Source organism: Streptomyces sp., from assembly GCF_036524955.1.
In the GTDB taxonomy this organism is placed as follows: Bacteria; Actinomycetota; Actinomycetes; order Streptomycetales; family Streptomycetaceae; genus Actinacidiphila.
This window is the reverse complement of sequence record NZ_DATDBG010000260.1, coordinates 1-49,264: the sequence shown is the minus strand read 5'-3', so window position 1 is coordinate 49,264 and position 49,264 is coordinate 1. Positions and strand designations below refer to the sequence as shown.

The following is a 49,264-nucleotide window of genomic DNA, read 5'->3' as shown; positions in this document are numbered from 1 at the left end:
GTGGCGCCGTTGTCGCAACGGCGCGTTTCGCCTCCGGCGGCGCTGTGGCTGGTCACGCGGTTCCCCGCGCCCCTCTAACGGGCCGCCGACTCCAGGGCGGCCCGGAGGTGCCCACCGGACTCCGTCAGGAGGCGGGTGGCGGTGGAGACGTCCACGTGGGCGAGGAGGGTGAGGATGGCCGGCTTCACCTCGCCGTCCGTGGCGTGCAGCGCCGCCTCGATCGCCGCGTCGCCCGCGCCGGTGGCGAGCGCGACGATGCGGCGGGAGCGGGCGCGCAGCTTCTCGTTGGAGGCGCGGACGTCGACCATGAGGTTCCCGTAGGTCTTGCCGAGCCGGATCATCGTGATGGTCGAGAGCATGTTGAGGACCAGCTTCTGGGCCGTGCCGGACTTCAGCCGGGTGGAGCCGGAGACGAGTTCCGGGCCGACGACCACCTCGATGCCGTGGTCCGCCGCGGCGGACAGCGGGGAGTCGGCGTTGCAGGAGAGCCCCACGGTCAAGGCGCCCGCCGCCCGTGCGTGCTGGACGGCGCCGAGTGCGTACGGCGTGCGGCCGGACGCCGAGATGCCCACGACGCTGTCGGCGGCGGTCAGCCCGATCCGTTCCAGGTCCGCCGCCGCCAGCTCCCTGCTGTCCTCCGCGCCCTCGACGGAGGTGACCACCGCGTCCGGACCGCCCGCGATGAGACCTACGACCTCACGCCCGGGGGTCGTGTTGAAGGTCGGGGGGCACTCGCTGGCGTCCAGCACGCCGAGCCGCCCGGCGGTGCCGGCGCCCGCGTAGACCAGCCGCCCACCGCGCTCCATGCGTGCGGCGATCCCGTCGATGGCGGCGGCGATGACGGGGAGCTGACCGGCCACGGCGGCCGGCACGGTGGCGTCCTCCGCGTTCATGGTCCGGGCGATCTCCAGCGTGGACATCCGGTCGATCTCGGCGAGCTCGGACCGGAACGCCTCCGTGGTGAGCGTCTCCAACTCGCGGCGCAGCTCGGTGTACTGGGAGGACATAGAGGGCTCGTTCATCCTTCTCTCAGCGGTGGGGGGTGAGGGGCGGATCGGGTCTGCGGAAGGAGTGGGGGATGCTGAGGGGCGGGATCAGCCGAGGCCCCCGCGCGGCGGTGCGTGCCGGTGGGCGAGGGCTTCGTACGAGTCGGACAGTGCGGGCGCGGCGACGTCGTACGTGCGCTGCGCGACGCCGATGAACAGGCAGTCCACCACGAGGAGCTGACTGGTCCGGCTGGACATCGCGGCCGGCCGCAGCTCGCTCTCCCGGGAGCTGGACGTGGTCAGGACCAGGTCGGCGTACTGCGTGACGGCGCTGTCCGCGCGGCCGGTGATGGCGACGGTGGTCGCGCCCCGGTCGAAGGCGGCCCGCAGCGGTTCGATCACGTCGTGCGTGCTGCCGGAGTGGGTGATGGCCAGCGCGACGTCGCCGGACCGCAGTTGTACGGCGTTGGTGACGGCCAGGTGCGGATCGGCGTGGGCGTGCGCGATCAGCCCGATCCGCAGCAGTTTCTGCGCGAGGTCCTGGGCGACCAGGCCGGAGGCGGCGATCCCGTACACGTCGATCCGGCGCGCGCCGGCCAGCGCGCCGACGGCCGCCTCCAGTTGCGCCATGTCGAGCTGGGCGGCGGTGTCGGCGAGGGTCTGCTGCTCCTCCCGGGCGAGCTTGCTGACGACGTCGGCGAGCGGGTCGTCCACCGCGATGTCGGCGGTGACGGACGGCGGTGCCCCGGCGGCCTGCTGGGCGGCGAGCGCGGCCAGCGCGAGCCGCAGGTCGCGGTACCCGGGGTACCCGAGCAGCCGCGCGGTACGGACGACGGTCGCCTCGCTCGTACCGGTCCGTACGGCGAGCGCGGTGACGGTCAGATGGGCGCAGCCGGCCGGATCGCCCGCGACGGCTTCTGCCACCCGCTGCATGGACCGGGTCATCGACGGCGCGAGGGTGCGGACCTTGGCGGCGAGGGCACCCGGGTCGGGGGGCGCAACAGGGATCACGGGCGCGCCGGGCACGCCGCGGAGGCCACGGACGCCCGGGGAGAAAGTTTCCTTCACGCTGTAGGTCACGTTGTGAAAGCTATTTTCAGTGCTGGGTGCCGTCAAGGGCGCCGCGCGCTCCCCGCGGGCGGCCGGGAACGGGGTGCCGCCGCCCCGCTCGGTCTTCCGCTTTTGCGGCGGCGCGTACTCCGGTGTACCCGGTGGTGCCGCGCATGGGTCGGGGCGTGGGTGACGCCGACCTCTTCGTGCTGCGGGCGGTGGTGCCGTGCACTGGCTTGCCGGGGCGGAGAGGGCGACTCCCGGTCCCGCACACCCGGTGGTGCCGCACCCCCGGGGCGAGGCGACCGGGTGCGGGCCCGCCGGGGTTGGCGTACTTGCGACAATGGGCCGTATGGACGACGGTCACTCCAATGCCTCCGCCACCGAGAAGGTGCTGCACGGCGCGCGCGCCCGCGTGCTCGCCGACCTCACCTCGCGCGACGTCGCGGACGCGGACATCGTCTCCCTGGTCGAGGACGCGCTGAGCCGGCGCCGGTGGTGGCTGGAGCAGTGGCCGGACGGCGCCGAGTTCGTACCCGGCCTGCTTGCACAGGACGTGCAGGACGCCCTGCTGGAGACCTATGGCCGCTGGCCGCTCTGCCCGCACTGCGCCGAACCGCACGCCCTGGCCGTCGAACCCGAACTCGGCCCCGACCCGCACTGGGTCTGCGAGGCCCGCGGTGAAGCCGTCGCCCCGGTCGGCTCCCTGGGCGCCCGGTGAGCGTCTACATCGACCCCCCGACCTGGCCCGGTCACGGCCGCCACTGGTCCCACCTCGTCAGCGACACCTCCTACGACGAACTCCACGCCTTCGCCGCCCGCCTCGGCGCCCCACCCCGCGCCTTCGAACGCGACCACTACGACATCCCCGCCGCCCGCTACGCCGACGCGGTCCGCCTCGGCGCGATCGAGGTCGGCAGCAGGGAACTGGTCCGCCGCCTCACCGAAGCGGGCCTGCGCCGCCGCAAACGCCCCAGTGCGTAGTGCCCCGAAGGCGGAAATCCGAGGCGGTGGCGCCGCCGGCGAAAAACCGGCGGCGCGACCGACATGGAAACCGAGGGAAAGCGGGTCGGACCAGAAATTCTTTTGTGTGCCTGCCCGGATTTCGTCAGCAGTGAACGGGACTGCCGTTATCCGGAAGACTTGAGTCGAGCACCCATCCGTGCTCGTTGCCCGACGTGTGGAGGTAGGTCCACGAGCGGCCGATGGCGTCCCATACGAAGCAGTTGTAGTTGAACGCTTCAAGCCTGTCGATCTGGCCGACGATGCTGCACTCGGAAGTCGTCCCCGTCCGGATGTTGATGACGCCGGGGTAGTCGAGGAACTGGTAGGTCGGAGTGACGTCGTCCAGGTCGGGCTCGGTGGTGCCGCACGGCAGATTGGGCTCCGTGGTCGCCTGGGAGGCAGAAGCGGGAGCAGCCGAGAGCCCAAGGGCGCAGGTCACCGCTAACGCCGAGACGGAAAGGGCGGCTAAGGCACGGTTCATGACTCGTCCTTCTGTCGATGCTTGACTGGGGTTGCGCTGCTCCTGTGAAGAACGGGATGAATTGCTCGTGAAGCGGACAATGTTTCCGTGGCAACTCATCGCTCTTTTGGATAATCCGGCCCTGGTGCCGCTGGCTCGTACTCATTGGCGAGCGAACAGCGCGCCGATGCAATCATGGGGAGGGCTGGCGTGCAAGTTATTTCAGGGAGCACCGAGATCCGCGTTTCGGAATTGCATGCTCCGCTTGAGGTGGAGATCCTCTCGCCTTTGGCCAACGGCTGCCGCCCTCTTCCGTGCCTCGGGGCGCACCGCCTGTGAGGAAGTCCCGGCTGGGGCCGAGGGCAAGGAAGCGAGGGTGTCCGTCGTCCTCGGAGGGCCACCCCGACGTTCTGGGCGGGCGGGATCCCAGAGTGGGCCTTCGACTGCAACAGGAACGCCGTGTGCGGTGGTGCCCACCGCCGCGGTCACCGCCGTCCTCGCCGCTGCCGCTGCTCCTGCGTCCGCGTCCGCCGTCACGCCGCCTCGCGGCCGTCGCCCCGGCGACCGGCGAGCGGTTGTGAATTGCCGGAGGTCAATGGGCCAGAACGCCCTTCGTGGAACAGAGCCCGACCTTATGATGACCGTACATCAGTCTGATTGTCCTGGAACAGGGGGGATTATTCATGTCTGCGCGCTTACGGAGACGGGTGGTGTCCGTCTGCCTCGCGTTACTGGTCATCGTGGGCCTCGGCGTCACCACGACCGCCGAGGCGACCACTGGCGCCACGTCGGGTGAGGTCGCCGCCAAGGCCACGACCCTCTCACCGTTCACGATCGCCAAGCGGGCGGGCGGGACCGCGGTCTGGCGGGTCGTCATCAGCGGTACCGCCAGCGGTCGTCCGTTCCGGCGGGTCGCCCTGCTGGCGCTGGCTCCCACGCAGACGCGGGTCACGACGAACGGGGTCAACCCACTCGACGTGTGCCTGGTCTCGGGGACCCCGTCCGTGCGGCCGGAGACGGGAGCCATCCACTTCAGCAGCAACTCGGCCTGCTACGGCTACCGTTCACGACTCGACATGGGCTATGTCCAGGTCTCCGGCAGCACGGTGAAGTTCGCGCCGGACTCGCGGCTGTCCGCCACACACGTGAACAACCACACGGCCTCCTACGGCATCACCGCGTGCATCTACTACCCGGTCTCGGGCCTGGGCAGCTTCACCTTCTTCTCCAACGGGGTGGTGCGCGGCTCGGTGCGGTACTCCGGCTTCGCCGGGTTCGGCTGCGGCTGGTCCACGTACATCGCCTCCGTCGCGGGCAACCGCATCCAGTAGGACCGCGGCGGCCGGGTCGCCGTACGCCCGGTGTGCGTTGCGTGGCGCCGTACGCCCGGGGTGCGTTGCAGGGTCCTGGGCGTACGGCGCGGCGGGGTCGTCACGATCCGCCGGACCTACGCCTCCAGCAACTCCAGCTCGGTCACGAGGTTGCGGCGGGCCACCGCCTCCCACTGCTCCTGTCCGTACGGCGTGCGGAACAGGGCCGGCAGGTCGAGGAGCCGCCGGAGGACGGTGGCGCGGGCGGCGCGGAAGACGTCGTCCGGCACGAAGGCGTACTCCTCGCGGACGGCCGCGGCGTAGGCGGCGTACGCGGCCGGGTCCCCGGCCAGCACGGCGAGGTCCGCGTCGCACAGCACCTCCCCGTTGCGGTCGCCGGCGGCGGGGGTGTGCGTCACGGTGAGCCGGACCAGCCGGGCCACCTCGGCGGTACGGTCCGCGCCGACGCCCGCCTCGGGCAGGGCGTGCTCGGCGAGCCGCGCGCTGCGCTCCTCGTTCTCCTCCCGATCCGGCCGGTACACCGCGTCGTGGAACCAGGCCGCGAGCGCCACCGTGTCCGGGTTGTCGGTGTACGCCGTCAGCTCGGTGGTACGGATGAGCACGGCGACCAGGTGGTCCAGCGTGTGATACCGGCGCTGCGGCTCGGCCCAGCGGTCGAGGAGATCCCTCCCGTACGGCGCGGGGTCGGGCGCGGACTGGTCGGGCGCGGACTCCGGGTCGGTCTGGCAGCGGCGCAACAGCTCGCACCACTCGGCGAGCAGCGCGTTGTACCGGGGATGAGCGGTGGCGGCGGATGAGGGCATGCGGGCTATTGTGCGCTACCCGTCCCACGCGCATGCTGTCGCCTCAACTGTTTCAGTATCGGCGGGCCACCGAGGGTCCGCACGGCTCAGGCCAGCGCCTCCGGCAGCGGATTCGCGTGCAGTACCGCCAGACCCGAGACAGCGCGGGTCAGTGCGACGTAGAGCCGGCGCAGGCCCGTACGGGCGTCGGGCTCGGCGGAGACGATGGTGGCGGGGTCGTCCAGCACCACGTAGTCGTATTCGAGGCCCTTCGCGAGGGAGGCGGGCACCAGGGTGAGGCGGGCCGCCGCCGAGGTCTCCTCACCGGGGGAGAGGTACGGCAGGCCGGTGTCGGAGAGGGCCGCGGCCAGTACCGGGACACGGTCGTCCGCCGCGATCAGGCCGATCGAGCCCTCGTACGCGAGGGCGTCGCGGCAGGCGGCCACCACCGCCGCGTCCAGACCGCCCGCGGGAACCGCCCGTACCGAGAAGGCGCCGGCGGCCTCCCGTACCGAGGTCGCCGGGGCGAGACCCGGGGCGATGGACGGCAGGAGGCGGGAGGCGTAGGCGATGACCTCGCGGGGGACGCGGAAGCCGCGGGTCAGCTCCTCGATGCGGGCGCCGGGTTTGCCCAGGTGGGACAGGGCCTCCGCCCAGGAGGAGGTGGCCCACGGCGTGGTGCCCTGGGCGAGGTCGCCGAGGATCGTCGCCGAGCCGGTGGAGCAGCGGCGGCCCACCGCCCGGTACTGCATGGGGGAGAGGTCCTGCGCCTCGTCCAGCACCACGTGCCCGAGCGAACTCGTGCGCTGCACAAGGTCGTACGCCTCGTCGATCAGCACCGCGTCCGCCGCCGACCAGCGGGCGGAACCAAGGCCGCGGGCCGGCTTGGCCCACCGGACGGTCCGCTGCTCGTCCGCCGACAGCAGTCCGTCGGCGCAGGCGGCGAGGAAGTCCGGGTCGGACAGCAGCCGCAGCACCACCTTCGCCGGATCGACCGGTGGCCAGCACGCCTTGACGGCCGCCTTCACCGCGGGATTGCGGGCCACCGCGTCCTGGACCCGGTCGTCGGGCGCCTCGCCCGCCCGTTCCATCTGGACCAGGACGGCGTGCGCGATCCGCTGCGGCAACGCGTCGCGGGCGGCGCCGTAACGGATGTCGCGCTCGGCCATCTCCCGGACGATCTCCTCCAGTTCGTAGGCCGGCACCCGCCATCGCCGCGAGCCGCGTACCACCACGACGGGTTCGGTGGGCGGCCGGATGCCGGACCGTACGGCCCGGCGCAGCACCTCCGCCATCCGCGCGTCGCCCTTGATCCGGGCCGTGTCCGCCGAGTCCGCGCCGCGCACCTCGACGTGGGCCACCAGGTCGTCCACCGTGGCCTGCTTTACCTGGAGTTCGCCGAGCGCGGGCAGCACCTGCTCGATGTACTGGAGGAAGGACGCGTTGGGGCCGATGACGAGCGTGCCGGTACGGGCCAGGCGTTCGCGGTGCGCGTACAGCAGGTACGCCACCCGGTGCAGGCCGACCGCCGTCTTCCCGGTGCCGGGCGCGCCCTGGACGCAGACCGTGCCGGTGACCCCCGCGCGGACGATCTCGTCCTGCTCGGGCTGGATGGTGGCGACGATGTCCCGCATCGGACCGACGCGGGGCCGTTCGATCTCGGCCTGGAGCAGCCTTCCGGCGGTGTCCGACGCGTCCGGATCGGACAGGTCCTCGTCCTCGTACGCGGTCAGCTCGCCGCCGGTGTAACCGAACCGGCGCCGCAGCCGGACGTCCATCGGCTCGGTGCGCGAGGCGCGGTAGAAGGGCTGCGACACCGGCGCCCGCCAGTCGATCACCATCGGGTCGCCTTCGGTGTCGTGCACATGGCGGCGGCCGATGTAGAAGCTCTCCCTGCTCGCGCCCTCGGCCGTCTCCGAGCCGGGCGCGTGCAGGTAGTCGAGGCGGCCGAAGAAGAGCGGGGTCCCGGCGAGGTCCGCCAGCGCCTTGATCCGGGTCTCGATCCCGGCGGCGAGAACCTTGGCGTTGACCCAGTTGCCGGTGACGTCGGCGATGTCGAGCGCTTCGACGTCGTGGCGCATGGCGCGCAGCGCGGCGCGGGAGGCGGCGAGGTGCGCGCGCTCGCGCCGGAGGGGGTCACCGTCCGGGGCGTCGGGGGTGTGCGGGGGTTTCCGGGTCTCCGGGGTGTCCAGGGTGTCCGAGGTACCCGGGGCGTCCGGGCGCCGGGCGCGGAGCGGGTCCGGGGTCGGGTCCTGGGTCGGGGCGTGCGAGGGCACGGCGTTGCCTCCGGCTGATGCGTATACGGACGCGGGATCGCGGAATCGTGTGACGAGTCGTGTTGCGGGGGCCGGCCGGTTTCCGTCCGGGCGGCGGCACTCCCGTCCGGGAGGCGGCAAGAGCGGAAATCATACGCGTACCCGCCCGTGACCGCTCACGCATTTCACCCGGAGTTCGGCAGCGGGCCACCGGGCCGGGCGGGTCTCAGGGGCGACCCCGAGACGCCGGTCAGGTCCGGGGTACGCCCACGGTCGGAGTGCGGCCCTGAAGATTACGCCCTCAGCCCGACGTACGCAGAATGCCGCATTCCGTACCGTGGAGACATGACCACTGCCACCGTTCCCCCAGGCCCCACCGTCCACGGCGGCACCGCGCTCGGCGTCCGCCCCGACCACCCGCGCCACCTCCTCGGCAGTGCCCTGCGCGCGGTCCGCGTCTTCGCCGTCACGGCGGCGGAAGTCGTGCTGCTGGGCACGGACACGGAGGGCAAGCGGCACTGAGCCGAGCGCGGCCGACCGGTCCGTCCCTCCCGTGAGTGAACCGGCACGGGGTCGTGAACGTACCCCTTTTGTGCACGTACGTATCCACCCACGCCGGGCGTGGACAACACGTACAGACGCGCAAGAGAAGGGACGAGCGATGTTCCCGCACACCACGTCACGGCCCCTCGCCGCGCTGGCGGTGGCGGTGGCGGCCGGGCTGACGGCTGTCGCCTGCTCGTCGTCCTCGGACACGTCCACGAGCGGTTCGAGCAGCCCGAGTACCAGCGCCTCCACCGTGATCACCACCCACCGCACGAACACCCTCGGCGAGGTGTACGCCGACTCCACCGGCCACACGGCCTACACCGCCGACCAGGAAGCCGGCGGCAGGATCACCTGCACCGGAGGGTGCCTGGTGGTCTGGCACCCGGTGGCCGGCGGCGGCGGCTCCTCCGCATCGCCGCACGCCGCGCACTTCGGCACCGTCAAGCGCCCCGACAACGGCCAGATCCAGGTCACCTACGCGGGCAAGCCGGTCTACACCTTCGCCCAGGACGGCAAGCCGGGCGACACGAACGGCGACAACGTCATGGACAGTTTCGGCGGGCACAGCTTCACCTGGCACGCGCTGCGGGTGAGTCCGTCCGGTTCGACCAGTCCCAGCAGCCCGAGCACGTCCGGCGGTGGCGGTTACGGCTACTGAGCCACCGGGTCCGTACGCGGGCGCCCGCCGACCGGGGACGGCGGTACGCCCGAGCACGGCTACATGTCCTCGCCGGCGCCGGTGAGCAGATCGTCCGCGTCCACGATGCGGTAGGCGTACCCCTGCTCGGCCAGAAAGCGCTGACGGTGGGCGGCGAAGTCCTGGTCGATCGTGTCGCGGGCGACCACCGAGTAGAACCGGGCCTCGTGGCCGTCCGCCTTCGGGCGCAGGATACGGCCGAGGCGCTGGGCCTCCTCCTGGCGGGAGCCGAACGTGCCGGACACCTGGATGGCGACGGTCGCCTCCGGCAGGTCGATGGAGAAGTTCGCCACCTTCGAGACGACCAGTACCGAGATCTCGCCGTTGCGGAACTGGTCGAAGAGCCTCTCGCGCTGCGTGTTGGGGGTCTCACCCTTGATGACCGGCGCGTTCAGATGCTCGCCCAGTTCGTCGAGCTGGTCGATGTACTGCCCGATCACCAGCGTCTGCTGCCCCGCGTGCTTGGCGACCAGCGCCTCGGTGACCCGCCGCTTGGTCGCGGTCGTGGCGCAGTACCGGTACTTCTCCTCGGTCTCGGCGGTCGCGTACGCCAGCCGTTCGGAGTCCGTCAGATTGACCCGGACCTCCACGCAGTCCGCCGGCGCGATGTACCCCTGCGCCTCGATCTCCTTCCACGGCGCGTCGAACCGCTTCGGCCCGATGAGCGAGAAGACGTCCGACTCGCGGCCGTCCTCCCGGACCAGCGTCGCGGTCAGCCCGAGCCGGCGGCGCGCCTGCAGATCGGCCGTGAACTTGAAGACCGGTGCGGGCAGCAGATGCACCTCGTCGTAGACGATCAATCCCCAGTCGCGGGAGTCGAACAGCTCCAGGTGCGGGTAGACGCCCTTCCGCTTCGTGGTCAGCACCTGGTATGTGGCGATGGTGACCGGACGGATCTCCTTGCGGGTCCCGCTGTACTCGCCGACCTCGTCCTCGGTCAGCGAGGTGCGCCGGACCAGCTCGTGCTTCCACTGGCGGGCCGAGACGGTGTTCGTCACCAGGATCAGCGTGGTCGCCTTCGCCTGCGCCATCGCGCCCGCCCCGACCAGCGTCTTGCCCGCGCCGCAGGGCAGGACGACCACCCCGGAACCGCCGTGCCAGAAGCCCGCGACGGCCTGCTGCTGGTACGGGCGCAGTGCCCAGCCGTCCTCGCGCAGCTCGATGGGGTGCGCCTCGCCGTCCACGTACCCCGCGAAGTCCTCGGCCGGCCAGCCCAGCTTCAGCAGCACCTGCTTGATCTGGCCACGCTCTGAGGGGTGCACGGCCACCGTGTCGTGGTCGATCCGCGCCCCCACCAGCGGCTGGACCCGCTTCGACCGCAGGATCTCCTCCAGCACGGGCCGGTCGGTGGTGGTCAGCACGAGCCCGTGCGCGGGGTCCTTGCTCAGCCGCAGCCGCCCGTAGCGGTCCATCGTCTCGGCGACGTCCACGAGCAGGGCGTGCGGTACGGGGTACCGCGAGTACTCCATGAGCGCGTCCACCACCTGCTCGGCGTCGTGCCCCGCCGCCCGCGCGTTCCACAGCCCGAGCGGCGTCAGGCGGTAGGTGTGGATGTGCTCGGGCGCGCGTTCCAGCTCGGCGAAGGGAGCGATGGCACGACGACAGGCGTCGGCCAGCTCGTGGTCGACCTCCAGGAGGAGCGTCTTGTCGCTCTGGACGATCAGGCAGGACACGCAGGACCTCCGGGGGAGGGGGGATGCGGCGGGTGGGGGAGAAAAAGGGGGAACAGGGAAGTCTACGTCGGCCGGCGGGGGTGCGGGGGTCGGGTGGGTCACGCGGGGGGTGCGGTGGGGCGGCGCGTGCGGCCCCACCGGGCGCGCGGCCGGGTGGGGTGGTGCGGGTGGGCGGCTGTCACCCCGTTGGCGGCCAACACCACGGGGACACAGTGGCCATCCGTGGGAATTGTCGGCAGGCGTGGCCGTGGCGCGCGGGGTAGCTTGTCCTATTTGATGTTCTCTGCCTCCATGGATCACCCCCAGCAGACGCAAACCCCCGCCGAGCCGCGCCAGCGGGGGAGACTTCGTGCCGTCACGGCGTCCACGGCCGTCGTCGGTGCGGCGGTCGTGGCCGCGGCCGGCCTCCTCCTCCCAGCCTCCACCTCCAGCGCCGCCCCCCGGGACGACGGCTGGCCGTTCTCCGGGTACAGCCGGGAGCACGAGAGCGGCTCCGGGTACACCCAGGAGCACGAGGGCGGGTACGAGGACCCGGCTTCGTACGCGGATTCGTACGCGAGTTCGTACGCGGACGAGGACCCGGGCGCAGAGGACGTGGGTTCGTACGAAGACGTGGGTTCTCACCTGGCCGAGGGGCCGGTTGAGGTCCAGGGCGAGCGGCCGGAGTCCGGTCGGCCTTCTGAGGATTCGGGTTGGGACTCGGATTCCGGCTCGTACGGGTATGCGGGTTCGGGTTCGCAGGGTTCCTCGGGTTCGGAGTCCGGTCGGCCTTCTGAGGAGCCGGGTTGGGACTCGGATTCCGGCTCGTACGGGCATGCGGGTTCGGACTCGCAGGGTCAGTCCGGTTCGGAGTCCGGTCGGCCCTCGGAGGACTCGGGTTGGGACTCGGAGTCGGGTTCGGGTTCGCAGGGTCAGTCCGGTTCGGAGTCCGGTCGGCCCTCGGAGGACTCGGGCTGGCACCGGCCGAAGCCCGGTCCCACCACGAGCTGCCCGCCGAAGACGCACCCGCCCACGCACACCCACCCCCCGGCCCACACACGTCCCCCGCACACACGTCCCCCGCACACCCACCCTCCGACAACCCCGCCGACGAAGCCTCCGACGACCCCTCCGACCACTCCCCCGACCACTCCCCCCACCACTCCCCCGACTACTCCCCCCACCACTCCTCCGACGACTTCCCCCACGACGCCCCCGACCACTCCGCCGGCCACCCACCCCACCCACACCCGGCCTCCGGGGCACATGCCGCACACCGGTGTTTCCGTGGGCTGGGCAGCAGCCGCCGGAGCGAGTGTGCTCGGGGCGGGCGGCCTCCTGATCGTGGTGTCCAAGCGGCGCGGGCGGCACGGGTAGTCCGTCATCGCGAGTCCTGTACTCCGCACAGGCAGGGGCCGGCCGCCGTGCCGTACGGCGGCCGGCCCCCTACGTGGCCCTGCGGGCAGCCGTCGACGTCGACGGCCGGTCGCCCGGATCCGTACGCACCGCGTCAGCACAGCCACAGACACGTCCCGTTTCCGTGAGCGGATTCCGGCCACCGCGGTGACGGCGCGGCGTACGGCGGCCGGCCTCGGGTAAACGCGCCGAGGACGATGCCTATCGGAGGGGGGTTACGGCTCATGGCGGTGCGGATGGCGCTGTTTCATGCGGCTCCGAAGCCCGAAACGCAGAAGCCCGAGCCCGAGTCCCAGGCCGCGGCGTGGTGGAAGGCGTGGACGGTGCGGGCCGAGCCCGGCGGCGCGGTGCGGACCACGGCGAAGGACACGGCGAAGACCAGGGCGGCGGCCAAGGCCAAGGCCAAGGCCAAGGCCAAGGCCAGGCCCAGGCCCAGGGCGAAGGCGCGGCCGAGGGCGAAGCCGCGGACGCGCAAGCCGCCGCCTCCTGTGCTGCAGCGGCGGACGCTCGGTCCGACGCTCGCCCGGGCGGCCGTGCTGGCCGCCGCCATCGTGTTCATGGTGGGGTTCGCGGTGGCGCTCGCGAAGGTGACGCTCGTGCCGTCGCCCGCGTCGGACGCGCTGATCCACACGAACCTGCGGCCGGGCGCGTCGATCCGTACCTACCTGGACCAGCCCGCCGTCCGGGACTCGCTCAAGCAGATCGGCGGCAACGTCCTGCTCGGTGTGCCGTTCGGCGTCCTGTTGCCGATGCTGTTCCCGCGGTCGCGCGGGCCGGCACGGGTGGCCGTGGTGACCGCGCTGGTGATGGTGCTGGTCGAGGCGGCGCAGGGGGCGATCGTCGAGGGCCGCGCCTTCGACATCGACGACGTGATCCTCAACACACTGGGTGCCCTCTTCGGGTATCTGCTGCTCGGTCACCGGCTCGGCCGTGCGCTCCACCCGCGCCGCGAGACGTGGTGGCGGCGGGCGCGGGCGGCGGCCTTCGGGGTCAGGCGGGATCGTCGGCCAGCTCGGAAACGCCCGTGATCCGGTGCAGCGCGAAAGTGCGGACCTCGTCCGCGGTGTGGTCGTACGCGGTGACGTAGCCGCCCTCCACCCGGACCGGCGCGATCACGCGCTGGCTGGCGGCGCCGTCGGCGTTGACGTACCCGATCCACAGGGACTCGCCGGTCAGCGCGGCGGCCTGGACGGTGGCGAGGGTGTCGGCGGCGGAGGTACGCGGAAGGCCGCCGCCGAAGGACGCGGAGCCGGCGGGACCGGACGCGGAGCCTGACGCGGCCCCCGGCGCCGCCGGTGCGCGCCGCACCGCCGTGGCCGCCCGGTCCCCGGCCCGGATCGCCTTGACGGCGGCGCCCAGCAGCGCCGCGTCGGGGATCGGAGGGCCGTCGGTGACCGGTACGGGCGGCGTACGGGGCGGAGTGCGGCGGGCGTCCGGGCGGGTGATCAGGACGTCGCCGTCGGCGGATTCCGCGGCCGGGGCCAGGCCCATCGCACGGAGCCGTTCCAGCAGGGTCGCCGGGTCGGCCTGGGCGGCGAGCACGGTCGGGGCGAGGCGGCGCAGGCCGAGACCGGTGGCGCGGCGGTCGGCGAGGAGTTCGCTGAGCAGCGCGTCGTCGTCGCACCGCAGGTACGCGGAGGCCGCGCCGACCCGGAGCGTGCCGTGGCGGCGGGCCACGTCGTCGATGAGATAGCTGAGCGGTTGCGGGACCGGGGTGCGGGAGTGGGTGGCGAGGAATTCCTGGAGCTCGGCGGCGGTGCGGCCGGCGTCCAGCGCGCGGCGGACCGACGCGGGCGTGAAGCGGTACACCGTCGCGCCGCCCTTGGACTCGATGTCGGCGAGGACCCCGAGCGTCTCGGCGAGCGGCGCGACGAGCGGGCCCGGCGCCACAGCGGTGAGGTCGGCCTGGAGCAGAACGTGGTCGAGATGCTCGGGCAGCAGCGGCGCGAGGAGCCGGGCGGCGGCCCCGGTGTCGCCCACCGGGTTCTCCAGCAGCGGCCGGGCGTGGTCGGCGAGCGCACCGCGGCCGGTCACGCCGAGGGCTTCGGCGTCGTGCAGGGTCCAGCGCAGCAGATCGGCGCGGAGGGCGTCGTTGCCGGCCCGAAGGGGACGCAGCCAGCGCAGACGGGCCAGCAGGGCGTCGGGGGACGCGGCGGAACCCGGGGGCAGCTCGGCCAGGACGCGCAAGGCCCGGCGGCGGACCTGCGGGGCCGGCGAGCGGTCGAGTTCCGGGCCCAGCGCCGACAGGGCGCGGCCCTTGGCGTCCCGGGTGCCGACCAGGCCCGGCGTCCGGGTGGCCGGCAGCCACGCGGTGACCAGTGCGGCCCACTGCTCCTGCGCGGGCAGTTGCAGCCACTCGTCGGCGGCGGGTGTGGGGGCGTACGCCTCGTCCACCTCCCCGTCGGTGGCGATCAGCCCGGCGGCGTAGGCGAGTTCGAGCCAGAACGCGGTCTGCGGCTCCGGCAGGTCCAGCGCGGTCGCGGTGCGCTTGAGGTCGCGGACGCTGAGGCCGCCGGCGCGCAGTACGGGCGGGCCGCCGGTCTGCCACCGGGTCAGCAGTTCGGTGACGGTACGGACGGCGGTGAACGCCTGGCCCGCGGCGGTCAGGTTCACGGTGCGCTCGGGGCGCGCGACGGGTTCCACGGGGGGCGGCAGCGGCGCGGGGGCGCGGTGGGCGCGACCGCCGCGCAGGGTCAGGGCGGCCTCGCGGGGGAGGACGACGTTGTGCCGGCCCGCGGGGAGCAGCAGGCCCCGGGCGAGCAGCCACTGCACGGGGGCCGCGGCGGCCTCCGCCCGTACCGGCACGGTGGCGTCCCGCACCTCCCCGTACGGCGGCCCCCACACCAGTCGCTCCAGCACGCCGGGTACGTCCCCGGGTGCGTCCGCCAGCAGCCCGTCCAGCCGCTCGGCGTCCGCGAACAGTCCGGTCAGCTCCCGTACCGCACTGATCGGGTCATGCGTCGCCGCGAGCCCCGCGTCCGCCACGATCTCCTGCAGCCGCGAGGGCGACATCCCGGCGGTCGCCTCTCCGACGGACGGCCCGAGCCCCGTCCCCGACCCTCCGCCGACCGACGGCGCCAGCACGTCCCGTGCGGTCCGCACCAGCCGCGGCGAGCCGTCCTCGCCCCAGACCAGCCCCCGTACCCGCAGTACCTCGACCGCCCGGGGCAGCGCCTCCCGCACGGCCTCGGCCAGCTCGGGGTCGAGGGGGCCCCGGCCCCGCGAGGCGATCCCGGCGGCGGCACCGGGACCCGGCGCCGCGCCCAGGGCCGACGTGTTCGCCGCGCCGGCCGGGGAGGCGAACACGTCGCCCGTCATCAGCGCGCGCAGGGTGTCGTACGGGCACGGGTCCGGGGCCACCGCCAGGGCCTCGGCCACCTGGTGGGTGAAGGTGTCCAGGCGGTCCAGGGTGCGCAGGACGGACGAGCGGGTGGCGGCGCGTGTGGCGAGGTGGGTGAGGTCCGGGGGAACCGGCGTGAGGAGGTCGGGGCGGGCACGGAGGAGGAGGGCCAGCGCGGTGTCGTCACGGGCGCGCAGGTCCTCCGCGAGCGTGCGGGGGGCGGTGGCTCGGCCTCCAGTCCTCATCCGTCCCACAGTAGCCGCACGGGTCGAATGTCCGAGCGCGTCCTCGGGGTGAGGACAGTCCGCCGGACAGGCGGGTACCTTCGGCATGAGGTCGACGCGGTGCGGCGGAAGGGGGCTTGACGGTGGGTGTCGAGAGCGACCGGCTGGTCTTCGACTATCTGAGCCGGGTCGGCGATCTGGCGCAGACCGCGCTGCCCGCCGCCCAGCGCGCGCAACTGGTCGCGCGGCTGCGCAACGACATCGACCGTGAGCGACGCGGCAGCGACAGCCCGGCCACCGTACGCCGCATCCTCGGCCGTATCGGCAGCCCGGACGAGGTCGTGGAGGCCGCCGCGGGGTCCGCCGCCCCGGGCGGCGGTACGGCCGCCCCGCCGCCGCCCACCGAGCCGCCGCCCGGCTCGTACGGGCCCTACGCCAAGACCGCGCCGCGCACGCCGCGGACCCCGCGTCAGCGGGAGGAGGCCGGGACCTCCCGCGGCCAGGAGGCGGGCGGGCGGGACGGCGGGCAGCGGGATCCGGGTCGGCGGGATGCGGGCGGCCGGGACGCGGGCCGGCGCGGGGCCCGCCCCCGCGACGACGATCCGGACTGGTGGACCGTCCCGCCGCGCGGCGGCCTGCCCCGCCTCGGGGACGAGCTGGCCGGGCTGCCGGGGATGACCGGCGGCGTCTTCGTCCCGGTCGACGACGAGGAGCTGGCCGAGGAGGACCCGGCATCCGGCCACGGGAGGACGAGGACGCGGCGACCGGACACCGACGGGGAACCGTACGGCGCCGAGGAGACACACGAGGAGGAGGCCCCGGCGCGGCGGTCCCGGCGCCTGCTGCCCCGCCTCGGTATCGGGAAGGGGGGTGGCGGCGGCGGGAAGCGCTGGGGCAGCCCCGTCCTGCTGCTCGCCGCCGCCCTGCTGGTCGCGGGGGCGGCGATCGGGTCGTGGATCCCGCTCGGCCTGGGCTGGCTGACCGGTTACCTTTCGCGTCAACTCTCCCGGCCGCAGGCGAAGTTCGCGGTGCTCGGCATCCCGGGGACGGCGGCCGTCGGCATGCTGGTCTGGCTGTGGGGGCGCGACGCGGGCAAGTGGAGCACGCCCATCGCTGAGGGCCAGATGGGCCAGGCGCTCCAGGACGCGCTGCCCGGGACCGTCCGCCTCGCCGCGCTCGCCTCGGCGCTCTACCTGCTGTGGCGGGCTCGTCGGGCGGCGTAACCGCTGCGGGGGTGGCCGGCGGGGCGGCTGTGTCTTGTAGGGTTCGGCGGGTTCGGCGGGTACATCGGCTCAGCCGAGTTCGCCGGCTCAGCCGGGTCCGCCGGCCTGGGGTGGGCCGCGGGGGAGCCGCCGTCATCCGCCGGGCCGCGGCGGGCCCGTCGCGCCGGACAGTCGCCGCGCAGGCCCCCGCGAGGTCTGCCGGGGCCGGGCCCCGGCTGGGGGCGCTGCGGCGAGCGCGCGACGCCCGTACCGCGGCGCGGACGCATCGTGGCCGCCCGGCTGGGACGCGCGCCGAAAACCGCCTTGACCACCCGGGTGACAATATTGCCGTGACCAACGACCTTCGCGCCGCCTCGCACACCCCTGCCGCACCCGCGGCCGCGCACATCGCCGCCGCACCCGCGGCCGCGCACACCGCCGCCGCACCCGCTGCCGCGTACGGCGCCGCAGGCCCCCTCACCGTCGGCTTCGACCTCGACATGACGCTGATCGACTCCCGCCCCGGCATCAAGGCCGTGTTCGACCGGCTCGCCGCCGAGACCGGCGTCTTCATCGACTCGGGGCTGGCGATCAGCCGACTCGGCCCGCCGCTGGACCAGGAGCTGGCCCACTGGTTCCCGGCCGAGCGCGTCCCGGAGGTCGCCGACCGCTACCGCGCGCTGTACCCCGATCACGCGATCGCGCCCACGGGCGCCATGCCGGGCGCCGCGGCGGCCGTCGAGGCGGTCCGCGCGGTCGGCGGGCGCCCGCTCGTCGTCACCGCCAAGTACGGGCCCAACGCCGGTCTGCACCTCGCCCACCTCGGCATCGACGCCGAACTGCGCGGCTCGCTGTGGGCCGAGGCCAAGGCCGAGGCGCTGATCGAGTACGGCGCGACGATCTACGTCGGCGACCACACCGGTGACGTACGCGGCGCCCGTACGGCGGGTGCGCTCTCCGTCGCGGTCGCCACCGGGCCGTGCGACGCAGCGGAACTGCGCGCGGCCGGCGCCGACGTCGTCCTCGGGGACCTCACCGAATTCCCGGCGTGGTTCGCCGACTACAGCTCCGCAGCTGCCTGACCGCGAAGCTGCTCACCGGGCTGCCCGCCGTCCGGCTCGCCGCTCCGGCCGTCCGCTGCCCGCCGCTGGGCGAGCACGGACCGCAGCAGTCCGCCGAGCGCCAGCGCCAGACCCACGCCCATCAGCATCGACACGAAGTACGCAGGCGTGGGCAGTCGGCTGGTACCCAGCAGTAGCGGCGTGAAGGTCGCCACCGTACCGATCGCCCCGACCAGGAACACGATCGCCCCGATCCGCACGAGCAGGTCACCTGCGCCCATGGTTTGTTTGCTCACCGGACAAGGGTAAGTCCGAGTGGTGGACGTGATCGACGTGATGAACGCTGGAACGGGACCTCGGCGTCTTGTCACACGGCACCAGGCCATTAGCCTGGTGCCAGCGGGTCTTGGATGGACCCGCAGAAGTCTTATTCAGAGTCGTTTCGAGCAATGAGGACGAGGTCGGACGTGCCTACCGGCAAGGTCAAGTGGTTCAACAGTGAGAAGGGCTTCGGCTTTCTCTCCCGCGATGACGGCGGCGACGTCTTCGTGCACTCCTCGGTACTGCCCGACGGCGTTGTGGCCCTCAAGCCCGGCCAGCGCGTGGAATTCGGTGTCGTTGCAGGTCAGCGTGGCGACCAGGCTCTTTCGGTGACCCTGCTCGATCCTGCTCCCTCGGTCGCGGCGGCCCAGCGCCGTAAGCCGGACGAGCTGTTGCCGATCGTCCAGGACCTCACCACTCTGCTGGAGGACGTCGCGCGTTCGCTGCAACGCGGTCGGTATCCCGACAAGGCGCATGGTCACAAGATCGCCTCCGTGCTGCGGGTGGTCGCGGACCAGCTCGACGTCTGAACCACCGCGGCCCGGGCCCGCGTTCGGTTTTTTAGCGACGCTTTACCGGAGTGGCATCCTCCGCTATGCCCTCCGGTAAAACGCGCGCAAAAAATTCCGGGCACGAATCCCGGCCGTTTTCCGGTCAGCGATTTCCCCGGGTTGCCGAAAACGGTGGCGGAAGCGGTGGGGCAGCAGTGCGGAAACCATGGCGGAAGCGGCGCGGAAGCCTGCGGAAGCCGTGGCGGAAGCGTCAGAAAGCCAGCGCGTCGGGCGTGAGCGGCGGCACCAGGCCCTCGGCCGCGGCCCGCGTCAGCAGCCCTCGTACGGCCGCGTAGCCGTCGTCACCGAGACCCGCCGTGAACTCGTTGACGTACAGCCCGATGTGCTGGTCGGCGACGGCCGGGTCCATCTCCTGGGAGTGCGCCAGCACGTAACCGCGGGACGCCTCCGGGTCGTCCCACGCCGCCCGCACCGAGGCGCGTGCGGCCTCGGCCAGCGCGTGCAGCCGCTCCTTGCCCAGCGACCGCTTGGCGATGATCGCGCCCAGCGGGATCGGCAGCCCGGTGGTGGACTCCCAGTACTCGCCCATGTCCGCGAGCTTGTGCAGGCCGTAGTTCTGGTACGTGAAGCGGGCCTCGTGGATCACCAGACCCGCGTCCACCCGGCCGTCCCGCACCGCGGGCATGATCTCGTGGAACGGCAGCACCACGACCTCGCCGACCCCGCCGGGGACCTCGGCGGCGGCCCACAGCCGGAAGAGCAGATACGCGGTGGAGCGCTCGCTCGGGACGGCGACGGTCCTGCCCGTCAGGTCGGTTCCGGGCTCCTTCGTCAGCACCAGCGGCCCGCAGCCGCGGCCCAGCGCGCCGCCGCACGGCAGCAGCGCGTACTCGTCCAGCACCCAGGGCAGCACCGCGTACGAGACCTTCAGCACATCGAACTCGCCGCGCTCGGCCATCCCGTTGGTGATGTGGATGTCCGCGAACGTGACGTCCAGCGGCGGCGCGTCCGGGACCAGGCCGTGGGCCCAGGCGTGGAAGACGAAGGTGTCGTTGGGGCAGGGGGAGTAGGCGATCCGCAGCGCGCCGCCCTGCGGGGTGCCCTGCGCCCGCGGGGCGCCGTCGTCCGGGCGGGTGCCGCCGTCGGGCCGGGCTCCGCCCTGGGATGCGTCGTCGCGCGACGCGTCGTCAGCCATGTTCCGCTTCAACCTCCAGCGCGGCCGGGAGCTTCCCGAACGCCGTCGTCAGCGCCGCCAGCGCCTCGCCGATCCGCCACGCCGCCCGGTCGCGGGGGCCGACCGCGTTGGACACGGTACGGATCTCCAGTACGGGTACGCCATGGGCCGCAGCAGCCTCCGCCACCCCGAACCCCTCCATCGCCTCCGCGACGGCACCCGGATGACGCGTCCTCAGTTCGGCCGCCCGCTCCGCCGTACCCGTCACCGTCGAGACGGTGAGCACCGGCCCGTACGCGGCCCCCAGCCGGTCCGCGACGGTACGGCTCAGCCCGGCCGGCGGCCGGTGTTCCGCGGTACCGAAGCCGAGTTCGGCGACGGTCGTGAACCCGTCCGGCGTGCGCACCCCCAGATCCGCGGCCGTGATCGTCTCGGCGACCGCCACCGCGCCGACCGGCGCTTCCGGGGCGAATCCGCCGGCGATCCCCGCGGAGATCACCAGGGTGTACGGGTCCCCGGCGGTCTCGGCCAGGGTGAGGGCGGTGGCCGAGGCCGCCGCGGCGGCGGCCGGACCGACGCCGGCCGCGACGATGTCGAAGCGGCGACTGCGGGCCGGACCCCGGTCGGCGGAACCCAGCCCGGCGGCGACGGCGTCACGTTCCGCGGCCACCGCGGTCACCACCAGCAGACGGGTGGTCATCGGCGGCGCTCAGTCGCCCTTGAGCAGCTTGATCTTCCACACGCCGAAGGTCTGCGTGCCCGTGGTGTCGGAGGACTGCACGATGTTCAGTGTGACCGCCTTCACCGGGGTGCTGGCCCCGGTCTGCGGGTCCCGCTCGGTGAAGAGCGAGGTGCTGTCCAGCGTCCAGTACGTGGTGTCCTTGAGCGGCTCGGGGGTGACCAGCGCGCTGTCGGTGGCGAGCAGCCAGCCCTTCTTCGCCAGCTTCGGGTCCACGCCGACGCGGACCTTGTCGCCCAGGCCCACCGTGATGTGGTGCTTCGGTGCCGCGTCCAGGCAGGCCTGGAAGATCTGGTTGGGGAGCTTCGTGCTCGCGTAGCACTTGTCGTCGATCGCCTCGGCGGTCACGGACCGGTCGCCCACAGTCACCGTCGCCACGGGGGTCGGCTTGTCGCAGGCGGTGAGGGCGACCAGCCCGAGGGGGAGGGCACCGATGACGGTGGCAGCGCGTCTCATGCTCATGGGGTGAGGCTACCGGGCGGTTGCGTTCCGCCTGCGCGGGGGTGGAGTGTCCCGCGGGGTGCGGCGAGCCCCGGGCGGGGCGGGCGGGCGGGGTGGTTCCGGGTGGTTCAGGGCGGTTCAGGCCACCCGGGTCCGCGCCGTACTGCCCCGCCGGGCCGCCCCGAGCAGGCCTCGTACCGAGACCGAGAAGGCCAGCAGTACCAGGCCGGCCGCCACCGCCATGCCCAGCGAGCCGATCAGCGGCAGCACTATGCCCAGACCGCCGCCGACCACCCAGGAGAGCTGGAGCGCGGTCTCGGAGCGAGCGAAGGCGGAGGTGCGGACCGCCTCCGGGACGTCCCGCTGGATCAGCGCGTCCAGCGACAGCTTCGCCAGCGCCTGCGAGATGCCGGCCACCGCCGCCAACGCGGCCACCGCCACCAACGAGTACCAGCCCGCCGCGAAGGTCGCCGCGGTCAGGGAGCAGATCAGCACACCGGTGATGATGATCTCCGGTCCGCGGGCCTTGAGCCACGCGCCGAGCGCCGTACCGAGCGCGTTGCCGCCGCCCGCCGCGACGGCGACCAGGCCCAGCGACTGCGCCGGGGTCAGCCCGCCGAGCGGGTGCTCGCGCAGCATGAACGCCAGGAACATGGTGAGGAATCCGGACAGCGACCGCAGCCCACAGTTGCCCTGGAGGGCGTGCAGCACCGACGAACCCACGCCCAGCAGGCCGGGTTTGCGGCCGGGGACGCCCGTGGGCCCGGCCGGTGTCTCCTCGTCGGCGGACAGCCGCGCCTTGCTCTCGCCGCGCGCCGAGTCCACCTTGTGCGGCAGCGAGATCGCCAGCAGCGCGCCGGACATGAACACCACGAAGGCCCCGTACAACGGCCATTGCGGGCCGATCGCGTGCAGGCCCGCGCCGACCGGGGCGGCGATCGCCGTCGCCAGCAGACCCGCGAGGGTGACCCGGGAGTTCGCCTTCACCAGCGTCGTACGCGGTGGCAACAGGCGTGGCACCGCCGCGCTGCGCACCACGCCGTACGCCTTCGACGCCACCAGGACGCCGAGCGCCGCCGGATACAGGCCGAGGCCCGCCGTGGAGATCACCCCGGCCATCGTCCAGGCCAGCACCGCGCGGGCCGTCATCGCCATCGCCATGGCGGCCCTGCGACCGTGCTGCATCCGGTCCAGCAGCGGGCCGATCACGGGCGCGAGAAGGGCGAACGGCGCCATCGTCACCAGGAGATAGAGCGCCACCCGGCCTCGCGCCTCGCCGGTCGGCACCGAGAAGAACACGGTGCTGGCGAGCGCGATGGTGATCATCATGTCGCCGGCCGAGTTCACCGCGTGGAGTTCGATCAGTTTCGCCAGACCCGACTCGCCCGCGCCGCCCGCATGTGTCGTACGCCGCACACGACGGCGCACGGCACCGGCGGATCGCCCCACGCCGCTGGCGAGGGCGCGTCCGGCCCTGCGCACGGGCCCTCGGCCCGCGGTCACCGTTTGTGCCACGACGCAATCCTGCCCCAATCGGCAGTGCACGCACCCCCTCCTTTGCGCACGTGGTGCGCAGGGGTAGCGTGCGATCGCGCAGAATGGTGGCAACAGGTGCGCCCGGGGACGCTCGGGCAGACCGGGCAAGCAGGGAACGAACAGCGTCGAAGCGGTCCACAGGTCCGCTCCGCTGCCGCTCCTCGCACCGGGTCCGTCCGCCGGCGAGCGCACACGTGAGACGGCGTAGAGAGAGAAACGATTTCTGTGAGTGCTGCGATGCGAAGCCGTACCCCTGACCGCCTGTGCGCCGAGGCGGTCGATGTCGCGCTCGCCGTGACGCGGGAGGCGGCCGGGCCGGACGCGGTGGGCGAGCACCTCGGGATCATCGCCGAGGGTGACCGGGTCGTCACCCACTTCTTCGCCTGCGAGATGCCCGCCTACCGCGGCTGGCGGTGGGCCACCACCCTGACCCGGGCCTCCCGCGCGAAGAACGTGACCGTCGACGAAACCGTCCTGCTGCCCGGAACCGACGCTGTGCTCGCCCCCGAATGGGTGCCGTGGAGCGATCGCCTGCGCCCCGGCGACATGGGTCCCGGCGATCTGCTGCCGACCGAGGCGGACGATCTGCGCCTGGAGCCGGGATGGCTGGGGGAGGAGGCGCCGTCCGACGAGGATTCGGTGGCGGAGGCGCCGGAAGGGCCGGCCGAGTCGACGGCCGGGCAGGACGCGGAACCGGACGGCGTCGCGGTGCCCACGATCGCGCAGATCGGTGCGGTGGCCGAGGAGATCGGCATGGGGCGGGCGCGGGTGCTGTCCCGGTACGGGCTGCACACGGCCGCCGACCGCTGGGAGGAGCGGTTCGGCGCGAAGACGCCCATGGCGCAGGCCGCCCCCGCCCACTGCGTGAGCTGCGGCTTCCTGGTCCCCATCGCGGGCTCCCTCAGCCAGGCGTTCGGCGTCTGCGCCAACGAGTTCTCCCCGGCCGACGGCCAACTGGTCTCCCTCGCCTACGGCTGCGGCGCCCACTCCGAGGCGGCGGTCATGCCCAAGACCCCGCACCCGGCCCCGATGGTCCTGGACGACCTCCACGACACCGAGCCGATGCCGCTCCACCCGGACCGCCACTCCTCGGTCGAGGAGGGCGAACCGGCGGAGGAGGACCTGGGCCACTCGTAGCCCGCGCACTCCCGCAGCCGCCGACGGCGAAGAACCCCGCCGGCGGGCCCGTCTCCGGACCCGCCAGTGGACGTCGACTCCCGACATCGACCGCACGGGCGTGGGGTCCCCCTGCTCAAGGCGGGGAGGGCGGGGACCCGCGCGCCGCCAGGCGCGGGCACCCGCCGGGACGGGCGAGCCGGCTCCGGAACGGCCCCCCGCAGGGAGCCGCATCGCGGCGCGCGCCCGAATGGCGGTACGGTCACACCAAACGGAGCCCCCGCAGGGGTGCCGAACCCGGCAGACGGAGGGGCGCACGTGACCCGCGCAGGCGTTATCCGACCGGCCCCGGAAGGCCACCCCGACCCCTTCCGTACCACGGCCCTGCGCCATGCGGTCCTCACCGCCTGGTCCACCTCCGCCGCCCGCTTCCGTGAGGACGCCAACGCCGAGGAAGACCTGGCCCTCGGCGGCTACCGCGACCGCCTCGTCGTCGAACTGGCGCAGAACGCCGCCGACGCCGCCACCCGCGCCGGCGTCCCCGGCCGCCTCCACCTCACCCTGCACGAGGCCACCGCCGAGGGCCCCGCGGTCCTCGCCGCCGCCAACACCGGCGCCCCCCTCGACCCCGCCGCCGTCGAATCGCTCTCCACCCTGCGCGCCTCCGCCAAGCGCGACGACGGACCCGCCTCCGTCGGCCGCTTCGGCGTCGGCTTCGCCGCGGTCCTCGCCGTCACCGACGAACCCGCCATCGTCAGCCGCACCGGCGGTGTCCGCTGGTCGCTGGCCGAGGCCCGCACCCGGGCCGCCGAGATCCCCGGTCTGGCCGAGGAGTTGCGCCGCCGTGACGGTCATGTCCCGCTGCTGCGCCTGCCGTTCCCCGCGGAGGGCCGCGCGCCGGACACGTACGACACGGTTGTGATCCTCCCGCTGCGCGACGGCTCCGCCGTGGACCTGACCGCCCGCCTCCTGGCCGGCGTGGACGACGCCCTGCTGCTCGCCCTGCCCACCCTCACCGAAGTGGTGATCGAGACCCCCTCCGCCGTGCGGACCCTGACCCGCCGGACTCTGGACGGCGGCGATGTGATCATCGAGGACACCGCCCGTCCCACCCCCACCCGCTGGCGTGTCGAGGCAGCCGCCGGCGCGCTGGCCCCCCGACTTCTCGCCGACCGACCGGTGGAGGAACGCCTGCGCCCGGCCTGGTCGGTGACCTGGGCCGTCCCGGTGGACGCCGAGGGCGCCCCCGTGGCCCCCCGTACCGCCGACGTGGTGCACGCCCCCACGCCGACCGACGAACCGCTCGGCCTGCCCGCGCTGCTGCTGGCCACCTTCCCGCTCGACCCGACCCGCCGCCACGCCGCCCCCGGCCCGCTCACCGACTTCCTGCTGTCCCGCGCCGCCGAGTCCTACGTACGGCTGCTCGCCGCCTGGCGTCCGGTCGGCACCGGCGTGGTGGACCTCGTCCCCGGCCCGCTCGGCAAGGGCGAACTCGACGCCGAGCTGCGCCGCCGTATCCTCGCCGAGCTGCCCCGCACCCCCTTCCTGCCGCGCGCCGCCGAGACCCCCGCGGAGTCCGACGCCGGGGGCGCCGCGGCCGACACCGACACCTGGGACGGCGGCGGGCCGCTGGCCGGCGAGGGCCACGCCCTGCGCCCGGTCGAGGCCGAGGTGGTGGAGGGCGCCACCGCCGAGGCGGTCCGGGTCCTCGCCGAGGTGCTGCCCACCCTCGTACCGTCCGCCCTCGAACGGCGCCCCGCCCTGCGTCAGCTGGGCGTCGCGCGGCTCACCCTCGCCGACGCGATCGACCGCCTGGCCGGCACCGAACGCCCCGCCGAGTGGTGGTGGCGCCTGTACGACTCGCTGGCCGGCTCCGACGCCGACGTGCTCAGCGGCCTGCCGGTACCGCTCGCCGACGGCCGTACGGTGGTCGGCCCGCGGCAGGTGCTGCTGCCGGTACGCGGCGAGGACGGGGCCGACACCGTGGACCCGGCGCTGCTCGCCCGGCTCGGCCTGCGCGTCGCCCACGCCGACGCCGCCCACCCGCTGCTGGAGAAGCTCGGCGCCGCGCCGGCCACCGCCCGCGCGATCCTGACCACCCCGCAGGTACGTACCGCCGTCGCCGCCTCGCTCGACGACGACCGTGCCGCCTGGGACGACGACCAGGCCGGCCTGGACGCCGAGGAACTGGCCGACGTCGTACTCGGCCTGGCCAGGACGGCCGGGCTCGCGCCCGGCGACGAACCGTGGCTGTCCGCACTCGCCCTGCCCGACGAGGACGGAGAACTCGCCCCGGCCGGCGAGCTGATCCTTCCCGGCAGCCCCCTGGAGGCCGTGCTGCGCGAGGGCGAACTCGCCGCCGTCGACGCCGACCTGGCCCGCGGCTGGGGCGAACAGCCCCTCACCGCCGTCGGCGTGCTCGCCACCTTCGCGCTGGTCCGCGCCGCCGACGTGGTCCTCGACCCGGACGACCTCGAACCCCGGGACACCGACTGGGCCGAGCCCGACGACGTCGGCCTGCTGGAGGCGGTGGACGTGTGGTGCGAGGACGTCCTCGACCAGCTCCCCGAGACCGACGTCCCGCCGGTCGCCACCGAGGTCATCGGCGTACGCGACCTCGATCTGGTGGACGACGACGCCTGGCCGCAGGCCCTCGCCCTGCTCTCCCGGCCGCCGCTGCGGGACGCCATCACCGCCCCCGTGCGGGTCCTGCTGCCCGACGGCACCACCGAGTCCGTACGGCCCTACGCGGCCTGGTGGCTGCGCGACCACCCGGTCCTCGACGGCCGCCACCCGGTGGGCCTGCGCACGGCCGGCGGCGACCGGCTGCTCGCCGGGCTCTACGACGAGGCCGAGACCGGCCCGGCCGTGGACGAGCAGGTGCTGCGGGCTCTCGGCGTACGCACCTCCGTACCCGCGCTGCTGTCCGAACCCGGCGGCGCCGCCGAGCTCCTCGCCCGCCTCGCCGACCCCGACCGCACGGTCACCCCGGCGCAACTCCACGGCCTGTACGCCGCGCTCGCCGAGCTCGACCCCGAACAGGTCACCCTCCCCGACGAGTTGCGGGCCGTCGTCGACGGCGCCCCGGTCGTGGTGGACGCCGCCGAGGCGCTGGTCGCCGACGCGCCCGACCTGCTCCCGCTCGCCGCGGGCCGCCCGCTGCTCCCCGTCCCGCCCCGCCTCGCCGCCGAACTGGCCGACCTCTTCCAGGTAGGGCGGCTGAGCGAGGCCCTGGAGGCCGCGGTGGTCTCCGAGGGGGAACCCCACGACGTCCTCCCGGCCGTCCACGACCTGCTGCCGGGGGCTCCCACCACCTATCGCGAGCACGAGGCGCTGCTCGTCACCGGCGGTGTCGAACTCGACTGGCGCTACCTGGACGGCACCCTGCACGCCTCCACCGTCGAAGGGCTCGCGGCCGGCCTGGCCTGGGCCGCCGGCCACTGGCACCGCCGCTTCGAACTGGCCGCCCTCCTGGAAGACCCCACCCGTACGGATGAACTGGCCGAGGCCCGCTGGTTCGACTGACCCCGGTCAGCCCGCCGACCGCTCGCGCCTCCTCACCCACGCCCACGCGACCTCCAGCACCACCGCGCCCGCCACGGCGATGCCGACGGCGGTCCACGGCACCTGCGTGCCCACCAGCTTCAGCGCGAAGAACCTCTGCAACCACGGCGTGACCAGCACGATCACAAAGCCGGCCCCCATGGCGAGCACCAGGCCCACCCGCCACCAGGTGTACGGCCGGGCGACGATCGCCAGCACCCACACCTCCATCAGGAAGAGCGTGAGCGTCGCCGCGCTGGTCTCCGCGTCCAGCGCCCCGCTGCCGGTGTAGTGGTGCCGGGCCACGAGGTACGCGGCGAACGCCGCCGCCCCGCAGGCGATCCCGGCCGGCATGGCGTACCGCAGCACGCGCCGCACGAACTGCGGCCGCGCCCGCTCCTTGTTGGGCGCGAGCGCCAGGAAGAACGCCGGCACGCCGATGGTCAGCGTGGACAGCAGGGTCAGGTGCCTCGGTAAAAAGGGGTACGGGACCTGCCAGCACACCACCAGCAGCGCGAGCAGCACCGAGTACGCCGTCTTCGTCAGGAACAGCGTGGCGACCCGCGTGATGTTGCCGATCACCCGCCGCCCCTCGGCCACCACCGAAGGGAGTGTCGCGAAACTGTTGTCCATCAGCACGATCTGCGCGACCGCCCGGGTCGCCTCCGACCCGGTGCCCATCGCGACCCCGATGTCCGCGTCCTTCAGCGCGAGTACGTCGTTGACGCCGTCGCCGGTCATCGCCACGTTGTGCCCGTGGGACTGCAACGCGCCGACCATGTCCCGCTTCTGCTGCGGGGTGACCCGCCCGAACACGGCGCCGTCCTCCAGCACGCCGGCCATCTCGTCCTTCGCGGCCGGCAGCCGCCGCGCGTCGACCGGCCGCTCGGCGCCGGGCAGCCCGAGCTTGGCGGCGACCGCACCCACGGAGACCGCGTTGTCGCCGGAGATCACCTTGGCCTGCACGTCCTGTTCGGCGAAGTACCGCAGGGTGTCGGCGGCGTCGGGCCGTAGCCGCTGTTCGAGGACGACCAGCGCGTGCGCGGTGACCGCCCGGGCGACCGCCGGATCGCCGAGGCCCAGGTCGGTGCGGGCGAGCAGCAGCACTCTCAGGCCGTCGTTGTTGAGGCCGTCCACCTCGGCGAGGACGGGGTCGCCGTCGGGCAGCAGCACGTCGGGCGCGCCGAGCAGCCACGTACTGGTGGCGCCGCCCGGCTCGGTGAAGGCGGCGCCGCTGTACTTGCGGGCGGAACTGAAGGGCAGCGCGCCGGTGCAGTGCCAGCCGTCGGCGCCCCCGGGCGGGTAGGCGTCGATGATCGCCTGGAGGCTGGCGTTGGGGCGCGGGTCGGCGGCGCCGACGGCGGCCAGTGCCCGGGTCACGTAGGGCTGGTCGGCGCCGTCGAGGAGCCGCAGCCCGGTGACGTCCATGCCGCCCTCGGTCAAGGTGCCGGTCTTGTCGAGGCACACCACGTCGACCCGGGCCAGGCCCTCGATCGCGGGCAACTCCTGCACCAGCACCTGCTTGCGGCCCAGTCGGATCACGCCGATCGCGAAGGCCACGGAGGTCAGCAGCACCAGCCCCTCGGGCACCATCGGCACGATCCCGCCGACCGTACGGCGCACCGCCTCGCGCCCGTTGTGGCTCTCCACGGTGAACTGGCTGATGATCAGCCCGACCGCCGTCGGCACCATCATCCACATGACGTACTTGAGGATCTGGCTGATGCCGTTGCGCAGCTCGGAGTTGACCAGGGTGAAGCGGGACGCCTCGTCGGCGAGCTGGGCCGCGTACGCCTGCCGGCCGACCTTGGTCGCGGTGAAGGCGCCGCCGCCCGCCACCACGAAGCTGCCGGACATCACCGGGTCGCCGGGGTGCTTCAGTACCGGGTCGGCCTCGCCGGTCAGAAGCGACTCGTCGACCTCCAGGCCGTCCGCCTCGACCGTCTCGCCGTCCACCACGACCTTGTCGCCGGGGCCGAGTTCGATGAGATCGCCGAGCACGATCCCGGAGGTGGAGATCTCGGCCGCCGTACCGTCCCTGCGCACCACGGGCTTGGCCTCGCCTATCACGGCGAGGCTGTCCAGCGTCCGCTTGGCGCGCAGCTCCTGGATGATGCCGATCGCGGTGTTGGCGAGGATGACGAAGCCGAACAGGCCGTCCTGGACCGGTCCGACCACCAGGATGATCAGGAAGAGCACGCCGATGATCGCGTTGAACCGGGTGAAGACGTTCGCCCGCACGATGTCGGCGGTGGAGCGGGAGGACCGTACCGGGACGTCGTTGACCTCGCCCCGGGCGACACGTTGCGCGACCTCGGCCGCGGTGAGTCCCGGATTCCGGGCAGCGACCCGGGCGTCCGTGCGTTCCGTCATGGCTTCGACGGTACGGGGCGGACGCCGCCGTTTGCTGTCTACCCGGTTACAGAGCGGTCGTTCTCGGCCACGCGGGAGGCCGCCGCCCGCCGGATCGCATCGCGCCGGGCGGTCACGTACCGCAGGCCGACCAGGCCGAGGCAGCCGCCGGCCGCGCAGGTCCAGATCCACCAGGTGTGGCCGTGGTCGGAGTACCAGCCGTAGAAGGGGAGCTGCACGACGAAGAGCGCGAACCACACGATGGTGCCGACCACGACGGTCATCACGTCGTTGGCCTCCAGCGGCTCGGGGGCCTCGCGCAGCGGACTCCGCTCCTTGCTCATACGCACATCGTATGCGGCCCGTCCCGGGGGAGTGCGGGCGGTCACCACCCGCCCCCCCCGCCCGCTTTCGCCGAGTGGCCCGATATCTCCCTGTGATACGGATCACGTCGTCCTTTTTTCGGTGGTCCGGCTTGATAGTGTGCGCGCGCGTCATCCGATTCGCATCCCGCGAAACGGCTTTATGCGTGTCATCGATATTCACGCGTCGACCACAATGTGTTGTAGGAAGGTACGGAAGCGGGGCAATGTTTCAGGACCCCGTCCTCCGGCTTTCACTCACGGGGGAGTGAGCCGATATGAGAGTTGCCGTGGTCGGACTCGGTGCGGCCGGTGCCCGCCTCGCCGCGACCGCGCGGGCCGACGGTCACCACGTCCGCACCGTCGCTCCGGGCGGTACGGCCGACGCCTCCGACGTCGCCCGCCTCGGCGGTCCGCCCGTCGACGCATGGATCCTCGCCACTCCCACCGCCACCCATCTGGGCCTGGTGCGCCGACTGCTGCGTCTTGATCCGGCCGCCCGCATCCTGCTGGAACAGCCCGCCTGCTCTCCCGAGGACCTCCCGGTCCTCGCCGCCACCCTGGACGCCCACCCCGCCGCCCGGGTACTCGTCAACGATGTCTACGCGCATAGTCCGGCTGTCCGCCGATTCGCCGGAATTCTCCGTGCGACGGCGGATTCCGCATCTGGTGACCGTGTTGTGCGCATCACGGTGGAATTCACCAAGAACCGCGAACGCGACATCGCCCGCGGTCGTTTCGTCGACACCCAGTACGGTGTCGTGGGCTATGAATGGCTCGACATGCTGGCCATTCTCCGCGCCATTGTGCCGCCCACTGAATATGCCAGGTATCTGTGCGCCCCGCCCTCTCTCGTCACCTCCGAAATGCGAGTGCTGGTCAGCGGCCACTCTCGCCTTCCGGAGATCGAGTTGTACGCCTCCGCGCACGGCCGTGTCGGCTTCCCCCGCCTCGCCGTCGACGCCTTCACCCATCCGATCGCCCGGCGCCGTATCGCCCGCGGGTGCATCCCGTACGGCTCGGAACTGCGCTACCGCTTCGCCGACGTGGAATTCGCCTCCGGAGCCCGTGTCACCCTGGTCTTCGAGCCCCACTACCAGACGGCCCAGGACTACAAGAACGTCCACGCCGTCCACGTCCGCGGCGCCGCGGGTGACCGCCGCACCCACCTGGTTCCCGGCAACCAGCTCCGCGAGGCCCTCGCCGCCCAACTCGCCACCCTGACCGGCCCGGACCCGACGGGGACCACCGGGATACGGCTCCCCGAACACCACCACCTGGCCAGCCTCGCCGGCCACCCGCACGCCCACGGTGTGGACCGCCTCGCGGGTGCGGCCACGGGCTGAACGGAGACTCGCCGGCCGGCCCGGGCCTGACGCGAGTCCGACCGCCGGGACCGGGCCCCGGGGCCCGGCTGACACCGCAGCCCGGACTTCAGCGGACCGCCCGGCTGGTGACCGTGGGAACGCCCGGTCGCGTCGACGGCTGTCCTGAACCGTTCGACGAAGTCCTCGCGGACGAGTGTCCTGACCACGTAGTCCTGCGGGCCCATCCCGCGCTTGGTGGGGCATGCTCGCGGATCCGTTCCCACAGATCTCCGTCCATGCGGAGGCTGAGCACTCTCGATGCCATGGGCTCCAGTGGTCCCTTCACCCGGAGACCGCGTGCGTCCCTTCGGCGGTCATCTCACCCGTACGGGTGAGATGCCGCGGGGGCGGCTTGGGCGCTGGGCGGCCCGGTGGGGCGGCCCGGCCGGGCGGCCCGGTGGGGGCGGCCACGTATGGACACATGCGCGTAACACCGATTGTACTTAGCTTAGGTAATGAGCTAAGCTAATAAATGTGACCGAACTGTCCGAGGACGACCGTGCAGCCGTCAGTGAACTCCGGGGCGCCGTGATGCGCCTCTCGCGGCGGCTGCGCCACCAGCGCGTCGACGAGTCGCTCAGCCCGACCGAGATGTCGGTGTTGGGGACGCTGGCCCGGTGCGGGTCGGCGACGCCGGGTGAACTGGCCCGCAAGGAGCACGTCCAGCCCCCGTCGATGACCCGCATCGTGGCGATGCTGGAGGCCAAAGACCTGGTCCGCCGGGCACCGCACCCCGAGGACCGGCGCCAGGTCGTGGTGAGCCCCACCGAGCAGGCCGCGGCGATGCTGGAGGAGAGCCGCATCAAGCGGAACGCCTGGCTGGCCGAACTCGCCGAAGGACTCACCCAAGGGGAACTGGCCACCCTGCGCCAAGCCGCCCCCGTCCTGGAAAAGCTCGCGCACCTGTGATGCAGCCCACCCCTGCACCCACCCGCATCTCGCGCGCGACCCCCCGTGCGTCCAGCGCACGCACCCCGCACGCGACCCCGTGCCCTGTGAAGCCCGATGAAGAGGAGGCGAGTCCGATTGAGTTCGGCCGCCGGATCAGACACCGCAACCGAACCTGACCGTCCCGCGGACCAGAGGACCGGCACCTTCAGCTCCCTCAAGGTCCGCAACTACCGGCTCTTCGCGACCGGCGCCGTCGTGTCCAACACCGGCACCTGGATGTCGCGGATCGCCCAGGACTGGCTGGTGCTCAGCATCACCGGCTCGTCCTTCGCCGTGGGTATCACCACGGCGCTGCAGTTCCTGCCCATGCTCCTGTTCGGGCTGTACGGCGGGGTGATCGCCGACCGCTACCCCAAGCGGCAGATCCTGCTGTGCACCCAGGCAGCGCTGGGCGTGCTCGGCGTCGCCCTCGCCGCCCTCACCCTCGGCGGCGTCGTCCAGGTCTGGCACGTCTACACCGTTGCCTTCCTGCTCGGCATGGTCACCGTCGTCGACAACCCGACCCGGCAGACCTTCGTGGTCCAGATGGTCGGCCCCGCCGCCGTCAGCAACGCCGTCTCGCTGAACTCCGCCAACTTCCAGGCCGCCCGCCTCGTCGGCCCCGCCATCGCCGGAGTGCTGATCACCGCCGTGGGCAGCGGCTGGGCCTTCCTGGTCAACGGGTTGTCCTTCCTCGCCCCCCTCGCCGGGCTGCTGCTGATGCGCACCTCGGAACTGCACCCGATCGAACGCGCGCCCCGCGGCAAGGGACAGCTCCGCGAGGGCCTGCGCTATGTCGCGGCCCGGCCGGACCTCATCTGGCCGATCGTGCTCGTCGGCTTCATCGGCACCTTCGGTTTCAACTTCCCGATCTGGCTCACCGCCTTCGTCAACGACGTCTTCCACAGCGGCGCGAGCACCTACGGCCTGCTCAACACCCTGATGGCCGCCGGTTCCCTGCTCGGGGCCCTGCTCGCCGCCCGCCGCGGCCGTACCCGGCTGCGGATGCTGGCCTTCGCCGCCGCAGCTTTCGGTCTGCTGGAGGCCGCGGCCGCCCTGGCCCCCTCGTTCTGGGTCTTCGCCGCCCTTCTGGTGCCGATCGGCGTCTTCGGCCTGACCATCAACACCACCGCCAACGCAAGCGTCCAGCTCGCCAGCGATCCCGTCATGCGCGGCCGGGTGATGAGCCTGTTCATGATGGTCTTCGTCGGCGGCACCCCCATCGGCGGCCCCATCATGGGCTGGGTGACCGACACCTACGGCGCCCGGGCCGGATTCCTCTCCGGCGGCCTGATCTCCGCCGCCGCTGCCCTCGGTGTGGGAATCGTGCTCGTCCGGGCCGGCGGGCTGCGCCTGCAGCTCAGCCTGCGCCGGAGGAAGGATCAGCCGATGATCTCCTTTGTGCCCCGCCGGACAGAACCCGCCCCGCCCGAAGACGCCGCCCCGCGACTGACCCCGGCCGCATGAGGCTCTTCGTCGCCATCCTGCCGCCTCCCGCTGCGGTCGCCGAACTGACCGCGGCGCTGGCCCCCGTACGCCGCCTGCCGCAGGCCACGGCGCTGCGCTGGACCGCTCCCGCGGGCTGGCACTTCACCCTCGCCTTCCTCAGCGAGGTGCCCGACCCGCTCCGGCCCGGACTGGACGAACGGCTCGGCCGGGCAGCCCGCAGGCACGGCCCGTACGAGCTGCGGCTGGCCGGCGGCGGACGGTTCGGCGACCGGGCCCTGTGGACCGGCGCCGAGGGGGACCTGACCGGGCTCGCCCGGCTGGCCGACTCCGTACGGGCGGCCGGGCGGCGCGCCGGTGCGCCGCCCGCCGAGGAACACGCCTACCACCCCCACCTCACCCTGGCCCGCACCCAGCGGGCCACCCACGTGGCCCTGCGGCGCTTCGCCGACGCGCTGGCCGACTTCCGTGGCTCACCCTGGCCCGCGGACACACTCAGCCTGGTCAGCAGCGCCCTGCCGCACTCCGGGGTCCCCGGCGAACAACCCCGCTACAACACCGTCGCGTCCTGGCCGCTCGGCCGCCCGGAGGTCCGGACGCAAGGACCATGAGTCCGGCCGGTTAGTCTCGGAGGGTGGACCCCAAGACCCGTACCCGCGTGATGACCGCCGCCTTCGTCCTGATGCTCGTGGTGGTGGTCGTCGCCGCCGCGGTCGGCTGAACCGCGGCGGCGACGTCCGGAAACCCGCGGCCGCAGGCCGCCCGGCACCGGACCGGTCGGCGCGTCGCTACCAGGCGAACGCCTCGGGAGAGGGGCCGGGGCCGGGGAAGATCTCGTCCAGCGAGGTCAGGAACTCCTCCGACAGTTCCAGCCTCACCGCGCGCAGAGCCGAGTCCCACTGGCCCTGCGTCCGCGGTCCGACGATCGGTCCCGTCACCCCGGGCCGGGTCAGCAACCACGCCAGACCGACGTCACCGGGCTCAACACCGTGCTTGTCGCACAGGTCCTCGTACGCCTGGATCTGCTCGCGCTGCTCCCGGGACTTCAGCGCGTCCGCGCTGCGACCGCTCGTCGACCGGGCACCGCCGCCCTCCCGCTGCTTGCGCAGCGCCCCGCCGAGCAGTCCGCCGTGCAGCGGCGACCAGGGGATCACCCCGAGGCCGTAGTGCTCCGCCGCCGGAATGACCTCCATCTCGGCGCGGCGCTCCACCAGGTTGTACAGGCATTGCTCGCTGACCAGGCCGAGCGAACCGCGCCGCGCCGCCGCCTCGTTGGCCTGCGCGATGTGCCAGCCGGCGAAGTTGCTCGACCCGGCGTAGAGGATCTTGCCCTGCTGGATCAGGACGTCGATCGCCTGCCAGATCTCCTCCCACGGCGTGGCCCGGTCCACGTGGTGGAACTGGTAGAGGTCGATGTGGTCCGTCCGGAGACGCTTCAGGCTCGCCTCGACCGCGCGGCGGATGTTCAGCGCCGACAGCCGTTCGAAGTTGGGCCACTCCTCGCCTTCGGGGGCCATGGTTCCGTAGACCTTGGTGGCCAGCACCGTCTTGTCGCGCCGGCCGCCGCCCTTCGCGAACCAGGCGCCGATGATCTCCTCGGTACGGCCCTTGTTCTCGCGCCAGCCGTAGACGTTGGCGGTGTCGAAGAAGTTGACGCCCGCGCCGAGCGCCGCGTCCATGATCGCGTGGCTGTCGGCCTCATCGGTCTGCGGACCGAAGTTCATGGTGCCGAGCACCAGGCGGCTGACCTTGAGACCGGTACGTCCGAGCTGTGTGTACTCCATGCAGCCAAGCCAAGCCCTTGGAGCGCGCTCGAATCAAGGCCCGCGAAGACCGGAGCGCCGTCGGTGTCAGGCCGCGGCGTACGGCGCCCCGACACCCCACCCCTGGTGCATCGCGTCCGCGAAGGCCGCCGCGAGTTTGTGCTCGCCCGAGGAGTTGGGGTGCGTGCCGTCGTAGGTGTCGAGCAGGACGTCGTACCCCTCCGGGCGGGAGGCCAGCAGCAGCGGCGACTCGGGCGAGTCATGGTCGGCCACAACCTTGGCCATCCTTACGTTCAGCTCCGCGCACTCGTCCGCGAAGCCCGGGTCGAGGTCGGCGCGGGTGTTGGGTATGACCGGCAGCAGCACCATACGCACCCGGGGGCCGGTGGCCCGCGCCGCGGCGACGAAACGCTCCACGTGCACCGCGGTCCGCTCGGCGTCGGAGTAGAAGCCGAGATCGATCAGGCCGAGCGATATCAGCAGCACGTCCGGGCGGTGGTCGCGTACCGCCTCCCCGATCAGCGGCACCATGTGCTGCCACCCCTCGCCCCAGCCCGCCAGATGGCGCCGTGCGTGCGGCGGGAACCCCGGATCGGCGTAATCGGACGAGACCGCCGCCTCCGCCGCCCTGTCGTACAGCGTGACGCGCGGCCCCACCACCGAGAACGGCTCCCCGAGGCCGCGAAGGTGCTGCCACATGCGGTAGCGCCACGTGTAGTCGCCGGCGGCACCGACGGTCATCGAATCGCCGACGAAGAGGTAACGCATGCGGGGCATCATCCACGACCCGCGACCGACCAGGGACACTGGGGTACATGCGTGCGTATATTCCGGCGGCCGCCGCCTGTGCCGCCCTGGCCCTGGCCTGCGGTCCAGCCGCCCCCGCCGTCGCCGACAGCGGGGCCGCGACGGCCTTCACCATCAGCGACCCGCGGATCGCCGAGTCCAGTGGCCTGACCGCCAGCCACCGGCACCCGGGCGTGTACTGGACGCACAACGACAGCGGAGACGGCCCGTACGTCTACGCGGTCGACTCGGCCACCGGCAGGACCGTCGCCCGGGTGACCATGCGGGGCGTCCACCCGCGCGACGTGGAGGCGATCTCGACCGGCCCTGACGGTGACCTCTACGTCGGCGACATCGGTGACAACCTCGACGGCTCCTGGCCCGAAGTGTGGATCTACCGCTTCCCCGAGCCCCGGCAACTGCACGACCAGACGGTCGACGTCACCCGCTACGCCGTCCACTACGACGCCGGCCCGCGCAACGCCGAGTCCCTGATGGTGCAGCCCAGGACCGGCCGGGTCTACATCGCCAGCAAGAACGAGAACGGCGGTCACCTCTACGCCGGGCCCGCCGGGCTGAGCGCCAAGAGCGTCAACGTCTTCCGCTCGATCGCCGATGTCCCCTGGGTGACCGATGGCGCTTTCTCCCCGGACGGCAGCCGCCTGGTGCTCCGCGGCTACTTCTGGGCGAGCGACTACCGCTGGGTGAACGGCCGCCCGCAGAAGATCGGCAGCCTCGACGTCCCGATGCAGCAGCAGGGCGAGTCCGTCACCTTCACCGCCGACGGCCGGGCGGTGATGTACGGCAGCGAGGGCGCCGGCAGTCGGGTCCGGCCGGAACGGCTCAGCGGCGCCGACCTGCCGGTCGGGGTCGCCCCGAAGCCCGGCGCCCCGGGCAGCGGCAGCACGGGCGGCACCGGAGGTCCCGCGGAGAGCGCGGTCAAGGACGCGAAGTCGTCGAGCGCGAGCAGCAAGGTGCTGGGAATCGCCATTCTCGTCGGCATGGGCGCCGTGGGCGTGGGCGTGCGCAATGCCGCGCGACGGCGCCGGGACCGCCGGGCGTCCTGATCACCGGCGGTTGACGGCAGCGCACCGCCCGGACCGCCGGCGCGTGATGCGGGCCGGTCGGGATCACCGCCGCCGGGCGGGCACGTCCGGCGGCGGTGAGGGGTCCGGCGAGGCGGCCGCAGTGCTCAGAGGCGCCCGATGACGTAGTCGATGCAGGCGGTGAGCGCCTCGACGTCGGCCGGGTCGACCGCCGGGAACATCGCGATCCGCAACTGGTTGCGGCCCAGCTTGCGGTAGGGCTCGGTGTCCACGATACCGTTGGCCCGCAGCACGTTGGCGATGGCGGCGGCGTCGATACCGGCCTCGAAGTCGATCGTGCCGATGACCTGGGAACGCTGCGCCGGGTCGGTCACGAACGGTGTGGCGTGGGAGGACTTCTCCGCCCAGCCGTACAGCCGTGAGGAGGAGTCGGCGGTGCGCTCGACCGCCCAGTCCAGGCCGCCCTGTCCGTTGATCCACCGCAGCTGCTCGTTGAGCAGGAAGACCGTGGCCAGCGCCGGGGTGTTGTACGTCTGGTTCTTCCGCGAGTTGTCGATCGCCGTCGGCAGGTCGAAGAAGGCAGGGATGTGGCGGCCGGACGCGGCGATCGTGGCGGCCCGCTCCAGCGCCGCAGGGGAGAAGGCGGCCAGCCACAGGCCGCCGTCCGCCGCGAAGGACTTCTGCGGCGCGAAGTAGTAGACGTCCGTCTCGGCGATGTCGACCGGCAGGCCACCCGCACCCGAGGTGGCGTCCACCAGGACCAGGGCGCCGTCGTCCGCGCCCGAGACCCGGCGGATCGGCGCCGCGACACCGGTGGAGGTCTCGTTGTGCGTGAAGGCGTATACATCCACGCCCGCCTCGGCGACCGGCAGCGGGTGGGTGCCGGGGTCCGATACGACCAACGTCGGCTCGGCCAGCCACGGCGCCGTCTGCGCCGCTTTCGCGAACTTCGAGGAGAACTCGCCGAACGTCAGGTGCTGGGACTTCTCGCTGATCAGCCCGTGCGTGGCGACGTCCCAGAACGCGGTGGAGCCGCCGTTGCCGAGCACGACCTCATAGCCTTCGGGAAGCGAGAAGAGCTGCCGGATGCCGTCACGGACCTCCCCCACCAGGTTCTTCACTGTCGCCTGCCGGTGGGAGGTGCCGAGCAGGGACGTTCCGGTGGCGGCCAGCGCGTCGAGCGCCTCGGTCCGCACCTTGGAGGGGCCCGACCCGAACCGTCCGTCGGCGGGCTTGATGTCAGCGGGAATCTGGATATCGGCCACGTTCGCAGCGTAGCCCGTAACCGCTGTGTTTCCGTCGGTGTTCCATCGGATGAGACACGAGTGCCTCAGGTGTGGGGCGGGGCGCGGTCGGGGGCGGCGGTGAGTGGAGGGACGGGGCCGCGGGGACGGCGGCTGTGGGAAAAGTCGGCTGCGGGGGACGCGGCTACGGGGGCGCGACCCCGGGGGGCGGGCGGCTGCCGGATCCGGACGCCGAGAGGGAGGCGTGGCGGCACCCTCCGAACGGGCAGGCTGGGCACATGACCGTCGATCACTCAGCCGGCGTCGAACGGGCGCTGCGGACCGCGGTGCGCGGTGACGTCGCCTTCGACGCCGGGTCGCGCGCCCTGATGGCCATGGACGCGTCCAACTACCGGCGGGTGCCGCTGGGTGTGGTCGCCCCCCGGGACGCGGACGACGTGGCCGCCGCACTGACCGCGTGCAGGGAACACGGCGTGCCTGTGGTGGCGCGGGGCGCGGGTACGTCCATCGCCGGCCAGGCCACCGGCACCGGCGTCGTCCTGGACTTCACCCGCCACATGAACCGGATCGTCGCCGTCGACCACGAGACCCGGACCGCCCGCGTCCAGCCGGGGGTCGTCCTGGACGACCTGCGGGCCGCCGCCGCCCCGTACGGACTCACCTTCGGCCCTGACCCGTCCACCCACAGCCGCTGCACCCTCGGCGGCATGATCGGCAACAACGCCTGCGGCTCGCACTCGGTGGCCTGGGGAACCACTGCCGACAACGTACGGGCCCTGGACGTGCTCACCTACCGGGGGGAGCAGGTCCGGCTGGACGGAGCGTTCGCCACCGAAGGCCTGCCCCGGTTGCGCGACGGTCTGCGGGTCCTGGCCGATGAGCACTTGGCGCTGCTGCGCACCGGCTTTCCGCGACTGCCACGCCGGATCTCCGGTTACGCCCTGGACCGGCTGCTGCCCGAGCACGGCAGGGATGCCGCAGGTGCCTTCACCGGCAGTGAGGGCACCCTCGGGGTGCTCACGGAGGCGACCGTGCGGCTGGTGCCCACCCCGAACGCACGGGTGCTCGCCGTCCTCGGCTACCCCGACGAGAGCGCCGCCGCGGACGCCGCCCATCTCCTGCTGCCGTGGCGGCCGTTGACGGTGGAGGGGATGGCGGCCGACCTGGTCGGGGCGGCCGGGGCGTCGTTGCCGCGCGGGGTCGGCGACGACGGCGGCAGCGCGCCCTGTGGCGGATCCGGGAGGACGCGGCCGGGACCGCCACCCGCATGCCCGACGGCAGCGAGGCATGGCCGGGATGGGAGGACTGCGCGGTGCCTCCGGCCCGACTGGGCGCCTACCTGCGGGATTTCCGGGCCCTGCTGGCCGGGCACGGGCTGCGCGGCGCGCCCTACGGCCACTTCGGCGACGGCTGTGTCCACGTGCGCATCGACTTCGACCTCATGGACCAGGCCGGCCTCGCACGCTTCCGCCGCTTCTCGGAGGCCGCCGCGGACCTGGTGGTGTCGCACGGCGGCTCGCTCTCCGGCGAGCACGGCGACGGGCAGGCGCGCGCCGAGTTGCTGCCGAAGATGTACGGCCCGGAGGTGATCGCACTCTTTGCAGTTTTCAAGGACCTCTGGGATCCGGACGGCGGACTGAACCCGGGGATGCTTGTGCGGCCCGATGCCATTGATAGCAATGTGCGCTTCGCCGTGCTGCCCGCCGTGACCACTCGTCCGGTCGCCGTGGAATTCACCTATCCGAGTGACCGAGGTGATTTTCCGACCGCGATCCGTCGCTGTGTCGGCGTCGCCAAATGCCGTACCGCGACGCCCCCGACAGGCGCGTCCGGCGGCTCCGAAGTGATGTGTCCGTCCTTCCGGGTCACCGGGGAGGAGCGCCACTCCACACGGGGCCGGGCCCGCCTGCTGCACGAGATGCTGGCCGGCGAGATCGTCACGGACGGTTGGCGTTCCGGTGAGGTTCGAGAGGCCCTTGACCTGTGCCTTTCCTGCAAAGGGTGCCGCAGCGACTGCCCGGTGGAAGTGGACATGGCCACGTACAAGGCGGAGTTTCTGCACCACCATTACCGGGGGCGGCTGCGGCCCCGCGCGCACTACGCGATGGGCTGGCTTCCGGTGTGGCTGAGGGTCGCCGCGCCACTCGCCCGAGCGCTCAATGTGCTTGGCAGGGCTCGGTCAACCGCCTGGTTCCTGAAGCGCCTCGGCGGGGTCGCACGCGAGCGCGAATTGCCCGAACTCGCGTCTGAGACATTCACTCGATGGTGGGATAGTCGAGACACGGACGGGGGACACTCCCCGGGCCGTGACGTCGGTTCCATGACGCCGGAACCCGGACCTGGCAACCACGCTCCGGGCGTCTCCGGTTCCAGCGAGCCGGGATCCGGACCCGCAGCCGCTCCTACCGTCGTCCTGTGGCCCGACACCTTCACCAATCACCTGTCACCCGAGGTCGGGCGCGCCGCCGTACGCGTACTGGAAGCCTCGGGCATGACGGTGAGAACCCCGCCCGCTGCCGTGTGCTGCGGCCTGACCTGGGTCTCCACCGGCCAACTCACCCGCGCCAAGGCGGTCATGCGGCGCACCCTCGACCGGCTCGCGCCGGTACTCGACGCCGGGCTGCCGCTCGTCGTACTCGAACCGAGCTGCGCGGCGGCCCTCCGCGCCGACATGCCGGAACTCCTCGGACCCGACGACCCGCGGGCCGCCCGCCTCGCCGCGTCGGTGCGGACCTTCGCGGAAGCGCTGGAGCAGTTCGCACCGGACTGGACCCCGCCGCGTCTGGACGCCGAAATCGCTGGTCAGACCCATTGCCACCAGCATGCCGTGCTTGGCGACGCGGCCGACCGCCGGTTGCGTGAACGGGCGGGCCTCACCGGCGGACTGACCGGTGGTTGCTGCGGCCTCGCGGGCAATTTCGGCTTCGAGGCCGGGCACTTCGAGGTCTCCGCGGCCTGCGCGGAGGAGGCGCTGCTGCCCGCCGTACGAGCCGCCGGTCCGGACGCGGCCATCCTGGCGGACGGGTTCTCCTGCCGTACACAGCTCGCCCAAGTCGGCGGGGTCAGGGCCCGTCACCTCGCGGAACTGCTTGCCGAGGGGCTGGAGTAGCGGCGGTCCGGGGGCGTCAGGCCCGCACCCGCACGCCCGCCTCGGCACCCACCGGCCGGCAGGACCCGCCCCCGTGGGCCCGCCCGCGCCAATGTCCCGCTCAGCCCTCGATCCCCTCGATCCCCTCGTACCCCTCCACCTCCCACACGCTCCTCGGCGCCGGTCCCACGTAGCGCGCGGAGGGTCGTACGAGACGGCCGGTGCGTTTCTGCTCCAGGATGTGCGCCGACCAGCCGGCCGTCCGCGCGCAGGTGAACATCGACGTGAACATGTGCGCCGGCACCTCCGCGAAGTCCAGCGTGATCGCGGCCCAGAACTCGACGTTCGTGGCGAGCACCCGGTCCGGGCGCCGGGCCTGCAGTTCGGCGAGCGCGGCCTTCTCCAGCGCCTCGGCGACCTCGTAGCGCGGGGCGCCCAGCTCGCGGGCCGTACGCCGCAGGACGCGGGCGCGCGGGTCCTCGGCGCGGTACACGCGGTGGCCGAACCCCATCAGCCGCTCGCCTTTGTCGAGAGCGGCCTTCACGTAGCCCTCGGCGTCGCCCGTACGCTCGATCTCCTCGATCATGCCGAGCACGCGGGACGGCGCGCCGCCGTGCAGCGGGCCGGACATCGCGCCGACCGCGCCGGAGAGCGCCGCTGCGACGTCCGCGCCGGTCGAGGCGATGACGCGGGCGGTGAACGTGGACGCGTTCATGCCGTGTTCGGCGGCGGACGACCAGTATGCGTCCACGGCCGCGACGTGCTTGGGGTCCGGCTCGCCGCGCCACCTGATCATGAACCGCTCGGTGATGGACTGCGCCTTGTCGATCTCCTGTTGCGGCACCATCGGCATCCCCTGCCCGCGAGCGGACTGGGCGACGTACGACAGCGCCATCACGGCCGCGCGGGCGAGACCGTCCCTGGCCTCTTCCTGGCCGATGTCGAGCAGCGGCCGCAGGCCCCACACGGGGGCGAGCATCGCCAGCGCCGACTGCACGTCGACGCGGATGTCGCCGGAGTGCACCGGGATCGGGAAGGGTTCGGCGGGCGGCAGCCCCGGGGCGAACCTGCCGTCGACGAGCAGCCCCCACACATGCCCGAAGGTCACCTTGCCGACGAGTTCCTCGATGTCGACACCGCGGTAGCGAAGCGACCCGCCTTCCCTGTCCGGCTCGGCGATCTCCGTTTCGAACGCGACGACTCCTTCGAGCCCGGGTACGAAGTCGGACATGAGGCGGCTCCTCTTGATATCTCGACACTGCGTTGTCTCCGGTCATGCCCCGCCCGTGGGACGGTCACCCTGCTCCATCCGGGATCGGCCAGATCCGGCTGACAATTCTCGCCGCATGCGGACATGACAGACACCGTGAGATGCCGCACACTCCATGACGGTGACGCGTTCCACGGTGCCGTCCTGCAAGATGTGCGCGTGCGAGAAGGCGAAACAGCAGGCGATGAACGCGAGGGCCGCAAGGGCCGTGAGGACACCGGTGACCGCGTTGCGCAGGTGTGGCAGGAGCCGCCGGCCGACGACCCGGCGGCCATGCGCAGGCAGTACCGGGCGGCCGGTCTGACCGAGGCGGAACTGGCGGCGGACCCGTACGGACAGTTCGCCCGCTGGTTCGCGGACGCGGTGAGGGCGACCGGCGGCGGGGCGATCACCGAACCCAACGCCATGGTGCTCTCCACGGCCGGCGCGGACGGCGTGCCCACTTCCCGCACGGTGCTGCTGAAGGGCTACGACCAGCGCGGATTCGTGTTCTTCAGCAACTACGGGTCGAGCAAGGCCCGCGACCTGGCCGCCAACCCGCGCGCCTCGCTGCTCTTCCCCTGGCACCCCATCGCCCGTCAGGTGATCGTCGGCGGCACGGTGGAACGTGTCTCCGCCGAGGAGACCGCCGCGTACTTCCACAGCCGCCCGCACGGCTCGCAGCTCGGCGCCTGGGCGAGCGAGCAGTCCCGGGTCGTCGGGTCGCGCGGGGAGCTGGAGGCGCGCTACGCCGAGCTGGCCACGCGCTGGCCGGAGGGCACCCACGTGCCCGTACCGCCGTCGTGGGGCGGCTACCGTCTCGAGGCGCTCAGCGTCGAGTTCTGGCAGGGGCGGGAGAACCGGCTGCACGACCGGCTTCGGTACGTACGGGGCGACGGCCGGTGGGTCGTCGAGCGCCTGGCGCCGTAACGCGGGAGAACGGGCGGCGCGGCGGGCGGGGTCGCGCGCGAAGCCGGCGAGAGCGCCGGAGAACGCGAACGACCCGCGGGCTGCTCCCCGGAGCCGGGTGGCTCCGGGCACCGGCCGGACAAGTCCGACGAGCCCGCGGGTCGGGTGAACTGCGTGGGATTGGCGCGCAACGCGCACGCCCAGTGCGCGGAGCTAGCCCGCAGTCACCTCACGTGTCCGACTGCAACTCATGCTTCAGACCACCTCCCTTCGTGTGTGCGGCAACAGTAAGAAGCGAAGCGGAACCGCACAAGTGATTTATGGAAAATCTCGCGTGGCTCAGCGCACACGAGGGCTGAACGCGGTGCACGTGGCCGGCGGCGTCCCGGTCGGGTGCACCGCCTCCCACCCCCGCGCATCAGGTGGTCGAACGCCTCGGCACCGTGGCCGGCCCGTGCGCTCCTGCCGCAGCAGGGCGATGGCGGCGCCGAAGCACGGGTCGGCCAGGTCCTCCCCGGGCTCAGTCGCGGCGATCACCGTGGTGCCGGAGTCGGCCTGCGGCAAGAAGCGGCCGGGGTCAAGAAAGGGCCCCGGGAAGGTCCGGGCTTCCCGTACAGAGGCCTGTTGTCACCGGGATGCGTCAGAATTGGCACAGGGCCACGCACGAGTACACGAGGGGCGCGCATGTCCGGATTGATCGACACGACGGAGATGTATCTCCGTACCATCCTGGAGCTGGAGGAGGAGGGTGTGGTCCCCATGCGCGCCCGAATCGCCGAGCGGCTCGACCAGAGCGGGCCGACGGTCTCCCAGACGGTGGCGCGGATGGAGCGCGACGGGCTGCTGCACGTCGCGGGCGACCGTCACCTGGAGCTGTCCGAGGAAGGCCGGCGAACCGCCACCCGCGTGATGCGCAAGCACCGCATCGCCGAGTGCCTGCTGGTCGACGTCATCGGGCTGGAGTGGGAGCAGGTGCACGCCGAGGCGTGTCGCTGGGAACACGTCATGAGCGAGGCGGTGGAGCGGCGCGTGCTGGAGCTGCTGCGGCACCCCACCGAGTCGCCGTACGGCAACCCGATCCCGGGCCTGGAGGAGCTGGGTGAGGAGGGTGAGGCGGATCCATTCCTTGAGGAGGGCATGGTCAGCCTGGCCGAACTGCGGCCTGGGTCGGCGGGAGCGAGTGTCGTGGTGCGCAGGATCGGCGAGCCGATCCAGACCGACTCCCAGGTGATGTACACCCTGCGACGGGCGGGTGTGCGGCCGGGCGCCGTGGTCAGCGTGACCTCGTCTCCCGGCGGGGTGCTCGTCGGCAGCGGTGGCGAGGCCGCCGAGCTGGACGGCGAGATCGCGTCGCACGTGTTCGTCGCCAAGCGATAGGCATTCCTCCTCCCTGTGCTCTTCCTGCCCGTGATGTTCCGCGCCCGGTTCTGTTCTGCGGCTGTGATCCGCCGTCCGTGACGCGGATCCGTGTGAGCGGGTGAGGCGGGAGCCCCGGCGCTGCCACCGGCGTCGGGGCTCCTCCTCCCCTGTCCCCCCAGCGTCCCCCTCGGAGGACCCGGGACCCCGAGCTTCCCGTGTACCTCCCCGCGGCTCGCTTCCCCTTCGCGCCGCGTCCCGCTGAAGTCCTCCCCTCGGGCCGGGCCGCCAATCCTTGAGCGCTGTCACTCGAACGAGCGGTCTTGCTCGCGCCGTCTCTGTATTCGAATAAAAGTTCGATACCGTGGCTGCGGTAAGGACAACCGGAAGGAGGTGCGGCACATGGTCCAGCGGTACGAGGTGACGGGTTCCGGCGGCGTCCGGCTCGCGGCCTGGGAGTACGCAGGAGGGGCCGACGCCGGCCGACCGGGCGTCCTGCTGCTGCACGGGCTGCTGGGCCGCGCCTCGCACTGGGCCGCCACCGCCCGCCGCCTCGCCCCGCGCTATCGCGCCATCGCCCTCGACCAGCGCGGACACGGCCGCAGCGCCAAGCCCGATGGGCCCTACAGCCCGGAGGCGTACGTGGCCGACGCGATCGCCGCGGTCGAACAGCTCGGGCTGGCACCGGTCACGCTCATCGGACACTCCATGGGCGCGCTCATTGCATGGCAGGTCGCCGCCCACCGTCCCGACCTGGTGGCGGCCGTGGTCATCTGCGACATGCGTGCCTCCGCCCTGGGCGAGGCCGGACAGCGCGCATGGGAGGACTGGCTGGGCAGCTGGCCCCTGCCCTTCGCCACGCTCTGCGACGTACGGCAGTGGTTCGGTGCCGACGACGCCTGGGCAGATCCGCCCAATCCGGTCCGCGGCGACTTCTTCGCCGAGGTCATGGAAGAGGGCGAGGACGGCTGGCGTCCGCTTCACACCCCCGGACACCTGACGCGCTCCCGTGACTCCTGGATACGTGACGCCCACTGGGACGAGTTGGCCCAAGTGGATTGCCCCGCCCTGGTCGTACGCGGCCTCGACGGCGAACTGGGGCGCGCCGAGGCACAGGAGATGGTCCGCGTCCTGCCCCGCGGCCACTACGCCGAGATCGCCGACGCCGGCCACCTCGTACCGTGGGACCAGCCCGGAGCCTGGTACGACACGGTCGAGTGTTTTCTGCGGGAAGCACTGGCGGTGGAACGGCAGAGCTCCGGCTCCCCGTAGGCGGTCGAGGAGCCGTCAGCGTGCGTCGGACCGGGCCCCACACCGCGGAACCGGTCCGTGGCGTTGCACACGCCTGCCGTTCCGCCTCCGCAGCGGCGGCGGTCGGTACGTCGGAGGCGTCGAGACTCGCGGTGGGGCCGCTGAAGCTGACGGTCCGCAGGATGCCGACCGTCATGTCGCTGAACTCGTGTACCTACTCCATTGGGCCTGCGCAGACCGTCCACGGCTGGGTCGTCACGGTCCTGCGACTGCCTCCCGCCCGGGTATTGGGTCGGCGCGTCGCCCATCGACCGGCTGGTAGCTTGCGGACCGCTGAATCCACATCGCGACATGGGGGAGCAACAGATGCGTTGTCGTAGCCGTACGTTCGCAGGAGCGGGGATCGCCACGGTGGCGGTCGCCGCCGTGCTGGCGCTGAGCGGGTGCGGCAGTGACAGCGCCCACGACGAGAAGAAGCAGCTGACGCCGAGCCCGACCGCCTCGGGGCAGCAGCCCAGTCCGACGCCCAGCCCGAGCGGGGCGGCCGTCGCCACCACGTCGGCCCCGGCTGAGACCGGCGACCCGACGCAGAGCGCCGAGGGTGTCTGGCTCGCGGTTCACGGCTCCACCAAGATCCAACTCGCCCTGGGGAAGGGGAAGGCCGCGCTCACCAGCACGCATCTGTGCGGCGGTTCCTACACCGATCAGGACGGCATCGCGCTCTTACTGACCTGTATGGACGGCGACAAGGAACGCACCTCCGGACGCGGGGTCCTGGCCGCCGACGGCAAGACGCTCACCGTGCGGTGGGCCGGCAACCTGACCGACACCTTCTCCCGCACCGGGCTGCCGAGTAACTGACCCTCCACGGCCGACGCCGACGTGTGCCCGCCGCCAGCCGGTTCACAGCGTCGGACCGTCACACCGTCATCGGTACGGTCACGGTTTTCGGTTCCCCGTCGCCGAGGTGGATCAGGGCGCGGCCGGGCGTCACCTGGCCGCCGACGCTGCTCCGGCTGAGCCGCGTGCCTATCAGCTCACCGCTCATGGTCTGCTGCGGGGAGAGCAGCACACCTCGGCGGGCCTTCTTGGCGTCGACCTGCCAGCCGGAGAAGCCGGAGCAGATATCCTCCTCGGCGCCCGCGATGACCAGTGCCCTTCCGCGGTCGGAGCCGCGGGCGATGATCTCCTTGAGTACGTCCTTCGCATCGCAGTCGCGCAGCAGCTCCGCGTCGTCGATCAGCACCACCAGCGGTGCGCCCTCGGCCTCACCCAGTGCCTCGTTCAGCTCGTCAGCCGGTATGTCGCTGGCGGTGAACATCCGCAGCACCCCTGGCTCGCCCGCCAGTTCACGTACCGGCGAGGGGCGCGGCGCGGCGACGACCAGCTTGACGCCCTGCTGCTGGTAGCTGCGGGCGAGGGTGAGCAGCAGGGTGGACCGGCCCGACTTTCCGGGCCCGCCGATGACGAACGCCGGCAGGCCGTCGGACAGGTCGGGCCCGTAGCCGGTGAGTTCATCACCGCCGACGCCGACCAGCGCCCACAGGGGATTGCGGGCCGCGTCGGAGTCGCGCATCTCCCACGCGTCGGCGAAGGACAGCCGGGACGGCAGCACGTCCACCCGGAACGGCCGCCGGGAGCGGGGCAGGGCCGCGTCCCGCTCGGTGGCCGCCGCGCCGATCGCGGTGAGCGCCGCGGCCTGGCCCTGACCGGTGGGGTCGCCGTCGAGAAGCGCGACCTGCATCTCAATGCCGGATTCCGAGCGGTAGGCCCGGCCCGGCTGGATCTCTTCGGGCACCTTGCGCGGGTTGATCGAGATCAGCGAGAAGTCCGAGCGGTCCGCGAGGCGGAACGCGATCTTGTCCTCTGTAAGGGTGGAAATGCGGCCGGCCACGAGGGTGCGGTCACCGGTGATGATCAGGTGGATGCCGACCGATGCGCCCTCGCGCAGGAAGGTGAACAGATCGTCGCTGAGCGCCCCGTGGTCCAGTTCGCCGAGCGAGGGCGTCCAGCCCTCCCAGCGGTCCAGCAGGATCACAATGTGCGGCAGCCGTTCTTCGTCGGTCGCCACGGCCGCCCGCTGCTCGCCGATGTCTGCGAAACCGTCCGCCGCCAGCAACTCCTGGCGCCGCGTCATCTCCGCCTTGAGCCGTCCGATCAGCCGGATCGCCCGCTCTGACTGCGACCGGCCCACGACCGCCCCGCAGTGCGGCAGCTTCGTCAGCGCGTTCAGCGCGCCGTTGCCGCAGTCGATGCCGTACAGGTGCAGGTCCGCGGCGGAGTGCGTACGGGCCAGCGAACCGGCGATGGTGCGCAGGAGCTGTGACCGGCCCGAGCGCGGGGCGCCGGCGGCCAACAGGTGGCCGAAGGTGTGGAAGTCGATGGCGACGGCCCTGCGGGCCTGGAGCGCGGGCAGGTCCTCGACGCCGTACGGCGCGGGGGGCAGCGCACCGGCAGGGACGGGTGCCGGCAGCTCGTCGAGCTGCAGGGTGTTGGGCAGCGCCGGCAGCCACGGGCTGTGCTGGGCGGGGATGCCGAGCCGGTCGTTGGCCTCGCAGATCGCCTGGACGAGCACCTTGAGGTCGGTGATCTCGTCGTCTTCGCTCTTGGCGCCGGCCGGGCGCCGGGGGGCGGTGCGGCCGAGCTGTGACCACTCCACGACGCTCACCCACGGCGCCACCGCCACGTTCTCCACGGCCCCGGGGGGGCGGCCCCCCCCCCCG

39 protein-coding genes and 1 pseudogene are annotated in these 49,264 nt (G+C 72.7%); 21 read left to right on the top strand and 19 right to left on the bottom strand.

The annotated features are described in order from the left end of the window. Positions 1–74 precede the first annotated feature (74 nt). Positions 75–1,022, bottom strand: a complete 948-nt coding sequence (gene murQ, locus VIW71_RS20645; protein ID WP_331623900.1) for an N-acetylmuramic acid 6-phosphate etherase — start codon at positions 1,020–1,022, stop codon at positions 75–77. 72 nt (positions 1,023–1,094) lie between these two features. Further along, entirely contained in the window at positions 1,095–2,066 is a 972-nt protein-coding gene (locus VIW71_RS20640; protein ID WP_414720795.1) for a MurR/RpiR family transcriptional regulator, read from the bottom strand. A gap of 313 nt (positions 2,067–2,379) precedes the next feature. Between VIW71_RS20640 and VIW71_RS20635 the strand changes: the two genes are divergently transcribed. Beyond that, entirely contained in the window at positions 2,380–2,757 is a 378-nt protein-coding gene (locus tag VIW71_RS20635; protein ID WP_331623899.1) for a hypothetical protein, read from the top strand. Then, complete coding sequence (locus VIW71_RS20630) at positions 2,754–3,020, top strand: DUF4031 domain-containing protein (RefSeq protein WP_331623898.1); 267 nt, start codon at positions 2,754–2,756, stop codon at positions 3,018–3,020. Before VIW71_RS20635 ends, VIW71_RS20630 begins: the two co-directional genes overlap by 4 nt. Before the next feature lie 124 nt (positions 3,021–3,144). On the opposite strand, the gene VIW71_RS20625 is transcribed toward VIW71_RS20630, so the two are convergent. Beyond that, positions 3,145–3,522, bottom strand: coding sequence for a hypothetical protein (locus tag VIW71_RS20625; protein ID WP_331623896.1), 378 nt, complete (start codon positions 3,520–3,522; stop codon positions 3,145–3,147). 689 nt (positions 3,523–4,211) lie between these two features. On the opposite strand from VIW71_RS20625, the gene VIW71_RS20620 reads away from it, so the two are divergent. After that, a complete protein-coding gene (locus tag VIW71_RS20620) occupies positions 4,212–4,832 on the top strand; it encodes a hypothetical protein (RefSeq protein ID WP_331623894.1) in 621 nt (206 codons plus the stop codon). A 116-nt stretch (positions 4,833–4,948) separates the two neighbouring features. On the opposite strand, the gene VIW71_RS20615 is transcribed toward VIW71_RS20620, so the two are convergent. Continuing rightward, the gene (locus VIW71_RS20615) at positions 4,949–5,635 is read right to left on the bottom strand and encodes a hypothetical protein (protein ID WP_331623893.1); all 687 of its coding nucleotides are present in this window, start codon (positions 5,633–5,635) and stop codon (positions 4,949–4,951) included. Between the two features lie 86 nt (positions 5,636–5,721). Continuing rightward, positions 5,722–7,806 (bottom strand): HelD family protein, encoded by a 2,085-nt coding sequence (locus tag VIW71_RS20610; RefSeq protein WP_331623906.1) that lies wholly within the window; start codon positions 7,804–7,806, stop codon positions 5,722–5,724. Positions 7,807–8,214: 408 nt separating this feature from the next. Here VIW71_RS20610 and VIW71_RS20605 point away from each other — a divergent pair, with 408 nt between their 5' ends. Further along, the gene (locus VIW71_RS20605; RefSeq protein ID WP_331623892.1) at positions 8,215–8,391 is read left to right on the top strand and encodes a hypothetical protein; all 177 of its coding nucleotides are present in this window, start codon (positions 8,215–8,217) and stop codon (positions 8,389–8,391) included. Between the two features lie 139 nt (positions 8,392–8,530). Then, on the top strand, positions 8,531–9,076 hold the full coding sequence (locus tag VIW71_RS20600) for a hypothetical protein (protein ID WP_331623891.1): 546 nt from the start codon (positions 8,531–8,533) through the stop codon (positions 9,074–9,076). A gap of 59 nt (positions 9,077–9,135) precedes the next feature. On the opposite strand, the gene VIW71_RS20595 is transcribed toward VIW71_RS20600, so the two are convergent. After that, positions 9,136–10,788, bottom strand: a complete 1,653-nt coding sequence (locus VIW71_RS20595; protein ID WP_331623890.1) for a DNA repair helicase XPB — start codon at positions 10,786–10,788, stop codon at positions 9,136–9,138. A 1,883-nt stretch (positions 10,789–12,671) separates the two neighbouring features. Between VIW71_RS20595 and VIW71_RS20590 the strand changes: the two genes are divergently transcribed. After that, positions 12,672–13,211, top strand: a complete 540-nt coding sequence (locus VIW71_RS20590; RefSeq protein ID WP_331623905.1) for a VanZ family protein — start codon at positions 12,672–12,674, stop codon at positions 13,209–13,211. Here the strand turns inward: VIW71_RS20590 and VIW71_RS20585 are convergent. Further along, entirely contained in the window at positions 13,174–15,768 is a 2,595-nt protein-coding gene (locus VIW71_RS20585; RefSeq protein WP_331623888.1) for a helicase C-terminal domain-containing protein, read from the bottom strand. The genes VIW71_RS20590 and VIW71_RS20585 overlap by 38 nt on opposite strands. Before the next feature lie 122 nt (positions 15,769–15,890). On the opposite strand from VIW71_RS20585, the gene VIW71_RS20580 reads away from it, so the two are divergent. Both VIW71_RS20580 and VIW71_RS20575 read left to right on the top strand, forming a co-directional pair. Continuing rightward, the gene (locus VIW71_RS20580) at positions 15,891–16,970 is read left to right on the top strand and encodes a hypothetical protein (RefSeq protein ID WP_331623886.1); all 1,080 of its coding nucleotides are present in this window, start codon (positions 15,891–15,893) and stop codon (positions 16,968–16,970) included. A 386-nt stretch (positions 16,971–17,356) separates the two neighbouring features. Next, a complete protein-coding gene (locus VIW71_RS20575; protein WP_414720797.1) occupies positions 17,357–18,031 on the top strand; it encodes an HAD family hydrolase in 675 nt (224 codons plus the stop codon). Here the strand turns inward: VIW71_RS20575 and VIW71_RS20570 are convergent. Next, positions 18,010–18,306 (bottom strand): hypothetical protein, encoded by a 297-nt coding sequence (locus VIW71_RS20570; RefSeq protein ID WP_414720794.1) that lies wholly within the window; start codon positions 18,304–18,306, stop codon positions 18,010–18,012. The two genes, VIW71_RS20575 and VIW71_RS20570, sit on opposite strands and share 22 nt — an antisense overlap. Before the next feature lie 171 nt (positions 18,307–18,477). Between VIW71_RS20570 and VIW71_RS20565 the strand changes: the two genes are divergently transcribed. After that, entirely contained in the window at positions 18,478–18,861 is a 384-nt protein-coding gene (locus VIW71_RS20565; protein WP_331623884.1) for a cold-shock protein, read from the top strand. Between the two features lie 232 nt (positions 18,862–19,093). Here VIW71_RS20565 and VIW71_RS20560 read toward each other — a convergent pair whose 3' ends face one another. The 4 genes from VIW71_RS20560 to VIW71_RS20545 form a co-directional block, all read right to left on the bottom strand. Then, entirely contained in the window at positions 19,094–20,038 is a 945-nt protein-coding gene (locus VIW71_RS20560) for a 1,4-dihydroxy-6-naphthoate synthase (protein WP_331623883.1), read from the bottom strand. Beyond that, positions 20,031–20,717 (bottom strand): futalosine hydrolase, encoded by a 687-nt coding sequence (locus tag VIW71_RS20555; protein ID WP_331623882.1) that lies wholly within the window; start codon positions 20,715–20,717, stop codon positions 20,031–20,033. Before VIW71_RS20555 ends, VIW71_RS20560 begins: the two co-directional genes overlap by 8 nt. Before the next feature lie 9 nt (positions 20,718–20,726). Next, on the bottom strand, positions 20,727–21,218 hold the full coding sequence (locus tag VIW71_RS20550; protein ID WP_331623881.1) for a hypothetical protein: 492 nt from the start codon (positions 21,216–21,218) through the stop codon (positions 20,727–20,729). Positions 21,219–21,335: 117 nt separating this feature from the next. Continuing rightward, positions 21,336–22,730, bottom strand: coding sequence for an MFS transporter (locus VIW71_RS20545; protein WP_414720796.1), 1,395 nt, complete (start codon positions 22,728–22,730; stop codon positions 21,336–21,338). A 240-nt stretch (positions 22,731–22,970) separates the two neighbouring features. Here VIW71_RS20545 and VIW71_RS20540 point away from each other — a divergent pair, with 240 nt between their 5' ends. Next, positions 22,971–23,870 carry a DUF3027 domain-containing protein gene (locus tag VIW71_RS20540; RefSeq protein ID WP_331623879.1) on the top strand — a complete coding sequence of 300 codons (900 nt, stop codon included), beginning with the start codon at positions 22,971–22,973 and terminating at the stop codon, positions 23,868–23,870. 297 nt (positions 23,871–24,167) lie between these two features. After that, a complete protein-coding gene (locus VIW71_RS20535) occupies positions 24,168–27,374 on the top strand; it encodes a sacsin N-terminal ATP-binding-like domain-containing protein (RefSeq protein ID WP_331623878.1) in 3,207 nt (1,068 codons plus the stop codon). 6 nt (positions 27,375–27,380) lie between these two features. Here VIW71_RS20535 and VIW71_RS20530 read toward each other — a convergent pair whose 3' ends face one another. After that, positions 27,381–29,765, bottom strand: coding sequence for an HAD-IC family P-type ATPase (locus tag VIW71_RS20530; RefSeq protein ID WP_331623877.1), 2,385 nt, complete (start codon positions 29,763–29,765; stop codon positions 27,381–27,383). 38 nt (positions 29,766–29,803) lie between these two features. Continuing rightward, positions 29,804–30,088: a DUF2530 domain-containing protein gene (locus tag VIW71_RS20525; RefSeq protein ID WP_331623876.1), complete on the bottom strand. Its 285-nt coding sequence runs from the start codon at positions 30,086–30,088 to the stop codon at positions 29,804–29,806. A 296-nt stretch (positions 30,089–30,384) separates the two neighbouring features. On the opposite strand from VIW71_RS20525, the gene VIW71_RS20520 reads away from it, so the two are divergent. The 4 genes from VIW71_RS20520 (at position 30,385) to thpR (ending at position 34,460) form a co-directional block, all read left to right on the top strand. After that, positions 30,385–31,452: a hypothetical protein gene (locus VIW71_RS20520; RefSeq protein WP_331623875.1), complete on the top strand. Its 1,068-nt coding sequence runs from the start codon at positions 30,385–30,387 to the stop codon at positions 31,450–31,452. Positions 31,453–32,004: 552 nt separating this feature from the next. Continuing rightward, positions 32,005–32,382, top strand: a complete 378-nt coding sequence (locus VIW71_RS20515) for a MarR family winged helix-turn-helix transcriptional regulator (RefSeq protein ID WP_331623903.1) — start codon at positions 32,005–32,007, stop codon at positions 32,380–32,382. 117 nt (positions 32,383–32,499) lie between these two features. Further along, a complete protein-coding gene (locus tag VIW71_RS20510; protein WP_331623874.1) occupies positions 32,500–33,870 on the top strand; it encodes an MFS transporter in 1,371 nt (456 codons plus the stop codon). Continuing rightward, positions 33,867–34,460 (top strand): RNA 2',3'-cyclic phosphodiesterase, encoded by a 594-nt coding sequence (gene thpR, locus VIW71_RS20505; protein WP_331623873.1) that lies wholly within the window; start codon positions 33,867–33,869, stop codon positions 34,458–34,460. The genes VIW71_RS20510 and thpR overlap by 4 nt, the downstream gene beginning before the upstream one ends. A gap of 177 nt (positions 34,461–34,637) precedes the next feature. Here the strand turns inward: thpR and VIW71_RS20500 are convergent, their stop codons facing one another. Continuing rightward, positions 34,638–35,633 carry an aldo/keto reductase gene (locus VIW71_RS20500; RefSeq protein ID WP_331623872.1) on the bottom strand — a complete coding sequence of 332 codons (996 nt, stop codon included), beginning with the start codon at positions 35,631–35,633 and terminating at the stop codon, positions 34,638–34,640. A 66-nt stretch (positions 35,634–35,699) separates the two neighbouring features. Then, positions 35,700–36,380, bottom strand: a complete 681-nt coding sequence (locus tag VIW71_RS20495) for a GDSL-type esterase/lipase family protein (protein ID WP_331623871.1) — start codon at positions 36,378–36,380, stop codon at positions 35,700–35,702. 47 nt (positions 36,381–36,427) lie between these two features. Here VIW71_RS20495 and VIW71_RS20490 point away from each other — a divergent pair, with 47 nt between their 5' ends. Further along, entirely contained in the window at positions 36,428–37,465 is a 1,038-nt protein-coding gene (locus VIW71_RS20490; RefSeq protein ID WP_331623869.1) for a hypothetical protein, read from the top strand. 125 nt (positions 37,466–37,590) lie between these two features. Here VIW71_RS20490 and serC read toward each other — a convergent pair whose 3' ends face one another. Further along, complete coding sequence (gene serC, locus VIW71_RS20485) at positions 37,591–38,709, bottom strand: phosphoserine transaminase (protein WP_331623868.1); 1,119 nt, start codon at positions 38,707–38,709, stop codon at positions 37,591–37,593. A 257-nt stretch (positions 38,710–38,966) separates the two neighbouring features. Here serC and VIW71_RS20480 point away from each other — a divergent pair. Continuing rightward, positions 38,967–41,797: pseudogene (locus VIW71_RS20480) on the top strand (FAD-binding and (Fe-S)-binding domain-containing protein). Positions 41,798–41,897: 100 nt separating this feature from the next. On the opposite strand, the gene VIW71_RS20475 reads toward VIW71_RS20480, so the two are convergent. Further along, positions 41,898–43,007, bottom strand: a complete 1,110-nt coding sequence (locus tag VIW71_RS20475) for a citrate synthase 2 (protein WP_331623867.1) — start codon at positions 43,005–43,007, stop codon at positions 41,898–41,900. A gap of 312 nt (positions 43,008–43,319) precedes the next feature. Here VIW71_RS20475 and pdxH point away from each other — a divergent pair, with 312 nt between their 5' ends. The 4 genes from pdxH to VIW71_RS20455 all read left to right on the top strand — a co-directional run bounded on the left by pdxH (position 43,320) and on the right by VIW71_RS20455 (position 47,402). Then, positions 43,320–43,955: a pyridoxamine 5'-phosphate oxidase gene (gene pdxH / locus VIW71_RS20470; protein WP_331623901.1), complete on the top strand. Its 636-nt coding sequence runs from the start codon at positions 43,320–43,322 to the stop codon at positions 43,953–43,955. Positions 43,956–44,618: 663 nt separating this feature from the next. Continuing rightward, on the top strand, positions 44,619–45,311 hold the full coding sequence (locus tag VIW71_RS20465; RefSeq protein WP_331623866.1) for a metal-dependent transcriptional regulator: 693 nt from the start codon (positions 44,619–44,621) through the stop codon (positions 45,309–45,311). Positions 45,312–45,692: 381 nt separating this feature from the next. Continuing rightward, the gene (locus VIW71_RS20460) at positions 45,693–46,562 is read left to right on the top strand and encodes an alpha/beta fold hydrolase (RefSeq protein ID WP_331623865.1); all 870 of its coding nucleotides are present in this window, start codon (positions 45,693–45,695) and stop codon (positions 46,560–46,562) included. A gap of 345 nt (positions 46,563–46,907) precedes the next feature. Then, positions 46,908–47,402: a hypothetical protein gene (locus VIW71_RS20455; protein ID WP_331623864.1), complete on the top strand. Its 495-nt coding sequence runs from the start codon at positions 46,908–46,910 to the stop codon at positions 47,400–47,402. Between the two features lie 58 nt (positions 47,403–47,460). Here VIW71_RS20455 and VIW71_RS20450 read toward each other — a convergent pair. Beyond that, positions 47,461–49,264, bottom strand: a 1,804-nt coding sequence (locus VIW71_RS20450; RefSeq protein ID WP_331623863.1) for an FtsK/SpoIIIE domain-containing protein, incomplete at its 5' end; no start/stop codon positions are given.

Bases quoted from the DNA above. Each gene is read 5' to 3' on its own strand.
- VIW71_RS20460 (WP_331623865.1), top strand. From the start codon at position 45,693: ATGGTCCAGCGGTACGAGGTGACGGGTTCCGGCGGCGTCCGGCTCGCG.
- VIW71_RS20475 (WP_331623867.1), bottom strand. From the start codon at position 43,007: ATGTCCGACTTCGTACCCGGGCTCGAAGGAGTCGTCGCGTTCGAAACG.
- VIW71_RS20520 (WP_331623875.1), top strand. From the start codon at position 30,385: ATGAGAGTTGCCGTGGTCGGACTCGGTGCGGCCGGTGCCCGCCTCGCC.
- VIW71_RS20540 (WP_331623879.1), top strand. From the start codon at position 22,971: ATGCGAAGCCGTACCCCTGACCGCCTGTGCGCCGAGGCGGTCGATGTC.
- VIW71_RS20455 (WP_331623864.1), top strand. From the start codon at position 46,908: ATGCGTTGTCGTAGCCGTACGTTCGCAGGAGCGGGGATCGCCACGGTG.
- VIW71_RS20465 (WP_331623866.1), top strand. From the start codon at position 44,619: ATGTCCGGATTGATCGACACGACGGAGATGTATCTCCGTACCATCCTG.
- VIW71_RS20550 (WP_331623881.1), bottom strand. From the start codon at position 21,218: ATGAGCATGAGACGCGCTGCCACCGTCATCGGTGCCCTCCCCCTCGGG.
- thpR (WP_331623873.1), top strand. From the start codon at position 33,867: ATGAGGCTCTTCGTCGCCATCCTGCCGCCTCCCGCTGCGGTCGCCGAA.
- VIW71_RS20495 (WP_331623871.1), bottom strand. From the start codon at position 36,380: ATGCGTTACCTCTTCGTCGGCGATTCGATGACCGTCGGTGCCGCCGGC.
- VIW71_RS20490 (WP_331623869.1), top strand. From the start codon at position 36,428: ATGCGTGCGTATATTCCGGCGGCCGCCGCCTGTGCCGCCCTGGCCCTG.
- VIW71_RS20625 (WP_331623896.1), bottom strand. From the start codon at position 3,522: ATGAACCGTGCCTTAGCCGCCCTTTCCGTCTCGGCGTTAGCGGTGACC.
- VIW71_RS20560 (WP_331623883.1), bottom strand. From the start codon at position 20,038: ATGGCTGACGACGCGTCGCGCGACGACGCATCCCAGGGCGGAGCCCGG.
- VIW71_RS20585 (WP_331623888.1), bottom strand. From the start codon at position 15,768: ATGAGGACTGGAGGCCGAGCCACCGCCCCCCGCACGCTCGCGGAGGAC.
- VIW71_RS20525 (WP_331623876.1), bottom strand. From the start codon at position 30,088: ATGAGCAAGGAGCGGAGTCCGCTGCGCGAGGCCCCCGAGCCGCTGGAG.
- VIW71_RS20605 (WP_331623892.1), top strand. From the start codon at position 8,215: ATGACCACTGCCACCGTTCCCCCAGGCCCCACCGTCCACGGCGGCACC.
- VIW71_RS20530 (WP_331623877.1), bottom strand. From the start codon at position 29,765: ATGACGGAACGCACGGACGCCCGGGTCGCTGCCCGGAATCCGGGACTC.
- murQ (WP_331623900.1), bottom strand. From the start codon at position 1,022: ATGAACGAGCCCTCTATGTCCTCCCAGTACACCGAGCTGCGCCGCGAG.
- VIW71_RS20615 (WP_331623893.1), bottom strand. From the start codon at position 5,635: ATGCCCTCATCCGCCGCCACCGCTCATCCCCGGTACAACGCGCTGCTC.
- VIW71_RS20600 (WP_331623891.1), top strand. From the start codon at position 8,531: ATGTTCCCGCACACCACGTCACGGCCCCTCGCCGCGCTGGCGGTGGCG.
- VIW71_RS20515 (WP_331623903.1), top strand. From the start codon at position 32,005: ATGCGCCTCTCGCGGCGGCTGCGCCACCAGCGCGTCGACGAGTCGCTC.
- pdxH (WP_331623901.1), top strand. From the start codon at position 43,320: ATGCGCAGGCAGTACCGGGCGGCCGGTCTGACCGAGGCGGAACTGGCG.
- VIW71_RS20635 (WP_331623899.1), top strand. From the start codon at position 2,380: ATGGGCCGTATGGACGACGGTCACTCCAATGCCTCCGCCACCGAGAAG.
- VIW71_RS20555 (WP_331623882.1), bottom strand. From the start codon at position 20,717: ATGACCACCCGTCTGCTGGTGGTGACCGCGGTGGCCGCGGAACGTGAC.
- VIW71_RS20500 (WP_331623872.1), bottom strand. From the start codon at position 35,633: ATGGAGTACACACAGCTCGGACGTACCGGTCTCAAGGTCAGCCGCCTG.